Annotated in this window: 59 protein-coding genes and 1 pseudogene (1 of these 60 running past the window's edge); 22 read left to right on the top strand and 38 right to left on the bottom strand. The window is 38.5% G+C overall.

Going from position 1 to position 57671, the window contains the following annotated elements; translation table 11 throughout:
- The 8 genes from PR800_RS07600 to PR800_RS07565 form a co-directional block, all read right to left on the bottom strand.
- On the bottom strand, positions 1-1076 hold the 5' portion of the coding sequence (locus PR800_RS07600; RefSeq protein WP_102139643.1) for an ABC transporter substrate-binding protein. Its footprint begins 67 nt before the window's first position; the window shows 1076 of its 1143 coding nt (coding positions 1-1076); the start codon lies at positions 1074-1076; the stop codon falls past the left edge of the window.
- Between the two features lie 21 nt (positions 1077-1097).
- Positions 1098-3221, bottom strand: a complete 2124-nt coding sequence (locus tag PR800_RS07595) for a TonB-dependent receptor family protein (RefSeq protein ID WP_102139644.1) — start codon at positions 3219-3221, stop codon at positions 1098-1100.
- 234 nt (positions 3222-3455) lie between these two features.
- A complete protein-coding gene (locus tag PR800_RS07590; protein WP_102139645.1) occupies positions 3456-4310 on the bottom strand; it encodes a dimethyl sulfoxide reductase anchor subunit family protein in 855 nt (284 codons plus the stop codon).
- A gap of 11 nt (positions 4311-4321) precedes the next feature.
- Positions 4322-4864, bottom strand: coding sequence for a DMSO/selenate family reductase complex B subunit (locus PR800_RS07585; RefSeq protein WP_004264054.1), 543 nt, complete (start codon positions 4862-4864; stop codon positions 4322-4324).
- 13 nt (positions 4865-4877) lie between these two features.
- A complete protein-coding gene (locus PR800_RS07580) occupies positions 4878-7460 on the bottom strand; it encodes a molybdopterin-dependent oxidoreductase (RefSeq protein WP_102139646.1) in 2583 nt (860 codons plus the stop codon).
- 29 nt (positions 7461-7489) lie between these two features.
- The gene (locus tag PR800_RS07575) at positions 7490-8179 is read right to left on the bottom strand and encodes a TorD/DmsD family molecular chaperone (RefSeq protein WP_102139647.1); all 690 of its coding nucleotides are present in this window, start codon (positions 8177-8179) and stop codon (positions 7490-7492) included.
- On the bottom strand, positions 8169-9533 hold the full coding sequence (locus tag PR800_RS07570; RefSeq protein ID WP_210848131.1) for a radical SAM protein: 1365 nt from the start codon (positions 9531-9533) through the stop codon (positions 8169-8171). The genes PR800_RS07575 and PR800_RS07570 overlap by 11 nt, the downstream gene beginning before the upstream one ends.
- Before the next feature lie 573 nt (positions 9534-10106).
- Positions 10107-10586: an Lrp/AsnC family transcriptional regulator gene (locus PR800_RS07565; protein ID WP_206276808.1), complete on the bottom strand. Its 480-nt coding sequence runs from the start codon at positions 10584-10586 to the stop codon at positions 10107-10109.
- A gap of 154 nt (positions 10587-10740) precedes the next feature.
- Here PR800_RS07565 and PR800_RS07560 point away from each other — a divergent pair, with 154 nt between their 5' ends.
- Positions 10741-11352: a LysE family translocator gene (locus PR800_RS07560; protein ID WP_102139649.1), complete on the top strand. Its 612-nt coding sequence runs from the start codon at positions 10741-10743 to the stop codon at positions 11350-11352.
- Here the strand turns inward: PR800_RS07560 and PR800_RS07555 are convergent.
- Positions 11349-11915 (bottom strand): HutD/Ves family protein, encoded by a 567-nt coding sequence (locus tag PR800_RS07555; RefSeq protein WP_272524566.1) that lies wholly within the window; start codon positions 11913-11915, stop codon positions 11349-11351. The genes PR800_RS07560 and PR800_RS07555 overlap by 4 nt on opposite strands.
- A 95-nt stretch (positions 11916-12010) precedes the next feature.
- Positions 12011-13435 carry an aminotransferase-like domain-containing protein gene (locus tag PR800_RS07550; RefSeq protein WP_102139651.1) on the bottom strand — a complete coding sequence of 475 codons (1425 nt, stop codon included), beginning with the start codon at positions 13433-13435 and terminating at the stop codon, positions 12011-12013.
- Between the two features lie 247 nt (positions 13436-13682).
- Between PR800_RS07550 and PR800_RS07545 the strand changes: the two genes are divergently transcribed.
- The 5 genes from PR800_RS07545 (at position 13683) to zinT (ending at position 18074) form a co-directional block, all read left to right on the top strand.
- Entirely contained in the window at positions 13683-15020 is a 1338-nt protein-coding gene (locus tag PR800_RS07545) for a cytochrome ubiquinol oxidase subunit I (RefSeq protein ID WP_102139652.1), read from the top strand.
- Complete coding sequence (gene cydB, locus PR800_RS07540; protein ID WP_102139653.1) at positions 15010-16020, top strand: cytochrome d ubiquinol oxidase subunit II; 1011 nt, start codon at positions 15010-15012, stop codon at positions 16018-16020. The genes PR800_RS07545 and cydB overlap by 11 nt, the downstream gene beginning before the upstream one ends.
- 4 nt (positions 16021-16024) lie before the next feature.
- On the top strand, positions 16025-16156 hold the full coding sequence (locus PR800_RS07535) for a DUF2474 domain-containing protein (protein ID WP_306821397.1): 132 nt from the start codon (positions 16025-16027) through the stop codon (positions 16154-16156).
- 215 nt (positions 16157-16371) lie between these two features.
- Positions 16372-17211 (top strand): siderophore-interacting protein, encoded by an 840-nt coding sequence (locus PR800_RS07530; RefSeq protein ID WP_166265188.1) that lies wholly within the window; start codon positions 16372-16374, stop codon positions 17209-17211.
- A gap of 218 nt (positions 17212-17429) precedes the next feature.
- Entirely contained in the window at positions 17430-18074 is a 645-nt protein-coding gene (gene zinT / locus PR800_RS07525) for a metal-binding protein ZinT (RefSeq protein WP_166265422.1), read from the top strand.
- A 71-nt stretch (positions 18075-18145) separates the two neighbouring features.
- Here the strand turns inward: zinT and phoH are convergent, their stop codons facing one another.
- The 4 genes from phoH to PR800_RS07505 form a co-directional block, all read right to left on the bottom strand.
- The gene (gene phoH, locus PR800_RS07520; protein WP_195698615.1) at positions 18146-18931 is read right to left on the bottom strand and encodes a phosphate starvation-inducible protein PhoH; all 786 of its coding nucleotides are present in this window, start codon (positions 18929-18931) and stop codon (positions 18146-18148) included.
- Positions 18932-19423: 492 nt separating this feature from the next.
- Complete coding sequence (locus tag PR800_RS07515) at positions 19424-20356, bottom strand: endonuclease (protein ID WP_229597604.1); 933 nt, start codon at positions 20354-20356, stop codon at positions 19424-19426.
- Positions 20357-20674: 318 nt separating this feature from the next.
- On the bottom strand, positions 20675-21145 hold the full coding sequence (locus PR800_RS07510; RefSeq protein WP_102139658.1) for a threonine/serine exporter: 471 nt from the start codon (positions 21143-21145) through the stop codon (positions 20675-20677).
- Positions 21136-21948, bottom strand: a complete 813-nt coding sequence (locus tag PR800_RS07505) for a threonine/serine ThrE exporter family protein (RefSeq protein ID WP_102139659.1) — start codon at positions 21946-21948, stop codon at positions 21136-21138. Before PR800_RS07505 ends, PR800_RS07510 begins: the two co-directional genes overlap by 10 nt.
- Before the next feature lie 200 nt (positions 21949-22148).
- Here PR800_RS07505 and PR800_RS07500 point away from each other — a divergent pair, with 200 nt between their 5' ends.
- Positions 22149-22790: a TetR/AcrR family transcriptional regulator gene (locus PR800_RS07500; RefSeq protein WP_102139660.1), complete on the top strand. Its 642-nt coding sequence runs from the start codon at positions 22149-22151 to the stop codon at positions 22788-22790.
- On the opposite strand, the gene PR800_RS07495 is transcribed toward PR800_RS07500, so the two are convergent.
- Entirely contained in the window at positions 22787-23188 is a 402-nt protein-coding gene (locus tag PR800_RS07495; protein ID WP_229597572.1) for a hypothetical protein, read from the bottom strand. The genes PR800_RS07500 and PR800_RS07495 overlap by 4 nt on opposite strands.
- Before the next feature lie 243 nt (positions 23189-23431).
- Between PR800_RS07495 and PR800_RS07490 the strand changes: the two genes are divergently transcribed.
- Positions 23432-23725: a DUF5339 family protein gene (locus PR800_RS07490; RefSeq protein ID WP_036958707.1), complete on the top strand. Its 294-nt coding sequence runs from the start codon at positions 23432-23434 to the stop codon at positions 23723-23725.
- A gap of 55 nt (positions 23726-23780) precedes the next feature.
- On the opposite strand, the gene PR800_RS07485 is transcribed toward PR800_RS07490, so the two are convergent.
- The 8 genes from PR800_RS07485 to PR800_RS07450 all read right to left on the bottom strand — a co-directional run bounded on the left by PR800_RS07485 (position 23781) and on the right by PR800_RS07450 (position 29153).
- Complete coding sequence (locus PR800_RS07485; RefSeq protein ID WP_102139662.1) at positions 23781-24218, bottom strand: universal stress protein; 438 nt, start codon at positions 24216-24218, stop codon at positions 23781-23783.
- A 169-nt stretch (positions 24219-24387) separates the two neighbouring features.
- Complete coding sequence (locus PR800_RS07480) at positions 24388-24723, bottom strand: hypothetical protein (RefSeq protein WP_102139663.1); 336 nt, start codon at positions 24721-24723, stop codon at positions 24388-24390.
- 125 nt (positions 24724-24848) lie between these two features.
- The gene (locus PR800_RS07475; RefSeq protein WP_102139664.1) at positions 24849-25277 is read right to left on the bottom strand and encodes a universal stress protein; all 429 of its coding nucleotides are present in this window, start codon (positions 25275-25277) and stop codon (positions 24849-24851) included.
- Between the two features lie 115 nt (positions 25278-25392).
- Positions 25393-25830 carry a glyoxalase gene (locus tag PR800_RS07470; protein WP_206276812.1) on the bottom strand — a complete coding sequence of 146 codons (438 nt, stop codon included), beginning with the start codon at positions 25828-25830 and terminating at the stop codon, positions 25393-25395.
- Between the two features lie 80 nt (positions 25831-25910).
- Positions 25911-26840, bottom strand: a complete 930-nt coding sequence (locus PR800_RS07465) for a Gfo/Idh/MocA family protein (RefSeq protein ID WP_166265425.1) — start codon at positions 26838-26840, stop codon at positions 25911-25913.
- A 329-nt stretch (positions 26841-27169) separates the two neighbouring features.
- Positions 27170-27970, bottom strand: a complete 801-nt coding sequence (locus tag PR800_RS07460; protein ID WP_256372925.1) for a YaeF family permuted papain-like enzyme — start codon at positions 27968-27970, stop codon at positions 27170-27172.
- Between the two features lie 201 nt (positions 27971-28171).
- The gene (gene sra / locus PR800_RS07455; protein WP_102139667.1) at positions 28172-28360 is read right to left on the bottom strand and encodes a stationary-phase-induced ribosome-associated protein; all 189 of its coding nucleotides are present in this window, start codon (positions 28358-28360) and stop codon (positions 28172-28174) included.
- A gap of 382 nt (positions 28361-28742) precedes the next feature.
- On the bottom strand, positions 28743-29153 hold the full coding sequence (locus PR800_RS07450) for a hypothetical protein (RefSeq protein WP_181489840.1): 411 nt from the start codon (positions 29151-29153) through the stop codon (positions 28743-28745).
- Between the two features lie 288 nt (positions 29154-29441).
- Between PR800_RS07450 and PR800_RS07445 the strand changes: the two genes are divergently transcribed.
- From PR800_RS07445 to catA, 3 genes are all read left to right on the top strand, one after another.
- Positions 29442-30137, top strand: a complete 696-nt coding sequence (locus PR800_RS07445) for an aspartate/glutamate racemase family protein (RefSeq protein WP_195698612.1) — start codon at positions 29442-29444, stop codon at positions 30135-30137.
- 327 nt (positions 30138-30464) lie between these two features.
- Entirely contained in the window at positions 30465-30707 is a 243-nt protein-coding gene (locus tag PR800_RS07440) for a helix-turn-helix domain-containing protein (protein ID WP_102139669.1), read from the top strand.
- Positions 30708-30898: 191 nt separating this feature from the next.
- A complete protein-coding gene (catA, locus tag PR800_RS07435) occupies positions 30899-31540 on the top strand; it encodes a type A chloramphenicol O-acetyltransferase (protein WP_166265206.1) in 642 nt (213 codons plus the stop codon).
- 90 nt (positions 31541-31630) lie between these two features.
- Here catA and PR800_RS07430 read toward each other — a convergent pair whose 3' ends face one another.
- The 3 genes from PR800_RS07430 to PR800_RS07420 all read right to left on the bottom strand — a co-directional run bounded on the left by PR800_RS07430 (position 31631) and on the right by PR800_RS07420 (position 34230).
- Positions 31631-31771, bottom strand: a complete 141-nt coding sequence (locus PR800_RS07430; protein ID WP_206277118.1) for a hypothetical protein — start codon at positions 31769-31771, stop codon at positions 31631-31633.
- A gap of 324 nt (positions 31772-32095) precedes the next feature.
- Complete coding sequence (locus PR800_RS07425) at positions 32096-33019, bottom strand: nucleoside hydrolase (protein WP_102139671.1); 924 nt, start codon at positions 33017-33019, stop codon at positions 32096-32098.
- A 23-nt stretch (positions 33020-33042) separates the two neighbouring features.
- Positions 33043-34230, bottom strand: coding sequence for a NupC/NupG family nucleoside CNT transporter (locus tag PR800_RS07420; RefSeq protein ID WP_241098825.1), 1188 nt, complete (start codon positions 34228-34230; stop codon positions 33043-33045).
- A gap of 837 nt (positions 34231-35067) precedes the next feature.
- Between PR800_RS07420 and PR800_RS07415 the strand changes: the two are divergent.
- Positions 35068-35226, top strand: a pseudogene (locus tag PR800_RS07415) (IS3 family transposase); the annotation flags it as partial.
- A 249-nt stretch (positions 35227-35475) separates the two neighbouring features.
- A complete protein-coding gene (gene ttcA, locus PR800_RS07410) occupies positions 35476-36390 on the top strand; it encodes a tRNA 2-thiocytidine(32) synthetase TtcA (RefSeq protein WP_102139673.1) in 915 nt (304 codons plus the stop codon).
- Between the two features lie 259 nt (positions 36391-36649).
- Here the strand turns inward: ttcA and zntB are convergent, their stop codons facing one another.
- Both zntB and PR800_RS07400 read right to left on the bottom strand, forming a co-directional pair.
- Positions 36650-37633, bottom strand: a complete 984-nt coding sequence (gene zntB, locus PR800_RS07405) for a zinc transporter ZntB (protein ID WP_102139674.1) — start codon at positions 37631-37633, stop codon at positions 36650-36652.
- Between the two features lie 341 nt (positions 37634-37974).
- The gene (locus PR800_RS07400; protein ID WP_166265216.1) at positions 37975-39597 is read right to left on the bottom strand and encodes a peptide ABC transporter substrate-binding protein; all 1623 of its coding nucleotides are present in this window, start codon (positions 39595-39597) and stop codon (positions 37975-37977) included.
- A gap of 720 nt (positions 39598-40317) precedes the next feature.
- Between PR800_RS07400 and tpx the strand changes: the two genes are divergently transcribed.
- Complete coding sequence (tpx, locus tag PR800_RS07395; RefSeq protein WP_102139675.1) at positions 40318-40821, top strand: thiol peroxidase; 504 nt, start codon at positions 40318-40320, stop codon at positions 40819-40821.
- A 79-nt stretch (positions 40822-40900) separates the two neighbouring features.
- On the opposite strand, the gene PR800_RS07390 is transcribed toward tpx, so the two are convergent.
- The 8 genes from PR800_RS07390 to pspA form a co-directional block, all read right to left on the bottom strand.
- The gene (locus PR800_RS07390; RefSeq protein ID WP_102139676.1) at positions 40901-41275 is read right to left on the bottom strand and encodes an ATP-binding protein; all 375 of its coding nucleotides are present in this window, start codon (positions 41273-41275) and stop codon (positions 40901-40903) included.
- 226 nt (positions 41276-41501) lie between these two features.
- Entirely contained in the window at positions 41502-41945 is a 444-nt protein-coding gene (locus tag PR800_RS07385) for a hypothetical protein (RefSeq protein WP_272530488.1), read from the bottom strand.
- A gap of 5 nt (positions 41946-41950) precedes the next feature.
- On the bottom strand, positions 41951-43510 hold the full coding sequence (gene tyrR / locus PR800_RS07380; RefSeq protein ID WP_272530487.1) for a transcriptional regulator TyrR: 1560 nt from the start codon (positions 43508-43510) through the stop codon (positions 41951-41953).
- A 240-nt stretch (positions 43511-43750) separates the two neighbouring features.
- Positions 43751-44806, bottom strand: a complete 1056-nt coding sequence (locus PR800_RS07375; RefSeq protein WP_166265225.1) for a YcjF family protein — start codon at positions 44804-44806, stop codon at positions 43751-43753.
- Complete coding sequence (locus PR800_RS07370) at positions 44803-46200, bottom strand: YcjX family protein (protein WP_272530486.1); 1398 nt, start codon at positions 46198-46200, stop codon at positions 44803-44805. Before PR800_RS07370 ends, PR800_RS07375 begins: the two co-directional genes overlap by 4 nt.
- Positions 46201-46544: 344 nt before the next feature.
- On the bottom strand, positions 46545-46901 hold the full coding sequence (gene pspC, locus PR800_RS07365) for an envelope stress response membrane protein PspC (RefSeq protein ID WP_004263899.1): 357 nt from the start codon (positions 46899-46901) through the stop codon (positions 46545-46547).
- Positions 46901-47131, bottom strand: coding sequence for an envelope stress response membrane protein PspB (gene pspB, locus PR800_RS07360; RefSeq protein WP_004263897.1), 231 nt, complete (start codon positions 47129-47131; stop codon positions 46901-46903). Before pspB ends, pspC begins: the two co-directional genes overlap by 1 nt.
- A gap of 80 nt (positions 47132-47211) precedes the next feature.
- Positions 47212-47877 (bottom strand): phage shock protein PspA, encoded by a 666-nt coding sequence (gene pspA / locus PR800_RS07355; RefSeq protein ID WP_004263893.1) that lies wholly within the window; start codon positions 47875-47877, stop codon positions 47212-47214.
- 279 nt (positions 47878-48156) lie between these two features.
- On the opposite strand from pspA, the gene pspF reads away from it, so the two are divergent.
- The 8 genes from pspF (at position 48157) to tnpB (ending at position 56840) form a co-directional block, all read left to right on the top strand.
- On the top strand, positions 48157-49173 hold the full coding sequence (pspF, locus tag PR800_RS07350; RefSeq protein ID WP_210848137.1) for a phage shock protein operon transcriptional activator: 1017 nt from the start codon (positions 48157-48159) through the stop codon (positions 49171-49173).
- Positions 49174-49665: 492 nt separating this feature from the next.
- A complete protein-coding gene (locus PR800_RS07345) occupies positions 49666-50271 on the top strand; it encodes a hypothetical protein (protein ID WP_102139683.1) in 606 nt (201 codons plus the stop codon).
- A 365-nt stretch (positions 50272-50636) separates the two neighbouring features.
- Positions 50637-52322, top strand: a complete 1686-nt coding sequence (gene sapA / locus PR800_RS07340; protein WP_102139684.1) for an ABC transporter substrate-binding protein SapA — start codon at positions 50637-50639, stop codon at positions 52320-52322.
- Positions 52319-53284 (top strand): putrescine export ABC transporter permease SapB, encoded by a 966-nt coding sequence (gene sapB, locus PR800_RS07335; RefSeq protein ID WP_102139685.1) that lies wholly within the window; start codon positions 52319-52321, stop codon positions 53282-53284. The genes sapA and sapB overlap by 4 nt, the downstream gene beginning before the upstream one ends.
- Positions 53271-54161, top strand: a complete 891-nt coding sequence (gene sapC, locus PR800_RS07330; protein ID WP_102139686.1) for a putrescine export ABC transporter permease SapC — start codon at positions 53271-53273, stop codon at positions 54159-54161. Before sapB ends, sapC begins: the two co-directional genes overlap by 14 nt.
- Entirely contained in the window at positions 54161-55156 is a 996-nt protein-coding gene (gene sapD, locus PR800_RS07325; protein WP_004910464.1) for a putrescine export ABC transporter ATP-binding protein SapD, read from the top strand. The genes sapC and sapD overlap by 1 nt, the downstream gene beginning before the upstream one ends.
- A complete protein-coding gene (gene sapF, locus PR800_RS07320; RefSeq protein ID WP_102139687.1) occupies positions 55157-55960 on the top strand; it encodes a putrescine export ABC transporter ATP-binding protein SapF in 804 nt (267 codons plus the stop codon).
- Between the two features lie 526 nt (positions 55961-56486).
- Positions 56487-56840 carry an IS66 family insertion sequence element accessory protein TnpB gene (gene tnpB / locus PR800_RS07315; RefSeq protein ID WP_166265234.1) on the top strand — a complete coding sequence of 118 codons (354 nt, stop codon included), beginning with the start codon at positions 56487-56489 and terminating at the stop codon, positions 56838-56840.
- A 14-nt stretch (positions 56841-56854) separates the two neighbouring features.
- Here the strand turns inward: tnpB and PR800_RS07310 are convergent, their stop codons facing one another.
- Both PR800_RS07310 and PR800_RS07305 read right to left on the bottom strand, forming a co-directional pair.
- Positions 56855-57037 carry a hypothetical protein gene (locus tag PR800_RS07310; RefSeq protein ID WP_166265237.1) on the bottom strand — a complete coding sequence of 61 codons (183 nt, stop codon included), beginning with the start codon at positions 57035-57037 and terminating at the stop codon, positions 56855-56857.
- Positions 57034-57267 (bottom strand): antitoxin, encoded by a 234-nt coding sequence (locus tag PR800_RS07305; protein WP_166265240.1) that lies wholly within the window; start codon positions 57265-57267, stop codon positions 57034-57036. The genes PR800_RS07310 and PR800_RS07305 overlap by 4 nt, the downstream gene beginning before the upstream one ends.
- Positions 57268-57671 lie beyond the last annotated feature (404 nt).

Below are 57671 nucleotides of genomic sequence, written 5' to 3'. Positions count from 1 at the left end.
CTATCAGCCTGTGGGTCAAGGTCTGCAAACAACTCTGGGTGGATAAATTTTGCAATCGCTTCCACCGCAATAATGTTAAATGGCGTATCATAATATTGCTGGTATAACGCCAATACCTGCTTATTTTTATAAGCAGATAATGAACGAAATTTAGGGCGTTCCATTAGCTTATTCAATCGGGCCAAGGACTTTTGTTTATCCCCTGTATAACCTAACGGCACAGAAGCACTACCTTTACGGGTGCTATCCCAATCAGCTGCAGTCATCAAGTAATAATCAGGGTTGCTGTGAATCAATTGTTCTTCACTGATTTCCCCCCCCATTCCAATACTGAACCATTGGGAACCAAGGTTATTTCCGCCTGCAGTTTCAACAAATTCGCCAAAATTACCATTGCCGAACGTTTTGCAGCAATAATCTTCCCCTTGGATACCAGCTGCTCGTTCAATAAATACGCTTGGGCGCTGCTCTTTGCTAAGTTTAGCCACTCTTGAACGGATTAAGTCTAACTTTTGTTGATAAAACTGATTAAATGCTTGTGCTTGTTGTTCCTCACCAAATACTTGGCCAAGTAATGTCATACTCGGCATAGTATTTTTCAATGGGTATTGCCTAAAGTCGATAAAAACAACGGGTAAACCACTTTTTTCCAATAACGATAAGGTGCCACTTTCAGCAAGCTTACTTTTTAAACCAATATCAAAAATTAACAAATCAGGCTGGGCAACTAAGGCTTTTTCAACACTAAAATCTGTCGTATAAGGGTTGGGAAAAACAGGTATTTGACTGAGTTGTGGAAATTTTTTGCTGTACGCAACACTCAAATCAGGCGCTTTTTTAATTAACGCATCATCCCAAGCAATAATCCCTTTTAATGGGTCTTGCGGATGTAATATATTCAACGCAACTAAAACTCGGCTGTCCGCCAGCATCACTCGAGATACAGGGGCATTAACCGTCACATCCCTACCCGCAATATCCGTCACAGTAATAGATGCCGCTAGGCTATTAGTTGAAAATAGTAGGCTAACAGCACTAAGAATCAGTACAAATGTATTGATAAGTTTTCTCATCATTATTCTTATACCTTGTTTTTATTAAAATTTTACAGATGCTTGAACATAGTAAGTTCTTGGCTGCCCTACATAGATACCATAATTATTATCCGTAGAACGTGTAAAATAGGTTTGATCAAAAAGATTTTTAATACCAGCAGATAGCGTTAAATCAGACAAACTTTTACCAAAATGGTACTCGCCTCGTGCGTCCCACACCATATATCCGGGGATTGTTCCGTATCGGCCATCAGCACTTGGTTTTGTTACATAATGGCTTGATGTTCCAGGCGATTCTTGGGTAGATTGCGCATAAGTATTCAAGTTCCATACCCAATTACCCGTTTCATAACGGCTACCTGCGGTAAAGACTTGCCGTGAATAAAACGGTAAATCCTTATGAGCAAAATCACCTTTTTTACTTACCGCTTTAGTGTAGGTATAAGTACTGTACACGCTAACACCATCCAATTTATCGCTCAGCTCAGACAAGTTATATCTTGCCGCCAATTCCACTCCTTGATGAGTTGTGGCGCCCAAATTTGTCCAACCCGTTGTATTTTCAACGTAAAGTAATTGGTCATCGAAATCGATATAGAATAATGTCGCTTCAAGAGATAGCGCAGTATTATCGTATTTAGTCCCCACTTCATAGTTATGTGCTTTTTCTGCACTTAACCCATTTGCGGGTGAATTCCCTACCCCTTTAGTGTTCAACTGAAAATACTGCAAACTGCCAAATGACGTACTGGCATTGGCAAATAGTTTCCATTCATCATCAATATGGTAGATCACCGCCAGCGCAGGAAGCGGTTCGCTATATCGCTTACTTCTGTTTTGGTTTTTAAAACTGTCATTTAAATGAATATTAATGTTCTCATAGCGGAGCCCTGGGATCACAGTCCAGTTACCAACATCAATGGTGTCATCAAGGTAAATAGCATGGGCTTCTGTTCCACCCGATGTGTGTTGGTAATAATCATTAGTACTCGGCCGCGAACTTTGAGTGCCAGCTTGGTACCAATTTGAGCGGTAAGCTTTTTCGTCTGCGGTTTCATTTAAATAGCGGTATCCCACTGTTACTTCATGCGAAATATCATTAAAACGGAATAATTGTGAATAACTCGGTTCAATTGCATACGCGGTATAGTGACGAGGGTAAGAAACTAGCCGTCTTTCATTCGCTTTATCTTTATGGTCACTTTCTATGTAACTACCCCGATAACTTTTACTAAACCATGTCATTAACTCAAATTGTTTATCATCTTCTTCATGTTTATATTTCAATGACATATCTTGGCGATCCCCTTCAAAACGGTCATAAGGCCGCGTTGATTGGAATGGGTCAGCATTATATTGCGCTTGAGTTAGCCCCCCAGGCATACCTGACATTGCATGATAATAATGAAAATTCGCCAGTAACTCGTCATTATCGGTTATGGCATAACGTGTTTTTAAAATCAGGTCATCAATATCTGTATTATCATTGCTTTTACGGTAGCCTTGCCCATGTAACCCTGAATACAGCAGTATCGCTCCCGCTGAATCATCGGCTTTTGAGCCCCCCACGGACGCATCGACTAGCGTTTTTAGCCCTCCGGTTTTAGCCCCTTGGGTTTGTAACGAGACACCACCAGAAAAGTCTTTCGGGATAGGCTTTGTCACAAAGTTAATTACGCCCCCCACATTTTGTGGCCCATAACGTACGGAAGCTCCTCCGCGGATCACATCAATAGATTCAATACTACCTAGTGATAATGGCGACATCGACAGCTGAGGTTGGCCATAAGGCGCTGCCGCTAGTGGCATACCATCGAGTAAAATCGTTGAGCGAGGTGAAAGACGTGAGGTTAACCCACGAACCCCAACATTCAAGGAAACATCACTCCCACCAGTCCCGTTACTTTCTCGTACCTGTACACCGGGTATCCCTTTCAATGCATCCGCAATGGTTTCACTGCCTGATTCTTTGATTTGTTGTTGGTTTTTTACTGTTCGCGCACCTGGGTGATTAAATACCACCTCACCATCTTCAGTATTTTCAAGCCAGTTGCCTGTAACTGTAATCTGATCATTTTTTGAATTATCAACAGCAAATACATGATAAGGCGCTAATGCCGCTGAAATTGCTAATGGAATGAGTAGCTTGCTAGTTTTTAAATTCATAAGAAATAAGCAATAAAAGAGATTAAGAGAGATAATGATAATTATAATCATTACAAACAATCAACTTAATTTACTATTTATTTTGAAATTACACTGATTTAATCCCTTATTATATAAAGGGTTATTGATTTATTGAGAGTGTAGAGAACTAAAAAACCGAGGGAGATCCCTCGGTTCACATTATTGGTAAACATTATATAATTAGAGGCAAATATCATTTTGTCTCTAAAGGAATTAACCGCCTAGAGAGAAAAACACCACTCGGCCAACGCCTTCACCAACAAAAATACAGAGTGTTGCCAGTGACATGACGAATGTTGCATTCACAGCGTGCCCCTTTTTTGAGCACAGTAAACGGCCCACAAATACAATACCCAATGCAACAAGTATGACCCTAACAATACTTAAATTCACTAAACCATCTGGGAGTTCACGCGGTGTCATTCCCATATAGATAGGCTCTCCCATGTTTCCAAGAAGAGATAATGCGCCCAGCAGCATCAGTAAGATCCCAATAACACCAATACCTAGCGTAATTTTAACCACTCGTTTTAATTGCTCTTCTTTACCATCGCGGCGCAAAGAACCTACCAGTAGTAATGCAGCTACCACACCACCAACTAGTAATACCGCACCAAAAAAACTGGCGTAGGTAAATAAGCCATTCCATAGGTTAAACAAGGTGTTAGCGTATAAGGCTGACATTGCGTACATATAGATGATACCGGCTAACGCGCTAAGCAATAGTAGCAGCGCATTCGCTTTTTGTTTCAGCAATAGCAGCGCGACACTGAAAAATAATAGCGCCATATAAATTGCAGTTGCCCACACTTCACGGCTCATCCATGAAGTAGACACATGCAGCATGGTATAAAACATGTGTAGCGGGTTACCCATGTGAAATAATGAACCCAACAACCCAACACAACCCAGAACAAAACTGGCTAAAATAGGCAATTTGATAAACTGGACACTTTGTAGGTTGTTTCCGCCTTCAAGCACACGAAAATAGCATACTAATGTAACGAGCAAGCACCCCACAGAAGCTTGCATAAATAAGGTGAAAATCACCAACGGAAATTCATGCATGATAATTCTCCTTATCCTTTTGTACCGACAACAAGGTTCGGTTTGGTAATACTTGAACTAGGTAACCCTGCGATATCTGCATTTGAGCCATATTTTTTACGTAATTCGCTAATTAGGCCAAATTCAATCGCACGCATAGGGCAAGAATCAACACACATTGGATTCCCCCCTTTTTCACGGAGATCAAGGCAAGTGTCGCACTTGGTCATCATACCAATACTGGCATCGAACTGAGGTGCCTCGTATGGACAAGCCCATGTGCAATAACGGCAACCAACACATTTATCATGGTCAACTAATACAACACCATCTTCTTCTCGTTTGTGCATTGCGGTGGTAGGGCAATGGCTTACACATTGCGGGTCATCACAATGGTTACAGGCAATAGACAAGTGCCAAGTCCGAGGACGTGGATACTCTCCTACCTCAATATCATACACACGGCGAAAGTTGCGCCCGACCTCAAGGTCATTTTTGTCTTTACATGCAACAACACAGGTTTTACAACCAATGCAAGTGGCAACATTAATATAAAATCCGACTTGTTTATCCATTTCTTATTGCCCCCTAAAATATAATACGCTGTGGAATTGCAGCATCTGGAACTAACTGGTCACCATGCCATTTTTCGATATTACATAGCATCGTGTTCCACCCTGATGTACCAAGCCCTGTAGGGACTTGAATGGTTAGCGTATTGTCGGCTCCCGCCATATCTATCCCTGTTTTTTCATCAACATTTGTCCAACTACCGTGTGGTAGCGCCACAACACCAGGCTTCATCGTTTGTGTCACTAACGCAGGACGTACAATCTTCCCTTGAGGGCTTGTTATCAATACAGTTTCACCGTGTTTAATACCTAAACGTTTCGCATCAGACGCATTGATATAAATTGGGCTTGGCCACTGTTCACGTAACCAAGGCACATTATCAAGCGTGCTGTGAGAGCGGCGTAAGTAGTGTGGATTATAGATTTGGAATGGATAATCCCCTTTTTCCTTCTTCGAGAAATCATTAAAACTTGCTTCATAACCGCTTGCAGACGGGATATATTCAGGAATTGGCGGTAATTTAGTCCAGCCACATTCATCGGCTTTTTCGACTAATGTTTCACAATAAATTTCGAATTTACCACTCGGTGTTGGTCGTGGATTGGCTTGAGGATCGCGAATAAAATCTTCATAGGCAATATAACTATAGTTATCATCAGAAGTGCGTTTTACTTGATATTTCCCAACAGTAAGAAATTCATTGAGGGTAATTCGGCCTTGTTGTGGCTTACCTGTTACTTGCCATTCATCAATATCCGCTTGAGTTACTGTGATTAATGGCTCAGTTGTCTTACCATCTTCACCAATAATCGTTGCACCATTGAGTTTATTGAAGAATTGTTGCTTTTCAGAAATAGGAAAAACTTCATCGACATTAATACCAAGGCGTTTACCTATCTCTTTGGCGATCCACTGGTCACTTTTTGCTTCATAAAGTGGTGGTGTCACATTCACTGCAGCTATAATAACTTCACGATTACTTGGATTTAATATGGTTCCTTCACGTTCCCACTCCGTGGTCACGGGTAAGACGATATCCGAATATTTCGCACAGGTATGTGGAACATAAGCTGCAGTCACAACCAGTTCCACATCTTTACGATAAGCTTCAACGCTCTGCGCAATATTGGCTCGTGTTTGTAACGTGGCATTGAATGGATGAATGATCATTTGGATATTTGTATCGACATCCCCCACACCACGTTGGCGGAATTTTTTCTCTAGTAATGCACGGTTAAGCTCATTGTGGTTAATTTTCAAGCTAACTGGGTTTGGTACTGACGGCAAGCCACTTGCCCCCGCCATGACTAAACGAGTTCCATTATTCCCCGCAGCATAGTGGCAGCTTACGCCAGTCATGCGGCCAGGCCTTCCCATATGGCCAGTCATAAAGCCTAATGTTGAGAATGCTTGTACCCATCCTTCACCATTATGAATTCGTGCAGGAGCCCAACCTGTAAGTAATGCAACTCGGTTGGTCCCCCCGATTTCACGCGCTAATGTACGAATGTCGCTAGCTGACAAACCGCAAATATTAGAGGCCCACTCTGGTGTTTTTGGCTCTCCCGTATGGGTACCTAATAGATAATCTTTGAAGTTCCCTTTCGGATCTGCACCTGCTGGCATATTACTTTCATCAAAACCAACTGTACAACGGCGCAGGAAATCCCAATCAATCAATGGGTTGTCAGGGCTGTCCATTTCTAATAACGCAGACATAATACCCAAAGCTAAAGCATGGTCAGTACCTGGGTTGATGGGGTACCAATCTGCATCCATTAATTCCGCTGTAGTCGTATAACTTGGGTCAATACTAATAAAGCGTGCCCCCGCTTTTTTCGCCTGATAATAATTATAGGTTGGGCTGCCTGGGCTACTCCATGCAGGGTTAGCTCCCCACATCACAATTAACTGGGAGTTACGCATATCAAAACGGTCATTGGTACCAAAGGTATAAAACCCTTCAAGTAATCCTAAATGAGCTGGCGTTTCAAACCATGCGCCCCATGAGGTTGTTCCCCAATCGCCAACAAATCCACCAGCCTTTGCATAAACGCTTTGGATTTCAACGCCGTTACCACCGGTGATCCAAATCGATTCATGACCATATTTTTCTTTAATACGTTTCGATTCTGATGCCACAATATCTAGTGCTTCATCCCAACTGATGCGCACCCATTGGTCTCGTCCTCGTAAGCTTTTATCCCCACCACCGGGAGCCCAACCTTTACGCTTCATTGGATATTTCAACCGGTCCGCGCCAAAGACTTGTTTACGTTGTGAACGTCCGCGCAAACAACCTCGTTGCTGTGGGAAATCAGGGGAGTCGGCAACCACATCATCGGTTTTTTGCCTAACAACGACGCCATCAACCACTAATGCTTTATTGACACAGCGTCCCCCACAGTTGTGCCAGCAGGCCACAGGCTTCCATTTTCCTTGAGTGACTGCGTCAGTAGCTTGCACAACCGCTTTTTCTTCCTCTGGTGTTGCCGCATGTAATTGCTTACTCAGCGGTAACGTAGCCATCACTGACGCCGCTGATGTCCATGCTATAAATGAACGGCGACTTAAGGCTATTTTCTGTCTTTCTGACATTGCTCTTACCTCTTCATTTTGTTTTATTATTATAAATTTACTAACTCATTGATTTTTTTAATATCATTACGTAAAAAAAGCTCAAGTAATGAACTTAATTGACGATAGAATAATGTTTCTGCGTGGTTATGCATTGAACGGCAAAACGGCGTTATAAAAGCCAGTAAATGGGTATTCAAGAATGTTGCAGACCCGAGTAATAACGCGTTCACTTTGGGCCAATCAACAGGGTCTGTTTCGCTGTCAATAAGCTCAGTAATGCGCAGACTTAAATGCCACATAAAATCTAACTCATAGCCAATATGGTCAGCGGCTTCCATATCACCTTCTGGCAAATAAACGTCATACTGTTCATAAAAAGACTTCACTGCTAACGTACTTTCTTGAAATAGCAGTTTGTCACGAGAAACATAAGTTGATTCCCATGGCGATGCTGGCGGGGCTTCTGGGCCTATAAACAAGCGAGTAAAGTCCCAATGCAAATTTTCGAAATCATCGTTGTTGGCTTGTAACTGCCTCGTATTTAAGTCTTTATGCATGTCATTTATCGCGTTTTTCATCGCGGGTAATACTTCATCACAAGGAAATAACAGTAACCCCGAGTCTCTCAAATAATTTAATAGCTCAGGCGTTGGTTCTTCCATAAACAAACGTCGTAGTACGTCATAAGCAAATTGACGTGCATACAGAAAATCTACAATTTGGTCGTCATTCGTCATAAATATTTCCCTGCAGGTCTGTCAGTAAAAATTCAGTAGGTGTTGTAAGTTCAATTCGGACTTCTTTAATTAAAGGATTTCCCTGTTCATCGGGCTCAATAATGTGGGAAGTCAATGCGATAGGTATTTTGCCTAGTGGGGTTAATAAGCCAATTGCCTCAGGATTAAACTGCAAAAATCCATGCAGTAATTCTTGATGATAAGAAACACCAGCGTGTGTCAGTAAAACTGCCACCTTTTCACAATCGTCACCAAAGACTTTGGCACTTTTAAAAAAATAATCCTGAGAGGAAAAAAAATAATGCTTTCCTATTATTTGTTCATTGTTTTCAAAAAAAGCATTGTTTTGGTATACCTGCCCGGTATGTTTATTTTCTAAAGAGCAGTAATGCACCCCAAGAGACAATTGATTTTCTAGTGCGAATTTGAGAACTCGAAGGCAGGCTAATTCACTCTGTGCAACAGCTAACCCACCGGCATACCAATAGTTGTAATACACCTCATAAGGTGGGTTTTTAAGCCTGAACCCTCGAGATTGATAGGCTTCACTATTTGTTAGTGGGAAACAAAACTCTAATAAATTGATACCGTCAATTCCAATATCATCAAGCTGAGTCAGTAACTGATACATCTGCTGTTCTGTTCCGGGGATGACAGGCATCTCCACCATTACTGATGGAAAAATCTCACGTGCTAAGGCGATACGGTGTAAAACTTTGGTGATCCGTTCTGTAGGATCATCAATTTTGATACTAAAGCGGATTTCTTGTAGGCCTGCTTTCGCTAGAGCCAATGCGGTATTTCGGTCTAATGGGTCACCGGCTGTATACAACCGGCTATGAGTCTGAGGTAATTTCTGTTGGACTGCTTGGAAAAATGCGATACTTTCTTGGCGAAAAAGTAGAGGCTCCCCCCCGGTTAGCGCGATATGGGTAAGTGGGTAACCTTGTTCTGCTATTGCGTCAACTTCCCCAATAGCATCACGCATTTCCTGTTGAAATTCCTGATAGTTTTCTTGATTTGGGTTAAAACAAAAGTAACAATCGCGATGGCATTTTAAGGACAAAAATGTTGTGTGGCTCCCTTCTCCTGTACGACATTGTACGCAAGCACTTGATAGCCAATTACAATGTATACTTTTTCCATTGTTCGCAAAAATTGCGCCTTTACTTTTTATATCTAGTTTGAGTTGTTCAATCTCACGTTGCTGTTCAAAAGGCGCTTCAAAATTGAGGCCATATTCTATAATTGCCTGCTGTGTTTGCTGTTCAATATCTAAATAGCGGATAGCATAACGCTTAAATTTTTGATTATTTACTGTAGATATTGTTCTATCAGTAATAGGATAAATCATAAATTTTCCTTAAATTTATGAGAAAATAATTTCTATTATTCGGTGAATTTTCAATTAGACTCAGATCACAAATAATCAATTAATAGACGGGTATTACAATACCTGTGACAATTAGAAAAATGCTTATAAAGACTCACATCGTTACCGATTAAATTGAAAATATTTTTTAAATAAGAAATATTCGCATTATTTTAATTTTGGATTATTAACAGTATAAGTAATTAACGTGAAGTGATGTTGCGCAGGATCAAAAAAACTTCCCTTTCATTATTTACATATCAACTAATTAGATAGCACTTTCGTCATGAGTAAGCTATTACTCAACAGCGTTGTGAACATATAAGAGTTATCTCATCAAATAAACAAATCGTTATATAAAAATAAAATAACCAGTTAGATAATAATCTAAAAAAGAGAATCAAACTAATCCATCAATATTAAAAATAACGTAATAATATTTCAATTTGTAAAATTGAAATTCAAAAATTAATTATTTATTCATTTTTTGTATTATTTAATTAATTTTGTCTTATAAAAATAATTATTTCTAACAAATAAAACCGAGTCACTATTCTAAAGCGGCAAAGCATAAGTGACTTTCACCGTTTCCATTGGCACCTCCGTCTTAATACTCTGAATGCTGCTAATTTGTGTTAAATGGTCTGCATGAAAACGACGATAAGAAGCTAAGTCTTGTGTCACAATACGGATCAATGCATCACATTCCCCTGCCATTAGATGGCATTCTACAACTTCAGGCATCTGTTTAATGTCTTCAACGAATTGGTTGATGGTCTTAGCATCTTGTGTTTTAAACCAAATACGTGCAAATAAAGAAAGACCCGCTCCAATTTTACTCCCATCCAGCACCGCCACATAACGCTTGATAATCCCAGCTTCTTCAAGCAATTTCACGCGACGTAAGCAAGGAGACGGAGAAAGGCCGACTTCTTTCGCTAATTCAATATTCTGAATTTTTCCATCTCTTTGTAAAACTTGTAAGATCCGTCTATCAATAGCATCCAGTTTTAGTTCAGTTTGCTTCATTGGCATTCAACCTCAATTTTATATTAATTAATGATATTAAATACCAATTTTTGTTTGTTTTAAAGCAATAAAAAAATCCAATATCATTGGATTATCGCTATAATTTTATCGCTACTGGCCAGTTGCGTGAAATAACGACGAACAACAATGAGGAATTAAAATGGAGTTACAGACCTTACTCTTATTTAGCGCAACCGTCATTCCCTTGGTATGCACACCAGGCCCAGATATTCTGTTTATTTCCGCACAAGGATTATCGGGAGGAACCTCAGCGGCCTTGAAAGCTAATTTAGGTATTATACTGGGCTATGGGGCACATGCGATCCTAGCTGCGCTTGGTTTAGCCGCAATTGTTGCAGCATCCCCCATGATTTTCTACACCATTAAATGGGTTGGCGTCGCTTATGTCACTTATCTTGCTGCTCGGATGGTGTTATCTGCGATGAGAGCTGGGGAGCTAAAAATTCAAACTGTGTCGACAAAAGCGGTAGTAGGTAAAGCCTTTCTGACTAGCTTCCTTAACCCTAAAGGGCTACTGGTATATTTCGCTATTTTACCAAACTTCATTAAGCTGACAGAAAGTGTCGCCGTTCAGTCCTTGATACTCTCAGCCACTTTTATACTTTCATGTGTCGTGATCTACGGTGTGATAGGTGCACTATTTGCATCCATGCATAATAAGCGCGCTTATAATGATAAAAAACGCCGTATAACCGAAGGTGTTGCTGGTGGCATGCTAACACTAGCGGCTATTGGTTTAGCGACCAGTTAGCGAGGTAATAATTCAATCCAGATCAACTTGCTATCGGTGCTAAGTGGTTTAATCTCTCCTTCACCGATATCAGGTAACCACCACGCGCCTTGTCCTTGGGCCAGAAGATGGCAATTTGCCCCTGAAATGTCCCATTCACCCTTTAGTACGTAGACTAATCCCGCTTGGTTGGCGGGTAATTTATAATCTTCAGTGATGAAATAACTTTTAGCCCCCCACCGATCACCTCGAAAAATAAAATTCATTAACTGAACTGATGGCTGTAAGACTTTTATTGCGCAAAATTGCTGAGCTGAAAATTGAGCATGGTCACCAGCGCGTTCAAGTCGGCACTCAAATGCTTTAGTATCAGTTAAAAGAAGAGACTGGTCATTCAACAATACCACCAGCCTTTCGCCTTCTGCATAGCGCTTTAAATAGCTATCTTGCTCGATGGTTGCAATACTTGCGCGTAATGAATAGTCTGATGCAACAGGCCAGCAAAATACTTCTTGGCTAGTCCCCGCACCATCATGCCAATTCAGGATAGGTAACTCCTTTATATCAAAACATTTTATTTTCACATTACCTCCCATCTGTTGCTGCTAATACATTTAGATTTATACTTAGATTCGCAAAGTTAATCTTTCTAAGCAATGAATTAGCAACGATAATGTGACTAATCACGCCTCTCGTTGATTAAAAAGTGACATAAGCGGCCTAATGTTTTCATTGCTTCTTCCACCCTCTCATTCCATGTAAACGATGCATTAAGGCGAAATGCATGATTAAACTGGTCGCTTGTGGAAAACATACTGCCAGGTGCGATGCTGATCCCCTCTTTTAATGCGAGCTGATATAAACGAATAGCATTAAATGGTGGCTCAAATTCTAACCATAAAAAATACCCACCTTTTGGTGTATTCACTTTTACTGATGGAGGCATGTATTTTGCTATTGCACTCAACATTTGGTGCTGACGTTGCTCCATTGTTAAACGCAGTTTACGCAAGTGACTGTCATATCCCCCTAATGATAAGTACTCTGCAATAGCTAATTGCGTGGGAACGCTGGCAGAAACGGTGCTCATCATTTGTAAATGTTGAATTTTTGTCGCGTGTTGGCCGGCGGCCACCCAACCCACGCGATACCCCGGGGCTAAACATTTTGAAAATGAAGAACAATGAAAGAAATTACCTTTGGTGTCTAGTGCCTTGGCAGGTATCGGCTGTTTGCTGCCAAAATAAAGTTCCCCATAGACATCGTCCTCAATTAAAGTAATTTGATGCTTATTAAGGATATCTACCAGACGTCTTTTGTTTGTTTGCGGCATCGTTCCGCCTAATGGATTTTGATAATGCGTCATTAGCCAGCAGGCTTTAATTGGATATTTGCTCGCAATATCCTCTAATGCGTCAAGATCAATACCAAATAGCGGGTCTGTTTTAATGGCTATCGCCTTAAGTTTTAATCGCTCAATTGCCTGAAGTGAACCATAGAATGCAGGAGATTCGATAACCACCCAATCCCCGGGCTGAGTCACCGATTGTAAACTCAGAACCAAAGATTCCATTGCCCCTGCTGTGATCACGATTTCATCGGGAGCGACATGGATCCCTTGAGTTGCATAGCGCTGAGCAATGTTACGGCGCAGTTGTTCATTACCAGGTGGCAAATTAGCTGGTGTATTAAATTTAGATAAACGCCTAGCGACAGACGCAAGAGACTTCGCGAGTTTTGGGTCATCCAATAAGGCAGGCTCTGGAAATGCGGAGCCAAATGGGATAATATTCGGGTCCTTACAAGCTTGTAGGACACCAAAAATAGAGGCGTTAATCTCTACATTTTCATTCAAATGTAGCCCTTTTCCTCCTTTAGCAGCAGCAAATGCGTTATTACGGTTTGCCACGTAATACCCTGATTGCGGGCGAGCAACGACCCACCCTTGGCTTTCAAGCAACTGGTATGCTTGTACTACAGTCATTAAACTTAAGCCTGACTGTTTAACACTTTCCCTCAATGAAGGTAATCTGTCGCCCACTTGCCAGATATTGTCTTCAATTTGCTGACGAATTTGCGCTGCTAATTGTTCGTATCTCGTCATAGCCGCCTCAACTGTTATAGTTAATATCCCAATAATTGTTACTATTATAGTTTATCGTCTCATGTTCTACTTATCCACACATTCACCTGACTTTTTTTTAACTATAAGCACAAAAAATTTTTCGTTGGATTGCGGTTATTTTGCACTCCGTTGTGAGCAATTCCTTTTGCTAAGGATTAGCGCCTCAATTGCTCTCATCAAAACGTTAAATATTGCGTGCCATTAACATATCCACTCAGGGGTCAATATGTTTGGACTAACTGCGCTGGAACTTGCCCGTATACAATTCGCTTTCACGGTCTCGTTTCATATTATTTTTCCCGCCATTACTATTGGGCTGGCAAGTTACCTTGCGGTGCTACAAGGTTTATGGCTTAAAACTCGTGATGAAGACTATATAAAACTGTTCCATTTTTGGTCAAAAGTTTTTGCCGTCAACTTCGGAATGGGCGTTGTTTCTGGCTTGGTCATGGCATACCAATTCGGCACTAACTGGAGCTTTTTCTCAGATTTTGCAGGGGGTATTACAGGGCCGCTTCTCACTTATGAGGTGCTTACCGCATTCTTCCTAGAGGCCGGTTTCCTTGGTGTTATGCTATTTGGAATGAACCGTGTAGGTGAAAAATTACATTTTTTCGCCACTTGCATGGTCGCGTTGGGAACGATTATTTCCACGTTCTGGATCCTAGCCTCCAACAGTTTCATGCAAACACCGCAAGGCTTTGAAATTATTGATGGGCGCATTGTTCCCGTTGATTGGTTTGCGGTTATCTTCAACCCCTCTTTCCCTTATCGTTTATTGCATATGACCACCGCAGCATTCCTTGCAGCGGCATTTTTTATTGGTGCATCTGCGGCTTGGCACTTGCTCAAAGGCAACAAGTCCAGCGCCATGAAAAAAATGTTTTCCATGTCCCTGTGGTTGATTTTGATTTTAGCCCCAGTTCAAGCTTTAATCGGGGATGCCCATGGGCTAAACACACTTAAACATCAACCTGTTAAAGTAGCTGCAATGGAAGGTCACTGGGAAAATAAACCTGGAGAAGCCACTCCGCTTATCTTATTTGGAATTCCAAACCAAGAAAAAGAGAAAACAGAATTTGCTATCGAAATCCCTTATTTAGCAAGCCTGATTTTAACCCACAGTATCGACAAACAAGTGCCTGCGTTAAAAGAATACGCGCCAGAAGATAGGCCTAACGTGTTTATGGTGTTTTGGTCATTCCGCGTAATGGTCGGGCTCGGCTTATTAATGATCGCGGCTGGAGTCTGGGGTTTATGGCTACGTTATCGTAAAAACCTGTATGAATCCAAAACCTTCCTACGCTTTATGTTCGTCATGGCTCCTTCTGGTTTGATTGCCATTTTAGCTGGTTGGTTTACAACAGAAATAGGCCGACAGCCATGGGTTGTTTATGGGCTACAACGAACCTCTGATGCAGTCAGTGCACATGGTGAAATGCACATGAGTATCAGTTTAATCGCCTTCTTTGTGGTTTACGGTGGGGTGTTCGGTATCGGCTACATGTACATGATGAAATTAATTCGTAAAGGCATCGCGGAGGACGCAGCTCATGGGCATTGATTTACCTCTCATTTGGTTTGTCATCATCGTATTTAGTATGTTGATGTATATTGTTATGGATGGGTTCGATTTAGGCATCGGGATCCTTTACCCTGCGCTAAAAGACAGCCAAGACCGTGATCTGATGATGAATAGCGTTGCCCCTGTGTGGGATGGCAATGAAACTTGGTTGGTTTTAGGTGGGGCTGCACTATTTGGTGCTTTTCCTCTCGCTTATGCGATTGTCCTTGATGCGTTGTCAATTCCATTAACTTTCATGTTATTGGCCTTGATTTTCCGTGGTGTCGCCTTTGAGTTTCGCTTTAGAGCGGATGAATCACACCGCCGCCATTGGGATCACGCCTTTATTTGGGGTTCAATTTTTGCCACCTTTGTTCAAGGTGTGGTAGTTGGTGCCTTTATCCAAGGCTTCCATGTGGAAAACCGTGTTTACATGGGTGGTTATTTCGATTGGTTCTCACCTTTCCCACTGTTTTGCGGATTTGGCCTCGTCGTTGCTTATGCGCTATTAGCTTGTGGTTGGTTGATCATGAAAACGGAGGGCCACTTACGTAGCACCATGTATCGTGTCCTACGGCCATTAACATTACTGATGTTAGCGGTCATAGCAGTGATCAGCTTCTGGACCCCAATGTTAAATGACGCAGTCTTTGAGCGTTGGTTCACCCTGCCAAATCTGTTCTTCTTCTTACCGGTTCCATTACTGGTATTAGGCTGTACTTGGTTGATCCTAAAAAGTGCTAAGCGCCAACGGTTCGATAGCGTGCCATTCTTAGCGGCTTTAATGTTAATTTTCCTTGGGTTTACTGGTTTAGGCATCAGTATTTGGCCGACACTCATTCCACCCGCAGTCAGTTTCCGTGATGCCGCAGGCCCATCCGAAAGTTTAGGCTTTATGTTAGTCGGTGCGTTATTCATCATTCCTGTTATTTTGGTTTATACCTATTGGAGTTACTATGTCTTCAGAGGAAAAATTACCCCAGAGCAAGGCTACCACTGATAGCGTGAGTGCCTCTCCTTGGTGGAAAAAACTCGGTTGGATGGCTATCATCTGGTTCGGAAGTGTACTCGCATTGTTTGCATTTTCGTCAGTATTTAAATTGATGATGACCGCCGCTGGAATGAAAGTGAAGTAATTAACTTTTCTATATGCCGTAGACTAAAAGTCATACGGCATTTTTATTAAAATCAATGGCTCATCACTGTGAGTTGCCCTATCTTCTGCTGAAAAATCTCTCTTCATAAATATCCGCCCCCAATCACTCACTAGCGGTTGCAACTTACAAATTTATTCATGATAATGATAATAATTACCATATAATAAAATTATCATTAATAAAGGAGATCGTCCGTGGCCACTGAACAACCTGTTGAAAAAAACATCTATCGCCCGGCTCCACCACAGCTTATTCAAGTTAAATCCATTACCGATATCAGCCCATCTATTCGTAGTATTACTTTCACAGGTGAAAGACTCAATACATACCCAACAGATTGTGAAGGTGGGCATCTGAAAATATTTTTAGCCCCTGATTTAATCAGCCAGCCCGCACTCCCTATCCTAAGTAAAGAAGGCCGTAGCTGGCCAGAAGACAAACCTCGCCCATTTGTTCGTACTTATTCCGTCAGAGCCATCCGTCCAGAAGTTAGCGAGATAGATATTGAATTTGCTATGCACGATGGCGCAACTGGCCCTGCATATCTATTTGCTCGGGATGCAAAGCCCGGAAATTGGATGGGAATTACCAATCCAGGTGGTCCAGACCCATTATTACCTGCAAGGCAACACTACTTTATGGCTGGTGACTCCAGTTCCCTACCCGCTATCGCCGCATTATTAGAGAAAATGCCAGCGAATGCCCAAGGCAAAGTTGTACTACGGTTAGATAACCCAAAAGACGTGAGAGAACTGAAAAAACCAGAACAAGTTGAAGTGATTTGGGTTTGTGGTGATATCACCAAAACCGCTGAATTGATTAGCACGTTTAAGTCTTGGGAGATCCCAAGCAGCGACTGCGCTTTCTGGATTGCGGGTGAAGACCAAATTATTCGTGATCTGCGTCGTTATATTCGTCGTGAAAAAGGTTTTGGCCGTGATGATATCTATGCAATCCCTTATTGGCGATATGGCTATGATGAGGAAGGTTACCATCATGAGCGCCATGCTGTAATGGATAACCCTGACGATTAACTTCAATTCAAATATTTAGTTCGCTTGTTGGTCTATAAATGCTAATAAGCGAACTTATTTCCTGATCTTGCCTACCTTCATCAAATTATTAGCCATTATTTTCCCCAACAATAAACTCCCTAAAATACTTTTCATACCATCAAATGTTATGTTATAACATAATTGTTTTTTATAATCTTTATATTCACTACAAAAATAGGAAAACCACTGTGTACAAAATGGCAATTTTAAAAACTAGTCTTTATATTGCATTAGCGCTCACTAGTTATACCGCTGTTGCTCATGGCTCACATAGTCATTCCCATCCACAATCAGAGAAAGCGCTACAAGCTTCAAAAGGGATTTTTGAGGATACTGATGTCAAAGATAGATCTCTTAGTGATTGGCAAGGCATCTGGGAATCTGTGAATCCATTGCTATTAAATGGAAAGCTTGATGAGGTTCTAGAAAGTAAGGCCAAGAAAAATAAAGACAAAACGGTTGAAGAGTATCGTGAATATTATAAAAAAGGCTATGCCACTGATGTTAACAGTATTGGCATTGAAAATGATGTTATTGAATTTACCCAAAACGGGAACGTAAGCAGCTGTAAATATGACTACGCGGGTTACAAAATTCTGCACTATACTTCAGGGAAAAAAGGTGTTCGTTACTTGTTTGAATGCAAAGATGCAAACTCAAAAGCACCTAAATTTATCCAATTTAGTGACCATATTATTGAGCCTCAGACTTCAGGGCATTTCCACCTGTATATGGGAAATGAATCCCAGGAAAAATTATTAAGCCAGCTAGAAAATTGGCCAACCTATTACCCATATACTCTTACCGATGAGCAAATCGTACATGAAATGCTCTACCACTAGTCAGTTGTCCCTATAATTTAACCTATGCCCTGCAAGCAAATCGTAGGGCATAGGATTAATGAATATCTTGATCAATCGTTATAGGCCAGCAATGCTTTATGGCACAATTGTGACCTCACACAATCCTCAATAGTAAAGTTCACCATTGATACCATTTCATCACTACTAAAACGTTGTAATGCATCAGCTAACCCTGAGGACACACCTTCAGGCAAGTCACACTGGGTCACATCACCATTGACAATCACCGTCACATTTTCACCAAGCCGAGTTAAAAACATTTTCATTTGAGTGACGGTAACATTCTGAGCTTCATCTAATATCACGACAGCATTTTCAAATGTTCGGCCTCGCATATAAGCAAATGGCGCTATTTCCACTTTGGCAATTTCAGGACGCAAACAATACTGCAAAAAGGATGCCCCCAGTCTTTTCACCAATACGTCATAAACAGGGCGAAAGTACGGCGCAAATTTTTCTGACATATCACCCGGTAAAAAACCAAGATCTTCCTCCGCTTGAAGAACGGGCCTTGTTACAATAATCTTATTGATATCTTTATGAATTAACGCATCAGCCGCCAGTGCAGTACTGATATAGGTTTTACCACAACCCGCTTCACCATTCGCAAAAATGAGTTGCTTATGTTTAATGGAATTAATATAGAGTTTTTGAGCTTCATTTCTGGGTAATATAGGGGATTCATCACGACGTTCTTTTGCCATACCGATAGCTTCAATGCCTGTATATTCAGCAAATGATGCGACGTTATTGATATCAAAACGACCTGAACGCTCTTTACGTGATGAACGTTTCATTTCACGACGTACCTTTGTTGCAGCTTTCTGTCTACTCATAGTATTAACCCTTCCCGGTATCAGTGATGTCAATTCAAATGACGGACTATTCCAAACAGAGAGGAGCTCCCTTCAAGCTCAAAGTTAATGGTCAAATATCGATTGTGGCTGTAACTTGGTGCCATAAGTCGGCTAATAAAAAAACCGGTTACCAATCTCACCATGGAAATTTCATGATGGAGTGATAACCGGCTTCGAATTCGTGTGAATAAACACGTATTTCCCATTAGTTTCTCCTGTAGCAGCGATACTTTTAAACTAATGAATCTATATGACAGTAATATGACAAACTACAATATTTTTTGTACCTCAATGAGTCCATGTTTTTATTGCAGTTTTCATTTGCTTTAAATATAGCGTCATTTTTTTTAATAATGCAACATTTTTCCAACAAAATTTTAGAAGTTTATTAAAGATTTTCGTTATCACGCATAAAAACAAGAAATAAAACCACAGTAATCAGTGAATTAACTACTGTGGCTTACAAGATAATTAGCGTCTTTTACAATTTCCCGCTAACTCAAAACCTGCGGCTTTAGCTGCTTGTTCATTAGTGAAAATAACTGCATTTTTATCGGCAATGGTATTGAAGCTAGCGCAATGTGAAAAATGATATTTTTTTGAATTACGATTCCCTTTAATTTCAACCGTATCTGGTACAATAGATTTATTTTCTATTATCTTAGTCTGAATCAAAGGTGAAACTGGAGAAACATTAACTCCCTCTGCGCCATTTTTATGGTTTAAACTCCATTTTTTCTCCCCTGTCACAAATGGGTTATGATGCCCCATAATTTTAGCGATTCGATTATCTCGCTTGATTTCCCAAGACGTTGGAGGATATTTATTATCCCACGCCATCAATAACTGTTGCTGTTGACGTGACATAGACAAGTTATAACGGTCATGCATATAGAAATATACTCGGGCTACTTGCCCTTTAGCCTCATTCCTTGGTTCAAAGACTTTTTGTTTAAAATCAACTCGGCTGCGGCACATTCCGTATGGGTACGGCGTATTAGTAGGTAATTGCCCAAAACTAAAGTTGCTTCTATCACCATTCACCTCACCAATAGAAGGCGCTAAATTATGCATATCTGCTTCCATTCGGCCAAAAATAGGGTCACTAGACACACAGTTTTTTCGCCCCCCTTTTTGCCAGCATTGTCTTTGATGACCAAACACCCATGCAGGAACAATATGCTCCCATTCAATACGTTCAGCTCGGTTCTGTTGTTTACGCACTTGATAGCCGCAAGAGGCTAAATCGACTTTCCCCCCGCTTTTTCCTACCCATTCCCACTGGCAGCCGCAGTATATTGTTCCCTCACCTTGGTGGTTTTGATCTGCATAAACCTGAGTTTTACTCAGCATTTTGGCTTCAGTAAATGAATTTGGTGCAGAAAATGAAAAAGCAGAAAAAATAAATAATAGAACCGAAAAAACGAATTGATAATATTTGGACAAGCTAAATTGTTTCAAAATAACACCACTAATAAGAATATATGCGAAGAATTTAAATGAATGCGTTAGTTTTTCCTCTAACACATTAATGCATAAGAAGAAATATCACATATTCTAATCAAATAGTAGCATTAATGATATCAGCGATGACTCAATTTTATAGTTCACCACCACATCAGAATTTATGCAGCTTTAATAGAATTTCTAACTCTTATTAGTAAAAGAGCAAGGTATGACTTACGGATATAGCAGGAATACCCGTAAGCCATCCCTTAAAAATTACACACTTGGTCTTTTGCGATATAACCATAAACCAGGTAAAGAAATACCAATAGACAAAGCTCCAACAATGAAGGAGGCCTTTAAGAAATTAGTCACTAAGACCTCAACTAATTCAGGGTCATAACCAGATTGCGATATTTTTACTACTGAAATCATTGCAATATAGGCACTAATACCTGGGAACATTGGGATCACGGCGGCAACAGTAAACACTTTAGGATGGGCTAACCACCAACGCGACCACTGAATACCAATAATACCAATTAAAATTGCCGCAAGAAAACTTGCCCACTCAATTTGCAAGCCGAGTGTCATCAGTATCATTCTAAAACCATAGCCAATAGCACCTAATAAGGCGCAATATTTCAATGCCCTTACAGGCACATTAAATACCATCGCAAACCCCGCGGCCGGTATAGCGGCTAATAGCATTTTCTCACATAAAGAGAATAGAAATTCTATGCCCATTCTTTTAAACCCCAGACTGTCATTGCTAATACAACGCCAATGCAGGTAGCCAAAGTAAGAAGGCTCGCCATTGTCCAGCGCGCTAATCCTGTATTAACATGCCCTTTAAACATATCCGCGACTGCATTAATTAATGGAAAGCCTGGAACTAAAAGCAATACACTGGCAGCCATCGAAATCGTTTCTGTGACCGCCAAATACGGTATTTTCAGTAATAAGCCGGAAACGGTTGTCGCGACAAACGCAGTAATACAAAAATTAATTAGCGGGTTCATTTGATGGGAGGTTAATACTTGCCGAACATACATTGCACAACCACTGGCTAAAAATGTAATTAACGCACTCTCCCACCCTCCTCCATTCAACTTGCTGAAACAAGCGCAAGATAAAGCCACCATCAAAACCATTAACCATCGAGGATAACGTAACGGTTTAATTGATGATAATTTCTTTTGTAATTGTTTTCGGTCTAATAAATGGTGTTCAACTAAAATTACTGCATGCTGAACTTCAGTAACAACATGCATATTTATACCACGGTCAATAATACGTCGCGTTGACGTTAAGCAACGGCCATCAATTATAGTGGTTAAAACCAATGAATTAGATGAGATAGCACTATCAACTTGACTTGCCCCAAGCGCAATTCCCAGACGAGTCGTCAATTGTTCGACGAGCATACTTTCAGCACCATGTTGCAATAACAATAAACCACACTCAATACAGAGCCGAGTTACTTCACGTTGCTGATTAACGGGATCATTTTGGTCTATTTTTTGTTCATTTAATGCATGCTCTGTCATCTTGCCCCCAACATTATGACAACCATTCAGATATCATCCTAAACATGTTAATCTTTATAAATATCATAAAGACAAATATCAGCTTAAATGATGATCTCTTTCAGGTAAATCTATGATTGAGGTCACGTGATTTAAACTATTTCAGTAAAATTTGTTATGTTACTTTCTTATTTGAAGACAAATAGCAGGATTAACCATTCATGAATAACCCTCTTACAGCTAAAACCCCAAAAGGCCGACGTCGTCAACAGGCTTTGATCGCTGCGGCAACTGAAATTTTTCTGCAATATGGGTTTGAAGGCGCAACATTGGATATGATTATTGAAAGAGCTGGGGGCTCTCGAACAACTTTATATAAAAACTTTGGGGATAAAGAAGGGTTATTTGCCGCTGTTATTGCATCTATGATTGATGATATTTTTCAAGAACCTGATGAAAAAATGCCCCCATTAGATACGATTGAGTCTATACTTTCTTTTTATGGCTCTCGATTTTTATTAAATGTACTTAAGCCTGAATCCATTGGGTTATATCGGTTAATATTAGGTGAATACAACCGTTTCCCTGAAATAACGCACGCGTTTTTTGAGCAAGGCCCAGTAAAAAGCTATCGCTTATTAACACAAAAATTAGCTTTACTTCCTGATGTTAAAGTGGATGAAAAAACATTATTAAGTATTTCTTCGCGTTACCTAGAAATGCTAAAAGCGGATGTCTTTATCACCACTTTCTGTATTGCTGATTTCAAGCCCAGCGATGAATTTATTCAACAGCAAATTGCTATGTCTGTTGATATCATCGCCAGTTATATCCGTAAAATCAGTAAACACACAATCAACTAGGCTAAAACTGATTGGGCCTGCTCTTTTGCTGTTGTTCCATCCGCTGCGATTAAAACCTGAGGGCCATATAACGCAGACAGCATAGGTGCCATGCGTTCCATCTCCTCTTTATCTCGGCCATCGGGTTGTAACGTAACAACTAGGGCGCGACAATGCTGTTCCATCGCTTCTTTAGTGTCTTTTAACCAACGACGCACATATTTCATACTTTGCATATCTTCTGATGATGGTTTTTCTTTTTTAACCACTGGCGGGTATATCAAGACAAATTCATTTCTTCTCGCCAATAACATATCCATCTCTTCTAACCACAAACGTGTTTCATCCATAGTAGAGGGAAATATATTCATCTCACAGATCGGCCAATTTTCTGTTTTTATCATATTTTTATTCATCATAATCATCTCTTTCTTTATCATTATTTAAAGTGTACTTAAATGTACACTTTTACATTGCACTCAGTCAAGAATGATTATCATTTGTATTTTGCAAATTATGCTATTGTCGTTAGTGACCAACAGGAATATTCTCAATATGTAGAAAAAACTTATCAGTTAAAAACATTCACGTGTTCGAATAGTGCGTTTTTGAATATGGGGTGTTATTCTGACGATATTATGAATTTTGAAAGCGAAAATACGATGAAAAAAACTCTTCCGATTGCATTTAGTCTATTAATGGCTTTCACTGCATTTAATGCAAATGCAGGTGCAACCTGTGATACTTATTTCAAAGAAATGAACGACCTTGTTAAGCAAGCCGAAGAACAATATAAAGATGAAGCCAATGCAGGTGAACAGATTGCATTAATGAAGTCTCAACTAGAAGAAGCGAAAAAAGCCCTTGCTAGCTACCCTGATGATGCACAAGAGCAAGCTTGCAGCCAAGCACTTAAAGCAATTGAGCAAGCCAAAGAAGCGGTTAAAACCCCCTAGGTTTATTCGCTCTTAATAGACAAAAAAATAGCCTGCCTAGCAGGCTATTTTTATTTTATCGAACGACAAGTACCGAGATCTTCGCATAGGACACAATCCCTGAAGCATTTGAACCTAATAAATGCGTTGAAATACTTGGATTGCGTGAGCCGATAACAATAAGGTCAGCATCAATTGCCTCAGCTTCTGATAAAACTTTATCTCGTGGTGAGCCAAACTCAACCTTATAAGAGATTTTATCTGACGGATAATCAATTTTTTCAATGATTTCTTTTAGCTGTTCTTCTGAACGCTCAAGAGCTTTTTTAGCAAATGAAGACAATAAATCATAATGATAACTGTAGCTCATTGAAAATCTTGAAACATCTGGAACTGAGTGAAATAAGTGAATTTTCGCATTTGAGATTTTTGCTAAATAAATAGCATGTTTTAATGCGTTATCTGTTAATACATCTTCAGATATATCCACGGGAACCAAAATTGTTTGATACATATGATGCCCCTTATTAATTATGTTTAGATTTTTATTCAAGTTGTATTGTTGTGTATTTTTACAACTTAATTATTAGGCGTAGCGGGTGAATATTTTCCTTTTAGTCTTTCAAAGTATAGTCTTACTACACTAAAAAAGCTGTGAAGCCCCTTACTATTACAACAAAAAATTATTCTTCTAAATGCCATTTATGCAAAATGCGATGAATGAAAGGAGTTACAATTAATCCAATACTGATAATAAAAACGCTTTGTAAAAATAAACCATAAATAGCGATAAAGAAACGACCTCCTCGTGTAATAGGAGCCGGCTCAATAGCTTGTCCACTCAACATAGACAACGCATTAAGCATTGACTCAACAGCTGAGTGGCCTTCAATAACATAAAAACCGATGATACCGGGTAATAACCCAAGAAAAAAAATCAAAAGTCCGAGTAAATAAAAACGCAAAACTCTCAGAACAAAGTGTTCAACACGCAGTAATTCTTGCGAAAACTTTTCCATACTGACTCAAACTCACCTTGTTATAAGTAAGATCAATCAACTTGAGTGATAAAGCTAATAAAATTGGAAATACCAATAATGAAATAAAAAAGAACCTACCCTATGAGCAGGCTCTCCTCTAATTATTAACGTACAACCAACACTGATGTCTCCGCGTAACGCACGATACCTGCGGCAGTTGACCCTAAAAGATGAGTTGTAATATTTGGGCGACGAGAGCCGATGACAATAATATCTGCACTAATGTCTTTTGCTGTATTAATCACTTCATCTCGTGGAGAACCAAACGTTATCGTATAACTAACGTCATCGTGAGGTAAATCAATTGAATCCATTAACATTTTCATGTCTTCTTCTGCTTTCACTGTCGCACGGTCTTTTATTTCCATGTAACCTAAAGCGTACGCATTAATAATTGCTGAGGAAATGGGTAAAACATGAATAAGATGAATTTTAGCACCCGATTGTTTTGCTAGATTAACTGCATGACGAACGGCTTTACTGGTTAATTCATCTTCTGTTAAATCGATAGGGACCAGAATCGTTTTATACATAACCCCTCCTAAAAATAGTTAAAATGAAGTTCTACAACAAAATTATAAACAATTACTAATAAATGTCTCTTATCCACAAAGATAAATGAGATCTCTAGCTACAAATAAAAGCAGGTTATTCTCTTAGCCATGGCGTCACCGTTAAACCAACTAACATACCTTCTGGGCTTAATAACCTTGTTACTGTTTGTCCCCAAGGCTCCATTCGGTTATTAACTAATAAGATATAACCGTCCTTAAGGCAACTGTCCGTGATTCTTTCGATGTCAACAACCTCAAATTCCATCCAACTTTGTGGTATCGGTATATTTTCAGGCCATTCACTTTGCCTAAAACACGACTGGGCTGCTTGTTCTATAGGCCAAAGTGCAAAATGTTTAACTCCTTCAAGCCCTTCTTGTTCGCAAGTTAAATATTGGCTCCCTTCTTCTATTGGCTTTAAAGGTAGCTTTAACAACTCAAGATAAAAAGAATGGCTTTTATTATAGTCAGTCACTATCGGGCCAAACCCTGCAACAAATAATACGTCAGAGCTTTCTTGTAAATGTATCATCCGGTGTTCCTATATCATCATGAGATACCAAAATTTTAACGTTTAATAGAGTCGATAATTACGGTTACCCTATCACATAATTAATCGCTGACTTTATTCGCTGTAGATATCATTTGTTCAACCATGCGTTGGGCTTTCAAGCCCTCTTCACCACTGATCAACGGTTGAGTTTGATTTGAAATAGAATCAACAAAGTGACGAATTGCGCCATCAAAACCGCGTTGAACTAAAATTGAATCCCAATTAGCGGGTTTTTTCTCACTAATACCAACCACATTTTCACTCCACCAGTGGTTCATATTGGTTATTTGATGAATACTGTCCTCTGCAATCACAATAAGTTGCTCTTGTTGACTTCCTGCTTTGCGATGCATCGATGTTGTTATCCAACAGTGACCCGCTTGCATATGGTGCTCTGCATAAAACAACTCGTCAGCATTTGTTTTATGAATGCTACCACTGATTAACTCTGCATGATTTGGCGCTATCCATAATACAGTATCAACGACATGCAAATAATCATCTAATAGAGTAAATCTAGCGTCACTCGGCCCTACGTTGTCCATACGGTGTTTATCCATACGAATAGACCTGATTTTTTTAATATCTTGTTTAATTGACATATAAAACGGTGAGAAGCGGCGGTTAAATCCAACCATTAACATTTTCTGGCGCCGCGCTGCTAATTCAATTAATTGCTCAGACTGTTCCGTTAACTCAGTCAATGGCTTATCAACATAGACATGAACGTTTGCATCTAATAGCCGCTTGATTACCTCAAAATGGCTTTTCGTCGCACTATGAACAAAAACAGCGTCACATTGCTGTGCAAGTGCATCAATATTACTAAACAGAGGAATACGATAACTGTCACAAATCAGTTTTGCCTTCAATTGATTAGGCGAAAAAGCGCCAATCAACTCCCAGTTTTCCTCTCTAGTTAAGATTGGTAAATACGCTTTTTGTGCAATAGCTCCTAAGCCGACTACACCTACCTTTAATTTTCGCATCATAAACACGCCTATTAATGATTAATCTCAGGAAGAATAATCTCATTAATGTGTTTTTTTAAAAAAATTTTTTATTCGAAAAGTAATTTTCATTAGAGTTAAACCTACAATACATTGTTTTTTATAAATAAAAAACGTATTAAGGCAAAAAAAGGAAAGAATTAACTACATAAAAAAAGGGGTTGATTTCTTAAATGAGAATGGTTATCTTTTACTTCGTGAATACTTGAGTAAATCACTCAGGTTTATCACAAACGACATTGCTCACATTGCTTCCAGTTTAGCAGGCCAACTTTATATGTTGGCCTTTTTTTTAGTTTAATTACACACTATTTTCTGCGTATTGCACTGCTAAAGCTCCATGATTTCAAATGTCCAACATACGATAAACGTTGAGTTGGCATGAAAGTCGGTACATCACCTGTACGCATATGTAATATATCCGCAGGTGTTATCCATGATGAATTCCCCTCAAACAAAGGAATACCCGCATACTTATAAGCATCTAAGACAAACTGTGAACAAAAGAAACCATTAGCTTGGTCTATATCATCGCCTAATTGAACTGTCGCTAATGTTTTTAAGCAAAAATTACGTATCGTTTCACCAATTAATGGAAGTTCACATACTCTTTTTGTGATCATCCAAGGAGCAATCATCACAATACCTTTATAGTTATACTTATTTCCATTATTTTGAACTGAAAATTCGCGTAATTTTTCTGCATGTAATGATGTTAAACCAGCTTGTCTCAACACTACCATGTTATTAGAATCCTTCACTGCTTGGTCTAACGTAATGATCCTAACCCCACTTCCAACAGATTCAGCAACCTCCCCCAAACCCAGATAAATAGATGCGTGGCTTACCCCGCTAATACTAAATAACCGAATTCCCCATGAATTTAACCCTGTAGCAGATGATAAAAGAATATCACCTGGCAACATATCAGAAACAGCCAAGGTCTCTACAGAGTCCTTAATAGGAACCGTATTTGCGTGTTGAATATTAAATTTTAAACGGTTAGTTTCTTCATCGGATTTAAACTGAGTAGAGCACCCTAAAAGAGAGAAACAAAATAAAAATAGTAGGTAACAAAAAAATTTCATTCTACAACACCTGATAGCCATCTTTCTTTTTAGTTTTTAATTAATGCGAATAATATCGCTTAATCTATTTTATGACTACTGTTAATTTTTATAATAGAAAACTCAGGCAATGACTCATATGGGGAATATTGAAATGAGATAATGTAATTTAATAAGAAAATTCCAGTTCTGATTAAATAACTTTAACCCCCTAGTGAGTACTAGAGGGTTACATTCATTCAATTAACTAATAACATATTCTGGGTAAAAAACAGTTACTGAATGATATGTCTTCTTTTCTGTCGCTTTATTCTTTTGCACTGCAACTGTGGAATTATCTTTAGAACTCAGCGAAACACGTATGTTTTTTTTAGAGCGGCTTAATTTATAAGGCATACCTAACAAACGACGTGCATTATTATTACTAACCATTATCGACTCCTTAAACTACTAAATTAAAAATTCATTAAAAAATGAACATCAAAAAATATAGTCATCGTTGACCACAAAGGCTTCTTTTTGTTTCATAATAATAACAAAACAAAGTGTAACATCTTTAGTATAACACTAAGCTAGTAATATATAATCCAGTTTTATTTGTTAGTTTCATGGCGTTACTATGTGATCTGTGGTATTTCTCTATTTATTCAAAAATTATATTCAATTTCCTTGAAAAACTATTTGAATCTATGTTCTTACAAAATAGTCCCAAAAAATGGCCACCTGCCCCACTGTATTGAAATATATCGTCTAGCCTAGGCCACGAAAAGTAACCTAAAACGTGTGCTATAAAAATATTAGCACACGTAATTCCTTACTCTAGTGGTGAAGCAGGACTCGAACATTTATCATTCCAAATTTGATTAACTTGTTCTGGCAATAGTATTTCATGCCCTCCGTCAATAAAGGGAATTGAAATATCCATGCGGCCTTCATCATTAGTATACGATTTAACAATAAAGCGCTTGAATCCATCAGGCTTATCATTTTTATATCGATAAACCTCCCCACAAACATAACCCACCTTACCATTATCCGCTGTGTAGCGAGAAAAATGATATTCAATATTTCTAAATTTTGCGGCTTGTGGATACGCTAAAACATCATAAACATTCTTTTTCACCTGCTCAACTAAGCTCAATTGGGTCGGCTTCATATATAGTGCTCCTAACAGAAATGCAGCACCAAAAATAAGTATTGCAATGATTACTTTGAAGAAATTCATTTTTATTATCACCATATATGACCAATTTTGTAGAAATAATGTTCATTATGATAATAACCAGATATCAATTTAAATCCATCTTTAAAACGTAAAATTTTCTATATTTATCCTTTTTTTATCTCAATAAGTTAAATACAAAAACCCTTTGATATGTAATGTTAAATTGTGTTTAATATTACAACTGTTTTCTCCCCTTAATCATCTAGAGAAATTTACCTCGTTTCTCTTGTTTTTCTTTGTAGGCAATCAGTATAGTAAGAAAACGACACAATAATAGGAACGCAAAGAATGAAAACAATAGGCCTTATTGGTGGTATGAGTTGGGAATCAACATTACTATACTACCAACAGCTTAACGAAGGCATAAAACAACAGCTAGGTGGCTTGCATTCTGCTAAAATTGTTTTATATAGTGTTGATTTTGCTGAAATAGAACAGTATCAATCTAGCGGGCAATGGGATTTAGCAGCACGATGTTTAGCTGATGCAGGAGATCGTTTAAAGCTTGCAGGTGCTGATTTTCTTGTTCTTTGTACCAATACCATGCATAAAGTCGCACCACGCATTGAGTCTCAAACGGGTCTTCCTTTATTACATATAGCCGATGCAACAGGTGAACGCATTATACAATCGGGTATTAAAAAAATTGGGCTCTTAGGTACTGCTTTTACTATGGAACAACCTTTCTATAAACAAAGGTTAATTGATAATTTTAATTTGAATGTATTAATACCCAGCGAAAAAGATAGAAAAATAGTTCATGATATTATTTATAATGAACTCTGTTTAGGGAAAATCAATGATGAATCTAGAAAAGAATACCAGCGTATAATGGCATCCCTAGTAGAAAGTGGTGCTGAAGGTATCATTTTAGGATGCACTGAGATAACATTACTTGTTAATCAAAATGATACAACAGTAGATATATTTGACACTACCGCTATTCATGCTCAAAAAGCTGTAGAACTCGCGCTATCTGTTTAATCAATATTAACGAACAATAGATTCTGTCTTTAATGATTATTGTTAAAGATAGTTTCTGTTAAATAACTGTATCAAAATTAACATATCATTAAGTGGAAAATTGTATTTTATGCCATTAAATAGAATTTCATATCTATTAACCTTCACCTTTAGATTATAAAACACAACAATGTTACTTTATAATTATTTACTATACCTTATGAAATTTATTTTTAATCTTAAGAACTTAGGTTTATTTCCTCTTAAACTTACAGATTATTACCCATTGAATATTAATTTCCATCTAAGATAATAAAAAAACCAAAACCAAACTTATAACAGGTTACTATGAATAAAAATAATGTTGGCAATGCAGTACTCGGTGAACTCATTAAGCAAAAGCGTATAGAACATCAAATTACGACAAAAGAAATGGCAGAATTAATATCTATCCCTGAAAAATCATACATAAAATATGAAGATGGGACTCTCTCCATATTTATTGAGCACCTAATGGTACTATCTAAAATACTCAATATAGATATCAAAACTTTCTTTGATACTTACGTCAACGCACAATCATGTGTATGAATACATGGTGCTATCACGCAAATTGTGCCTTGCATTGAAGGAGTTAAATTAGAGACCTCGACAAACAAAAGTAGGCTAGTTAAAATACAAGTATAACTTCAACATAATATAAAAAATCATTATGAATCAATTGAAAACAGAGAAGTTCCCCTTCTAATAACAATCACATTAACTTATTAGAAGGATAAATTATGAACTATACTAAATTTAATATAGAGACATGGTTACGTAAGGAACATTACAACACCTACGAAAAGACCATAAATTGTGGGTTTAGTTTAACAACGAAAATAGATATCACCAACTTTAAAAAGCATATAAATTCAAATGGATATGAATTTTACCCCTCGGTAATTTATTTATTATCACGGGTAGCTAATACCTATAAAGAATTTAGATTTGCCAAAAGAAATGGTGAGCTTATTTTGTGGGATGAAGTTAACCCCAGCTTTACTATCTTTCATAAAGATACTGAAACTTTTTCTTCCTTATGGTGTGAGTACTCTTCAGAAATGGCAGTGTTTATGGAGAACTATCACCAGCAACTAGCATTACATAAAGATAATCTCAATTTGCAGCCTCAATCACAGCAAATTGAAAATGTATTCTATGTATCATCTTTACCTTGGGTTTCATTCGATAGCTTTAATCTAAATATTGCAGATATTACTAACGCTTTCACTCCTATTTTTACTATGGGGAAATACTATAGTGAAAATAATAAAATATGGCTTCCCTTAGCAGTACAAGTACATCATGCTGTTTGTGATGGTTTCCATGTGGGTAAATTTTTAACTACTTTACAAAAATTGTGTGATGAATTACCTCGTTAGTATCCCCGTATGACTTTCCACCATGAAGGAAGCGAGTACTTCCTTCATGTGTATCAGATTAGCCTCATTGTGATGATACTTTCATCATTTTTAGTTAAAAAATAACAAGCTTATATAAATAGCATCCCCAATAGCACTACTTTGAAAAAAATATTCTGTTGGCGTAATTACCATTTTAATGGTACTAGCTAGTAAAGAAGAAACCAATTCAATAGGGTCAACTGCTGGCATATGTCCTCCGTATTTTCTTATATATTAAGTTCTTCTTATTGCTTAAACAATAAGATAAAGATTATAAAGAAGGTACCACTCCCAATATATTTTCCACTTTTTTATAAATCTCGCTGATTAGACTTTAAGTATATAACAATAATAGCTTAAAAACAGAATGTACAATTATCTATCAACAAGAGAATGCCACAACTTAAATAAACTGTAGAAAATAATTATCCAAGGTATTGGCCAAACAATCACTTAATTACTGAGTCAGTATCCATAATAAGTCTCTTTATTTTAAATAAATGTCAACTTAGATTCCAATTGCTACTCTTTACCTCAAAGAGTTATGATACGTTCTGTAATTAAAGATATTAATTTCGATGTATCAACGTCAGTAATAATTTTACATTTAGCTTCATTATATTTAGCTTTTGGGTCATGATTAATGGTGGTAGATGTGTAAGCAAAACTATGACCGAATAATTTATTAGACTCATATTCGATAGTAATTGAACCGTCAACACCTGAAAAAATCTCAGGTTTAATGAGGTATGCGATAACGCAGGGATCATGGAGAAATGGGTCAAACTCTGCATATCTTCGGCACATTTCAGCAACAGTCTGAGCGATGAGGCCACCTTTTTCCAAAGGACTACACAAACCAGCTCTTATATCAGCCTTACTTGTTACATCCAGACCAAGCATAGTAATATGTCGTGCACTATCAAAAACGATATGAGCAGCATGGGGGTCCACATAAAAATTAAACTCAGCAGCTGGCGTTATATTCCCCTGTGTAAATGCAGCTCCTCCCATGACTACAATGTCTTTTACATTATCGACTAATTTTGGTTCTTTGATGATAGCGACTGCGATATTAGTAAGAGAAGCCATTGTGCATAATGTTATTTCACCTGGATTTGACATTACCGTATCAATAATAAAATCTACGGCGTGACCAGAATAATTTTGATAATCTGATGCGGGAAGCAATACTCCAGCTAGACCATCAGTACCATGAACATGAGTTTTACTCCCACTTTTAGACATTAGTGGGCGTTCACAACCTTTCGCTAAAGGAATATCCTGCCTATTGGCTAATGCAAGTAATTGTCGTGCATTACTGTGAACCTTTTCTAATTCAACATTCCCTGCAACGGTGGTTATGCCTATTAATTCTATTTCTGGAGAAGCTAAGGCTAAAAAAATAGCAACTGCATCATCTACACCAGGATCACAGTCTATTATTATTTTGTGCATTTTATTACTCCTTTATTTATATTTTATACAAAAATACCAACAATCGTCGCTGATAAACAACTGACTAAAGTTGAGCCAACAATCAATCTAAAACTATTTGATGCAATCATTTTTCCATGTTCTCGGCTTATACTTGTGACGCAACCGATAATCATTCCAATAGAACCGAAATTTGCAAATGATATTAAAAATACGGACATAATTGCATCTGTTCGTGGTGTAATGTTTGTTAATTTCATATAGTCAATCATAGCAACAAACTCATTCGATAAAATTTTAGTTGCTATAATTGTTCCAAAATTAACACTTTCATCCCATGAACTACCCAAAATAAAAGCTAAAGGCGAAAAAATATAGCCGAGAATTCCTTGAAAACTAATTCCTAAAATATTTAAAAAAACATCGTTCAACATACTAATTAAGGCGACAAAACCAATAATTATAGGAACAATTGCAAGAATAAGCTTAAAGGCATCCTGCATGTGATCGGTCAACACTTCAAAAAATGACCCCCTTTCACCTTTATTTGTCCCCAAAGGACAACTTGCAATATCTGTGGGGTCACTTGGATTAATAATAGAAACAATAATAAAAGTACTAAAGAAATTGAGACTAACACCTATAAAAACATAGCGTGGCTCAATCATTTGTGTGTACGCGCCTAGCAATGCAATATCTACTGTTGAGACAGTACATGCAGCAATAGTATACATCTGTGCTTTAGATAGCCTTGGAATGTAATCTTTAATTGATACATAAGCAGGCATCATTCCGACTATCACCGCACTAATAGCAGCGAAAGACTCTAATTTTCCGACTTTAGATATTTTGTTAATTAGAAAACCTATAGTATTAATAATTAAGTCTAAGACGCCGATATATTTAAGTATACCAATTATCGAACAAATAAAAATCAAAGGTAAAAGAGCGACAACAACAAACACCATAGAGGTTTTACTGCTTATATCGCCAAAAACAAAATCAATCCCCTTATTAGCATAATTAATTATATAATGAATACCTGATGCTATACCGTCAAGAGTAGCAAGCCCAATTGTAGTATTCAGCATAATAGCTGCAACAATAAACTCCAATGTTAGCAATATTAGTATTGATGGAAGCTTATGTTTTATGTTTTTTTTACTAAAACTAAGTAAATACGCTATAAGAAAAACAAAAATTAGACTAAAAAAGAATATAAGATATTTCATAAATATCACCACATTAATAGATTTTAATCATGATTAGTTGATTTAATATCTCCTTAACCCACCAATTTAAAACAAAGAAACTTAAATTTTAGTTTCAACATATGTTCCTGCTTAAAAATATGAATTTAAGCATTTACATTTAGTTTATAGTTATATTGATAGTTCAAAACCCAAACGTGCAAAAACATAATAATTCAAATAAACGCATCTGTTTTGTTTTTTTTGATACATAACACTTAAAATGTGAATCACATCGCATTTATAAACTAAATTTAAAAATCAAAGATTCTCTTTTTACAAATAAGTCAGAGCGTTAATTAGCTAACATTTCTATTCAATATCTTATTGTTATTACAGCATTAAATTATTATAACCCTGTAATAACACACTCACTCCATCTCGCTATTATTTCCTCTGAATTGAAAAGCCTGATAATTAAAAATGGAAAACACATTCTATCTAAGAGTCACAAATATAGGTCCTATAATGCCAATATAGTTCCTACCGTGATTAACAGTTTATTAAGTTACTAATATTCCCATTTATTGATGAATATATAAAAATCACCAGTAGATAAAATTTTTTATTTCTTACTTCTTATTCATTATTAATCCTACTTATACTATATAAGAATAAGTAGGACACAATATAGTTGTGTTTTTCTAATATAAAAAAGATATACTTTATAAAATTAACAAAATGAACGATGGTAATTGAAAAATTGTTTATTCTATATCTAAAATAAAAGTAATTGTCCATTCCCCCAAAAAATAAGACAACTATAATTAGCTCCTCTACCATAACCATTGCAGAGGTCATGCTGAAAAAAATTCGATTATTCAATGGGTATTGGGTTTCATGCATAACAGTTTATATTGCAGTAAACACTTTAGAGCACTCAATATTATTGATGAAGGAACCCGCGAATGTTTAGCAATTGGAATTAATACGTCATTACCTACAGAGCGTGTTATCACGGGGCTTGAGTGTTTAAAGCTAAAACTGGAGGCATACCATCAACGGATAGAAAACGTTAAGTTTATGTGACTCTAATAACGGTGAGTGGGCTCCGATTTTCACCTCTTTGAACGAACTGGTATCACTCTTCCCTCAGGTTCTGCTATCATGGGCTTCTTTTTATAAATCTCGCTGATTAGGCTTTAAACATAGAACAATAATAATTTAAAAGCCGAATGTACAGTTATCTATCAGCAATATAACCCCCCAGTAATAGAACAGTATAGAATGACGACAAATAAAGAACAGTACAACTTAAACAAGTTGCAAAAAAGAATTCGCCGTGATGTTGGCCAAGCAATCGCTGACTTTAACATGATAGAAGACGGTGACCGGATAATGGTTTGCTTGTCTGGAGGTAAAGATAGTTACACGCTGCTTTCCATACTGCAAAGTTTGCAAAAAAGTGCCCCTATCCAGTTTTCATTAGTTGCAGTTAATTTGGACCAAAAGCAACCCGGTTTCCCTGAGCATATTTTACCTGCATACCTTGATAACCTTGGTGTAGAGTACAAAATTGTTGAAGAAAATACCTATGGGATCGTAAAAGAAAAAATTCCAGAAGGGAAAACAACCTGCTCACTGTGCTCACGTTTACGTCGTGGAATTTTGTATCGTACAGCAACTGAGTTAGGCGCAACTAAAATTGCGCTTGGTCACCACCGTGATGATATTTTACAGACCATGTTCTTAAATATGTTTTATGGCGGTAAGTTAAAAGGTATGCCACCTAAATTGATGAGTGATGACGGAAAGCACATTGTTATTCGCCCACTGGCTTACTGTCGGGAAAAAGATATTGAGCGTTTTGCGCAGGCTAAAGAGTTCCCGATTATTCCATGTAACCTATGTGGCTCTCAACCAAACCTACAACGTCAAGTTATTAAAGAGATGCTACGTGATTGGGACAAGCGTTATCCAGGCCGAATCGAAACCATGTTCCGCGCCACTCAAAACATTGTTCCGTCTCATCTATGTGATACCGAGTTATTCGACTTCAAAAATATTTCTCATGGAGATGACGTTATCAATGGCGGTGATCTTGCGTTTGACAAAGAAGAACTACCTCTCCAACCATTTATAGATGAAGATGACAAACCTGATTTTTCAGCAGAACGTCTTGATATTATTGAAGTAAAATAATGTATGTTGATAACCTCCTCGTTTGGAGGTTATTTTTACTCGGATTTAATGCAAAAAAAAGCCGATGTAAATTACATCGGCATTACAGTGGTCAATTATTCTGTATAAGAACTCAATATGAGAAAAACTACAATTATGGAGCACAACGTTCATCGCTCAACGTTGCATTCACCTGCAGGACTAATACTGCACTAAAACCTCTGTAGTTTTATTGATTTATCTCAAACTAGGTCCGGTTATAACAAATAAGTCATCAATATTAGAGCCATCGGCTTTTTCTTAGCCACCACAATACAGTTCCAATCAAGGCGGCTAATAAAACACAAAATACACTAAAGGCAAAACGAAATTCATTACCGGGGATCCCCCCTAAATTCACACCAAATAAACCCGTTAAAAATGTTGTTGGTAAGAATATCATGGCCATTAATGACATTGTATAAATACGCCGGTTCATCATTTCAGTCATCATATTCGTTATCTCGTCAGAAATAATCGCTGTACGGGCAATAAAACCATCGAGATCTTCAATACAACGCCCTAATCGGTCAGAAATTTCTTGAATTCGACGGCGATCCGTTTCATCTAACCAAAGTAATTTTTCCGTTGTCAAACGGGAAAACATATCTCTTTGCGGGGCCATATAACGGCGGATCACAATAATTTGTTTACGAAGTAATGCAAATTCCCCTCTATCAGGAATTTCGCCATTTAATATGGAGTCTTCCATATCAATTAAACGCTCATGCAAAGAATCAGTAAAATCACTTATTTCATCTGTAATAGAATCAGCAACCTCAACTAACCAATCACCCGTACTTTGCGCGCCTACTCCCTGATTTAAGTCATCAATAACAGGATCTAAGGAATTTACTTTTCGATGACGACTAGAAATAATTATTCGGTTATTAATAAATACTCTAAATGCAATTAATTGCTCAGGCCGTTGGCCCGCATTAGTATTTAATGTTTGCAATGTTAATAAAATACCATCACCAACACGGATCAATCTCCAACGTCCTGAATGCCCGGATAAAGCAGACTTCACCTGTTCATTGAAGAGATCTGATTGCTGGATCCAATTAAAACTTTGCGGATCCTTATAGTCATAATGAAGCCAGAACGGAGACTGCTGATTCGCGCTGGCATTCACGTCGATGGGAAGCAACCCACCATCTCCATTTAACTGAAATGCATGTACCGGATTTGAGTGTTGGAATAACGAACCATAAATCAACCCCATGCAATATCTCCCTTTTTTTTACATATGATATTTGTAATCGAACAGCTAAAATTTTGCATTTTTTTCAAAAGACGCATTAGTCATCACTAGATTGAACTACAAAAAAAAGATAAACAACCATAAAATTGAGGTGGTCTTACAAGTAACAAAATATCGCCATATTTGCTAAAGAAAATCACATAATTGACACAAACGAACAATAAAGTTCACGATGATTTTTTTATTATATAAGGGTAGTGTTTATTCCTTTTTTGGTCCTCCTTCCCATTCTCCAGAGGAAGGAGCTTTTTTCTTCCATTCAGAAAAAACAGCCCGCACCTTGTACAGGCTGAACACCTATTTTAATGTTTAATAATATAAAAACTGTGGCTATAAGCGACATCTTCAGGGTTGTTGATCGGATACCCCTTCAACCAAGGCTTAATCAAGCGTGCATTGGTATATTGGTAAATGGGTGCAATTGGAGCTTCTTCCGCAATGATTGCTTCCGCATTATTATAATAGCGGTTGCGTAATTGCGCATTTGTTTCAATACTCGCTGATGCGATAATATCATCATATATTGAGTTATTAAATTTTGGTATATTACCACTATGTTGGGAAGTGAGTAGTGATAGGAATGTTGAAGGTTCATTAAAATCACCTATCCATGACGCTCGTATAACATCAAAATTTCCTGTATTGCGGCTATCTATATAGGTTTTCCATTCTTGATTAACTAATTTGACCTCAGCCCCTAGTTTTTTCTTCCACATAGAGGCAATTGCAATCGCAATTTTCTGATGATTTTCTGAACTATTGTATAATAGTGTTAACTCTAACGGTTGATTTGGACCAAAGCCGGCTTGTTGTAATAATACTTTCGCTTGCTGGTCTAATTCTTTTTGTGAATAGCTATTGTAAAGCCCTTTTTCAGGCTTAAAGCCATCGGTAACATCAGGCGTAAAATAATTTGCGGGTTTTTCCCCTGTGCCTAATACCTTATTCGCAATTAATTGGCGGTCAATTGCCATAGATAAAGCTTTTCTGACACGGACATCATCTGTTGGTGCCCGTTGGGTATTAAAAGCATAGTAATAAGTCCCTAATTGGTCTGGTGTAAACACTTCATTAGGAATATCTTTCAATAATTTTTGATAGCGTTGTTTTGGAAATGATTCGGTAATATCCAAGTCACCTGCTAAATAACGATTTGTTGCATGAGATTCCTGGTTAATCGGGATAAATGTTACTTTGGTAATAACGGTATTTTTATGGTCCCAATAATATTTATTTGGAACTAAAACAATTTTCTCATTAACCACTCTATCAGATAAAACAAAGGCACCATTCCCGACTAGATTACCTACTTTTATCCACTCATTACCAAACTTTTCAACCGTTCCTTGATGAACAGGAAATAAACTAAAATTAGCCGCCAATGACGGGAAATAAGGTACTGGCTTATTTAAAGTAACCTTTAATGTACGCGTATCAACCGCTTCAACACCTAGCTGATCAGCGGGTAATTTTCCATCAATGATATCTTGCGCATTATTAATACCGGCTAATGCTGCAAACCAAGCAAACGGTGATGATGTTCCTGGTGAAACAAGTCGTTGCCAGCTATACACAAAATCCTGAGCCGTGACAGGGTCACCGTTTGACCATTGAGCATCCGACCTCAGTGTAAAAGTCCAAATACGGTTATCTACCGTGTTCCAACTTTGAGCTACCCCTGCAATTGGCTTGCCATGGTCATCTTGGTTAACCAGCCCTTCAAATAAGTCACGCATGACTTGCGCTTCCGTTAACCCCACCGATTTTACTGGGTCCAAAGACGCAGGTTCATCCTTTAAATGACGTGTAACCTCTTGGTTTTCAGCTAAAACTGTGCCCGTAGGTATCACCGCACTAATAGCTGGTGTAGTAAATAAAATTGAAGAAATCAAAACAGTTAAAGATGTAAATGAACGTTTATGCATTGTATTTTCTATCTTGTTAATATAAATAAGGTTAACTAAAAGCTGAGTTAAGTGATTTCACGTGAAGATACTATTATTAACAACACTACTGCATTTACTGATTAAGTTTCATTTAGGTAAATTATTATTTGAGCCGAATACTCATATAGCGATAAAAAACATAAGGTTATAGAGTAAAAAACATACTTAACTTAGGTAGTATCAAACAGCAATACAACTGAATTATTCTGTAGTTTATCTTAATTCATCATATGCTTTCATATTTCAAAAATCCACATTTCCTGTGTAATTAGTTGATTTACCGGTCTAAATATACATGAGCTAATATTCGTACTATAGAATAATAAACTAGCATATCCTTACCACATTTCCGATAACTAAATAATGACTCAAGAAACCAATACAGACAGAATTTCTTTTGTTACACTTCATTAGGCAATTTAAAAGCGTGCATCACAAAAAGCGCAAGCATTGATAAATGCTTAGTTGTTATATGATGATGCAGCTTACTGTAATAAAAAGAATGTAATATTGCCTAGCTCTCCCCCCTGTAGGGCTCAAGGTAAGAGATAAGATTTCTGTATAAAACTTGGTCATTAGTAAAAATGTAAAACTCAGCACTGTGTAACTGCCCATTAAAAAAACTTTAATCGCAAAGCTTTTTTATTAGAAGATAGATTAAGTTAACAGTGGCTCACTTTATGAACGGGAGAAAAATTCATGACACAGACAGTTAAATTAAAAGGTAATGACATCACAGTTAATGGTGTATTTTTACAAGCAGGCTCTAAAGCTAAACCCCTTACCCTTGTCACCAAAGATCTCAGCGAAGCAACGCTGGAAACTTATGAAGGTAAACGTAAAGTTTTAAATATTTTCCCAAGTGTAGACACCGGTGTTTGCGCTGCCTCGGTTCGCAAATTTAACCAACTAGCGAATGATTTAGATAACACTGTAGTATTATGTATTTCAGCGGATTTACCTTTCGCACAAGCCCGCTTTTGTGGTGCCGAAGGTTTAGATAATGTCGTTACGCTATCTTCTTTCCGTAGCGATTCATTTGCTAATGACTACGGTGTTGCTATCGCTAGTGGCCCATTAAAAGGCCTTAACGCACGCTCAGTTGTTGTCTTAGATGAAAACAACAACGTCATCTATAGCCAATTAGTTCCTGAAATTACTGAAGAACCTGATTACGATAGTGCATTAAATAGCTTAAAATAAGCTTTTCATATCATTTAATTCACTACCATTAATAATGAAGCGGGAATTTCCCGCTTCATTCACCAATATAAACACCACACTAATCCACATGAGCCCAATACAACGGCTGGTGGTTCTTCGCATTAACAACATTCGCAAACAGCTTATTGTCACTCATTATAGAGATCAAAGTATGAGAGAGCGTGCTCAATACTTTTAAGGCTTGGTCCTGAGTTACGGGGCAACAAGATGTCAAAATATCAATAATAAGGTCTCGAGGCTTATGGCCATTTTTTACCAATGCCTCCCACGTAAAACGGTTTTTCTTCGTTAAGTATTTTACTGCGGCTTTATTCATTAGATAAAGTTCGGCAGCTGAAGCTGCAGACTCAAACATATCATTTTTATAATGACTCTGGCTCATGTATTCGCGTAACTTACGATTTACAACAAAATTAATCGTGAATTGGTCCATGGCAACTCCTTGTAGGCTGAAACCCATCAGATGAGATTACGGTACCCTAAAACAGTAGCTGTCTTTGTTATATAGCAGGAAAATTCACCAATTAGCAATAGTATTAGTAGGGTTTTGCTATATTAAACGCGAGATAAAAGATAAATAATAAAAGATAGGCAGTAATATCTTTGAAAAAGCCCAATATTCACTTCTGTTGCTTACTCTATCGGGCCATCAAGTAGTACTAATCAGGATATTGAATAATTTCGAGAGCTGTCCCTTTAGTATCTTGAACAAACTGGAGATGAGTTTCTCCCCCAGCAAATTCTTGTTCAATTTTCAAGTTTTGATCACCATTCCAATGGTAACGAATAGCAATACATCCCTCCGATGGGCAAGGCATTTCAATATTCTGGTTGTTCTCTAAATTCTCAATAAGAAATTGTTTTCCATCAATTAATAAGGCTCTATATTGTGTGTAGGCCTCTAATAAAGATAAGTCTTTAAAATAACATTGAGTCAGCGCCCCATTCTCATAAACCTCATCCATTGTACGTACTACATCTTGGCAATACTTACTCAAACCATGATCAGGTATTGTTATCGCAATGCAAGAGCCACTTAAAACCAGCCCTATTGTCGCTAATACGCGAGTTATCCTTTTATTCCTTTTATTCCTTTTATTCATTTAATTTAGTTTTGCTCTTTTTTCATATTAAGGCCATATTCTCTCAATTTATTGGCAATTGCCGTATGAGAAATATCTAAACGTTTGGCTAATTTGCGGGTACTCGGATAATCACGATACAAACGCGCTAAGACTGACGCTTCATAGCGTTTAGTTATTTCATCTAAAGAGCCATTGAGTGAATCTAAAGCCAGTGCAGGAGGATTTACTACATCAGGTAATTGGATATTCTCTGCATCTAATATATTGCCATTAAGTTGGGTTAACCCTTGATAAAGCGCATTTCTTAGTTGTCTTACATTACCCGGCCAAGAATAGCTACTTAGATATTCTATCAGCGAAGGTGCCAATTTAGGTTCAGCAATATGAAGCTCTTTTGAAAAACTGCCTACAAATGTTTTCGTTAGCGGCAAAATATCTTCTTTACGTTCACGTAATGGTGGGATAGTTAATGTGAGTACATTTAAACGATAATAAAGATCTTCTCTAAATTTTTTTTCTGCAACTAATTCAGGTAAATTTTTCTGGGTTGCACAAATTACACGGACATTAACCTTAACTTCCCGCTCTTCCCCTACACGCCTAAATGTTCCATCATTTAAAAAACGTAACAACTTAATTTGCATTTGTGGCGACATTTCAGCAATTTCATCAAGCAACACCGTTCCACCGTTTGCTTGTTCAAAAAAACCTTTTTTGCCTTCAACTGCATTTGGGTACGCACCTGCCGCATAACCAAATAATTCACTTTCCACAACATCGTCGGGCATCGAAGCACAATTTAAACCTAAAAATGGTTCTTTTCCTCGAGCGCTATGCAAATGACAAGCTTTCGCTAGGATATCTTTCCCTGTCCCCGTTTCACCAACAAGTAATAATGGTTCATCCAACATAGCAACGCGTTTAGCGCGTTCAACGACATTTGCCATGACAGGACTAACTGCAATAATTTGTTCAAAACCGCTGCCATCCACTTCGACGACTTGTTGACGTTGCTTATCTAAAATCTCAGCCGATTTCAATAATAATACGGCTCCTGTGCAATGGAATTTGCCATTTTCATCTGCCAAAATAATAGGCGTCACTTGCATCAAGTAGTCTTGGCCTTTAATCACGACTTTTTCTGTATAAGCTTCGGGTAACTCTCGTTCAAACCAACGTGCTAGCCCTTGGTTGCCAACTAACTGAGAAAAGGTTTTTTCTCTAATTTTTGCCTCATCATAGCCAAATAATTGCAATGTCATTGGATTAACCAACTCAATATTTAGCTTATTGTCAATAGACAAAACAGATTCTGGAAATGAGTTCAATAATGCCCAAACCGCTTTATGCTCTCTTTCTGATGGCATAAAATAAATCCGGCGAACATCAATAACGCCATTAATACGCCGTATTTCTGCCATCAATGTGCTGAATACCTGAAAATCCACAGGTGTAAAGTTTAGGTAAATCCTACGTTGGGGAGATATTTCAATACCTTTCAAATCAATATTTTGTAGGACTAACAGATCAAGTAATTCACGCGTTAAACCGATACGGTCTTGGCAGGTCACTTCGAGGCGCATGGATAGAAACCTTTATCAAAAAAAGCCGAGAGAATGAAGGTATTTTAGCTTTAAACATTAAGGGAATACAGTGTTTGTGTCACAAATTGTTGACAGCCTGTAAGCTTTGTAGCCATCAACAAATAAAATCACAGCTTTTCTCAATTTTTTGTGACTTGAAATGACAATAAAAACATTAATCAACAAATGATGCTGCAGAGCGAGTAAAAACTGTCAACTCACCCTGCCAACGATGTTTCTCTACACTTTTTCTTTTTTACTTGGAATAACATTCTTCAATTGGCCAATTAACTGATGGCGAAAATCGGCTAAACGTGGCTTGTTTTCAATCCAAGGTAGCGGTCGACATAACTCCATGGCCTTAATACCTAAACGCGCAGTTAACAAACCAGCCCCAATACCTTGTGCTGCTCGTGTTGATAGCCTTGCGGTAATATCTTGAGATAACCAGTCCATCCCCACTTCACGAATTAATTCAGATGCCCCAGCAAAGGCAATATTAATCAGCACCATACGAAACAGCCTAATTCGGCTGTAATAACCGAGCTCAATACCATAGATTGCCGCGATCCGATTAATTAAACGAATATTTCGCCAAGCAATAAATGCCATATCCACCAGCGCTAACGGGCTCACAGCAATCATAATGGCCGATTCTGCGGAACAACGACTAATCTCTTTACGAGCCTGTTCGTCAAGAATAGGCTGAACCATTCGGCTATATAATTCAACAACTTCTCTATCGTTATGAGAGTCATGGAGAGTGGCTTGCCAATTAACAATCGCTGGATGCTGCATTGATAACGCAGATTGCTTTGCCAGTTTGTCACAAAAAACCTTTCCTTGCCCCATGCCATGGCTGTGCAATAATTCGCGAGCAAAATCCCGCTCCTCCGCACGCGCTCTTAGGCGATACAACCGCCGCCATTCGCCAACAACTGACCCGACACCCGCTACGACGATTAAGCCACCCGCAGCGGCGACACCTAATGCCGTCCAATCTTGTGTTACCCATGATTGGTGGATCCAAACGCCAAGCTGAGCAACGACACTGACACCAAAAATCCCCGCGGCCGCACCAACTAATTTCCGCCAAAAACTCCGTTTTGGTTTTAGCGCTTCGTTAATCAGGCTTTCAACCTCTCCCTCTTGGCTGTCCTGCTCTGTTTCCAGAGAGACTGGGGTAAATTTTTCGAGCTCTCGTTCATCAAAAACTTGGGCTTTTTTTAGCGATTCTTTCGTATTATTTTCACTATTCTCAGCGAAATCTAAACGCTGTTTTAAGGGTTCATTCATTTCAGTTTATCTCCCAACAAAAATTCAAGCGCACTGTCCATACGAATATGTGGCAATGGTTGATCCATTGGCGTTGGCCTTGGTCTGAAATCTTCAAATTGAAAACCTTGTGCTTGCCAAAATTGTTCATTAGGCAATCGTTTTGGCACCTCTCCTGGATAAAACATTAACGGTTGGCCATCACTTAGCCGATCCCCTTTTAATGCAGGTAATTTTTCACCTTTGTAATCCACAAGGCCACTTTCGGTTGCTTGTATTGACGCTAAACCCACACAATCCATGCTGATCCCTTCAAATGCAGCATGCTGCCACGCCTCTTGCACTAACTGCTGCAACAAAGCCACTAGGTTTGCATGTTGGTCTGGTGTTACATGGTCTGACTTGCTCGCCGCAAAGAGTAATTTATCAATACATGGCGAAAATAAACGCCTCAGTAATGTGCGCTTTCCATAATGAAAACTGCGCATTAATTGCGTTAATGCCATTCTCATATCATTAAAAGCATCAACCCCACTATTTAAGGGTTGTAAACAATCAACTAAAACAATTTGCCGGTCAAAGCGTTGGAAATAATCACGATAAAAGCCTTTTACGACATGTTCACAATAATATTGATAGCGTTGCTGCAATGCACCAATATTGGTGTTTTTGCCTGCCTGTGCGAGCTTTTTATCGCCATATTTAGCCACATTAGGCCATGGGAAAAACTGTAGTGCAGGCGCTCCAGCTAATTCAGCAGGCAAAACAAAGCGGCCAGGTTGGATAAAATGTTGGCCTTGGGCCTTACACTCCACTAGATATTGGGTATAGGCAGCGGCAATCTCAGCGAGTAAGTTTTCATCGACTGGGGCTAAGGGGTCACATTTCTCACACAATGCCAGCCACGAGTGGGCCAAATGCGCGCGTTTTCCCTTTATTAAGGTGTTCATTTGCTCAGACCACGCTAAATAATTTAAATCTAGCATGGGTAAATCCAACAACCATTCACCGGGGTAATCGACAATTTCTAAATACAATGATGAGTTATCGACAAAGTGACGTAAAAAAGAGTCTTCTGAACGGTAATGCAATTTAAGGCGTATTTCACTTACACCCCTTGTTGGTGTTGGCCATTGTGGTGGCTCCCCATAAAGTGATGCAATCCCATCATCATACGCAAAACGAGGTACCGACAAATCACGGTGAGGTATCCGCTTAACCCCTAACAACCGCTTATCACGCGCAGCAGAAAACAGAGGGAGCCGCGCGCCCGCATTCACATTCAATAGTTGATTGACCAATGAAGTAATAAATGCGGTTTTTCCACTGCGGCTAAGCCCTGTTACTGCGAGCCTAACATGACGATCAACACTTCTATTCATCAAATCGGTTAATTCACTGTGCAGTCGTTTCATGCTCCTCCCAAGACTTATCCTTTCAATTTAAACCCATTTTACGTCATATTGCGTACTATAATTTAGCATAAAACAAACTGTATTAGGTTAACCGTTTAATGAGTACATTAAGCAACCATTTACTCGTCAATAATTTAATTATTCTTCCTACGGCCCCAGCAGGACTATAAGAAATAAGCAACACTACTGCTAGTCGAATGCCTTTTTGCAGAAGACGTTTTTTTGCAAATTTTTTTATTCGATAAAGAACGTTATTTGCCATACTTCACTCACTTATTGATAAAAAACAAAAGGGATTTGGTTTTAAAACCTAATCCCTTATCATGTGATGGCGATACGATTTGTTATAGATTTCGGAATTTACTGTTCACTGTATAAGTATCTGATGTAACATATCTTTCAATTTGGCGTAGCTTCATTTCACCTGATTTTAATTGTGTATCGATTTGGTTAATCAAGCTGCTAACTTCTGGGCCAATATCTTGCTGTGAACGGTAGCCACTTGGAGCCGTTTCTACGACAAAACACATCACGATATATAAAATCAATGTAATTCCAAAGCTTACAAATAAGGCCAATACGGCTAATGCTCTGACCAAAGCAACCGGAAGTTCTAAGTACTCAGCAATACCCGAACACACACCACCGAACACACGTCTATCCGTTAAACGATAAAGTTTGCGGTTGCGAAATTGAGTCATTATTTTTGCCTCCAATTTGGGTGTTCTGCATCCAAAATATCTTCAAGCGTTTTAATGCGTTGTTGCATCTGTGATGCTTGCTCTGCTAATTGCATTAAACGTTGTACTTCATTTTCAGTTAGCTGACTCCCCTGCCCACTATTTTTTTTGCTGTAATGTAACCACAGCCAAATAGGCAGAATAAAAATGAGAAAAATGATTAATACGAGAGACAGAAAAACGTAGCCCATCACATATCCTTATACATATGGTTAACCTATCTATGGCACTGATACGATATGGCTAACGTACCAGTGCATCAAAATAACTATTACTGATCTTTATTGATTTTAGCTTTAAGCGCTGCTAATTGCGCGCTTATTTCATCGTCTGCTTTTAACTCTGCAAACTGTTGATCCAGCGATTTTTGTTTACCAATACCATAACTTTGAGCTTCGCCTTCCATATGGTCTATACGGCGTTCAAACTGTTCAAAACGAGCCATTGCTTCATCTAGTTTGCCGCTATCCAATTGGCGACGTACATTACGACTAGACTGTGCTGCTTCCATACGAACAACCATTGATTGTTGTTTCGCACGAGTTTCTTGCAGTTTGTTCTCTAATTCTGTGATTTCACCTTTCAAGCGAGTCAAGGTTTCATCAACAATTATCAGCTCATGTTTTAAGGTATCGACCATCGCACTCACTTTTTGCTTTTCAATCAGTGCGGCGCGCGCTAAGTCTTCTTTATCTTTCACCAGCGCTAATTCTGCTTTTTCTTGCCAATCAGCAACTTGTTTTTCGCCCATTTCAATGCGACGCTCTAAACCTTTCTTTTCTGCTAAAGTACGTGCTGATGTTGAACGGATTTCAACTAACATGTCTTCCATTTCTTGGATCATCAGACGGATCATTTTTTGCGGATCTTCTGCTTTGTCTAACAAAGAAGCGATGTTTGCATTAATGATATCGGCAAAACGTGAAAAAATACCCATTATTTATATCCTCTTGATGGATTTAATCATTCTGTAGCGCCTCGACCTGATTTGGCTTCCAACCCATACCTGACGCTCCGTAAGTCTAACAACAATTCGCATGTTGCTGTATTTAGCAATTGCTATTCACATATTTAAAATAGCAATTCGCGTGCCAACTTTTAAATTAATTCATATTAATATGATTTTAAAGAGAATAATTATAAGCTTCCCCTGAAAATCATTTTAGTCTATAGTTAAATTATCGGCATTTTAGACCAACTATTGGTAAAAAAAACCATGAAAGAAACCAATGAACCTATTCTTGGCGTTTCAAGTAATTTTCTCGATGTACTTGAACAAGCCTCTGAACTCGCACAACTCAATAAGCCTGTTTTGGTTATCGGTGAGCGTGGCACAGGTAAAGAACTTATCGCAGATAGACTTCATTACCTCTCTCCACGCTGGCAAGAAGCTTTTATCTCTCTCAATTGCAGCGGACTCAATGAGAATTTGCTGGATTCTGAATTATTTGGACATGAAGCGGGCTCTTTTACAGGTGCTCAAAAACGCCATCAAGGGCGCTTTGAACGAGCAGATAAAGGCTCTCTTTTTCTTGACGAGCTTGCTACAGCACCTATGTCAGTTCAAGAGAAACTCTTACGGGTCATTGAGTATGGCGAACTTGAGCGAGTCGGTGGAAGCCAAGCTTTACACGTAGATGTGCGTTTAATCTGTGCCACAAATGCCAATTTACCCGAACTTGCCAAACAGGGTCGTTTTCGAGCTGACCTCTTAGATAGGCTGGCTTTTGATGTTATTCGCCTTCCCCCACTACGTGAACGACAGCCTGATATCTTATTGTTAGCAGAACATTTTGCCATTTTAATGTGTGGTGAATTAAAGCGTTCACACTTTACAGGCTTTACACAACATGCCCAACAGGCCCTGCAACACTACCCATGGCCAGGTAATGTACGCGAATTAAAAAATGTCATTGAGCGCTCAGTATACCGCCATGGAAACCGAGCAGAGCCCGTTGATAATATTATTTTTAACCCATTTGGCGAAAAACTCGCTGAATTACATGAATCACCAAATACTCTGCCCTCACAACCTACCCAGCAACAAAAGGCAATATTGCCTTCATTACCTTGTGATTTACGTCAGTGGCAACAGCAATCCGAAAAAGCGTTATTAGAAAAAGCACTAACTGATTGCCATTTTAATCAACGTAAAGCTGCACAACGGTTATCATTAAGCTATGACCAACTGCGGGGGTTAATAAAAAAACATCAAATAAATATTGAAATTTAATAACTGACAGTCCAAAAAATACAAGTTTATTGTTTGGACTACTGTATTATACTTAAGAAGTAAAAATTAAATATATTGTCTTATCTTTATTACTAAATATTTCCAGTTCCATATTTTAGTTTCAAGAATTCTTTATTATCCCCAACTAATAAAACCCGATAAAGAATATAGATAAAACAAATAAAATCATTAAATATCAACAGATTAAATAAAATTCAAAAAAATAAATAGTTATTACCTCAACTTACGCACCCAATGAGTTAAAAATAACAAAACAATGATAACTAGTCATTTTTACTGGCCATTATATATAAATGTCATGGATATTCAGCACATTTAGTTAATTAAATATCCATGCTTAAGTCTATATTTAATTAATAATAGTGTTAAATTATTAAACTATTTTTACACCTTGTCATATTTAACTACTGTGCGAAATATATTTATATGATATCTCTATTAATATGATTTTTATTATATGAGGAGCCTATTATGAAGAATATAAATATACTCGCTATCACCTTTTTTCTTCTAGGGTTATCTCCTGTAGTCTATGCGGAATCATTGATGAGAACATTTTCTTACTGTGACGCTGCTTTTTTCGAGAAAATAAAAGAGTACCCCGTTTTAAACGATGTATCTAACAGATTGAAAAATAGGCAATTAGGTGACGGCGAACAAATTTCTGTTGATCTCAACTTTTCACCAACAGGTATTGTTACTTTTAACCGTTTTTTTGTTAGCTATAGTAATTTTGATAAATATGATGACTTCTCCTATTTAGGCTTACGTGGTCAATACTATTTTTGGGGATTTGAAACCACTCAAAGCCTCGAAGAGGTTGTCCGCTATACTTCATCAAAGATTGCTATTATAAAGGTGGGAAATACTTACATCTACTCACCGATGATCCGCCACAACTTGCAGGGTAAATGGGTATTTAACGAATACGCAACGCAAGACTACAACTTAGACCCGAATGCTGCTGAAAAAATGCTGATTATTGAAAAAGATGAGCAAAGAGGTGTTGTTCGTTTCTTTTGTACTCTCCAAGGTAAAGTGACCGATGAAGACCTACACTATGTGGGTTTAGAGTAATAGCAAAAAACAATGTAAAACAGGCTCCATTATTTTTACATAAAAAAAAGCCAGCACCCAAGCTGGCTATTAAATAAAACACTGGAAGCAATGTGAGCAATGTCATGCCTTGTCTACATAAGCACTTAGCTTAAGTGACAAAACGAATGATAATCGTTATCAGTGTCATTTGTAAAGCTTTTTAATGAGATTTTTTCTCATTAAGACATACTTCAATGATTAGTATAATAATTTAAGTTAATCATTATACTAACACCTTCCTTTTTTGCTTAATTTTTAAACTTTGTTTGGCTAAATTTTGCTTATACCCTGTCCCCCCATTTTTACGCTACAATAGGTGAATTCTAGTTAACGATGTCAGTGGTATGCGCCTATTAACTCTTTGGTTTTTATTTATCATATCTGTGTCTGCACAAGCGCTTAATAACCAAGAGCGCTTTACCGATATTGTGGCTAACGAGGTCCCTGCAGACATACGCCAAAAAGGTTTTATTTACTGTGTAAATGGGATTGTTACCACATTTAATCCACAGCTAGTCAGTAGCGGGCTAATTGTCGACCCTCTAGGTGCTCAAATTTATGATCGCCTGTTAGATGTTGACCCATTTACCTATCGCTTGGTTCCAGAACTGGCCGCAAGATGGGAAGTTCTCGATAATGGTGCGACTTATCGTTTATACCTGCGTAAAGATGTTAAATTCCAAAACACAGCTTGGTTTACACCAACGCGCAATATGAATGCCGATGATGTTGTGTTTAGTTTTTCCCGCATGTTTGAGGTAAACCAGCCTTATCACTATATTAATGGGGGGCGTTACCCTTATTTTGATAGCTTACAGTTTGCCAACAGTGTCCAAAGCATACGTAAAATAAATAACCATACAGTAGAGTTCCGTTTGAACTCGCCTGATGCGTCTTTTTTATGGCACTTGGCAACCCACTATGCTCCTGTTCTTTCATCCGAGTATGCCGATTACCTTTCAAGTATCAATCGCCAAGAGCTGATCGATTGGCGGCCTGTAGGTACGGGTCCATTTCATTTAGATGACTACCAAGCCGGGCAATTCGTTAGGCTCCTCAGAAATGATAACTACTGGAAGGGATTACCACGTATGGAAGAAGTGGTTGTTGATATGGGAGCCGGAGGAACTGGCCGTATTTCGAAATTACTCACAGGGGAATGTGATGTTCTAGCTTACCCTGCAGCAAGCCAATTAAAAGTATTACGAGATGACCCACGCTTGCGGATTTCTATGCGCTCTGGGATGAATATTGCCTACCTCGCATTTAATACCAGTAAACCCCCTTTAGATAAACTAAAAGTGCGCCAAGCCATTGCTTATGCAATTAATAATGAGCGTCTTATGCAGTCAATCTATTATGGTACAGCAGAAACAGCCGCGTCTATTTTACCCAGAGCATCATGGGCTTATGACAACCAAGCAAAGATCACCGATTATAATCCCGAGCTTTCCAAACAAATGCTCAAAGAGATGGGATTAGAAAATCTAAAATTAGATTTATGGGTGCCAATCGCCTCTCAATCATATAACCCAAGCCCACTTAAGATGGCTGAGCTTATTCAAGCGGACTTGGCACAGGTGGGTATTGTTATGAATATCCGTTCTGTCGAAGGCCGATTCCAAGAAAACCAATTAATGGATAGAAGCCATGATATGACATTAGCGGGCTGGACAACTGACAGTAATGACCCAGACAGTTTTTTCCGTCCGCTACTGAGTTGTGCGGCAATTGGTTCCCAAACCAACCTAAGCCATTGGTGTAACCCCGCCTTTGATGAAATCTTACATAAGGCACTCTTGACGCAACAATTAGCCGCACGTATAGATTACTACCACCAAGCACAGCAAATTTTAGGGGAAGATTTACCCGTCTTACCGCTTGCCTATTCTTTACGTTTACAAGCCTACCGCTATGATATAAAAGGGCTAATGATCAGTGCGTTTGGTAATACCTCATTTGCTGGTGTGTATCGAGAAATGGAACAGGCTGAGAAAGTTTCTCCGAAAAAACAGAGGCAGCAACCATGATTATTTATTCACTGCGTCGTTTTTTACTTTTATTAGTCACGGTGTTCTTCTTATCGCTAGTCAGCTTTAGCTTAAGCTATTTTACGCCCAATGCCCCATTGAGTGGCGCCTCACTTATTGACGCCTACATTTTTTATTTTGAAGGCTTACTCCATTTTGATTTTGGTGTTTCAAGTATCAACGGGGAACCCATCAGCGAACAATTAAGAGATACATTCCCTGCAACAATGGAATTGTGCATTTTAGCGTTTATTTTTGCTTTAACGACAGGTATACCACTGGGTATCATTGCTGCTTTTTGGCGTAACAAACCCGCAGATATTGCTATCAGTGTTTTTGCTTTATTAGGATTTTCTGTCCCTGTATTTGTACTCGCCCTAGTCTTAACCCTCTTTTTCTCATTACATCTAGGCTGGCTACCTGTATCTGGTCGAATTGACCTCTTATATAATTTAAAAACAGTGACTGGCTTTGCCTTGGTTGATGCATGGCTTTCTGATTCGCCCTATCGTAAGGATATGATTATCAATGTACTTGAACACATGGTGTTACCTGTTCTTACTTTGGCGCTGGCGCCTACAACAGAGGTTATTCGGTTAGTACGCAATAGCACCGAAGAAATCGCCAGTGAAAATTATATCAAAGCGGCCGCTATTCGAGGGCTTTCACGAATTAAAATCATTCGTCGCCATATTTTCCATAATGCCATCCCCCCAATTATTCCTAAACTTGGGTTACAGTTCTCCACCATGTTGACACTCACAATGGTAACCGAACTCGTTTTTAACTGGCCGGGGCTTGGCCGTTGGTTAGTGACAGCAATCCGCCAAGAAGACTACTCCGCAATTTCTGCTGGCGTAATGCTAATTGGCGCATTAGTGATTACTGTAAATGTGTTGTCTGATATTTTAGGCGCCATGATGGACCCATTAAAACATAAGGATTGGTATGTCCTCAGATAATTTTTATCGTGAACAAAAAATGCCATCCCCAACACGTGTGGTATGGAATATCTTCTCATCAGATGTGGTTTCTATGGTGGGATTTGTTGGTGTGTTAGTTTTATTAATTTTATGCTTTGTTGGCTCTTACCTAGCGCCTTATGCACTAGATCAACAATTTTTAGGTTACCAATTAACACCACCATCTTGGTCACATTATGGTGATGTTGCTTTCTTCTTTGGGACTGACGACCTTGGCCGCGATATTCTGAGTCGGCTATTAATTGGCACTAAATCAACGTTTGGTGCGGCTATTTTAGTCACATTGGTAGCAACACTGATAGGGTTAGTTCTCGGCTGCTTAGCAGGGATGACTCGTGGATTAAAATCTGCAATTTTCAACCATATACTCGATACATTACTGTCAATTCCGTCTTTATTACTGGCTATTATTGTCGTCGCATTTATGGGCGCTAGCCTACAAAATGCGATGCTCGCCATTTGCCTTGCATTAATTCCACGGATGGTAAGAACCATTTATGTCGCTGTTCATGATGAGTTAGATAAAGAGTACATTGTTGCCGCACGCCTTGATGGCGCTTCAAACATTTTTATTTTATGGTATACCGTACTACCAAACATCACCCCTATTCTCGTAACTGAACTAACTCGGGCACTTTCAATTGCCATTTTAGATATTGCCGCTTTAGGTTTCCTTGATTTAGGTGCACAACTTCCATCTTCTGAATGGGGCGCCATGCTAGGAGATACTTTAGAGCTTATCTACGTTGCTCCCTGGACGGTTATCTTACCCGGTGTTGCTATCATGATAAGCGTGCTTTTCGTTAACCTTTTAGGGGATGGGCTACACCGTGCCATTAACGCGGGAGTTGAATAATGCCACTACTAGACATCCGCAATTTAACTATCGAATTTATGACTGCCAATGGCCCAGTCAAAGCTGTTGATCGCGTATCCATGACATTATCTGAAGGGGAAATCCGAGGTTTAGTCGGCGAATCAGGCTCTGGGAAAAGCCTAATTGCGAAAGCTATCTGTGGCGTAACTAAAGATAACATTCGTGTAAAAGCCGACCGTTTTCGATTTCAAGACATTGACTTACTAAAACTCAGCCCACGTAAACGTCGCAAGTTAATTGGCCATAATATCTCTATGATATTTCAAGAACCCCAGTCTTGCCTCGACCCTGCCGCTGATATCGGCAAACAGCTTATTCAATCAATCCCAGGTTGGACTTATAAAGGCCGCTGGTGGCAGCGTTTTAATTGGCGTAAACGCCGTGCGATAGAACTGTTACACCGTGTGGGGATAAAAGATCATAAAGATATCATGCGCAGTTACCCTTATGAACTCACCGATGGTGAATGTCAAAAAGTCATGATAGCGATTGCGATAGCTAACCAACCACGGTTATTAATCGCTGACGAACCTACCAATGCGATGGAGTCTACCACTCAAGCACAAATTTTCCGTTTATTGGATAAATTAAATCAAAACAATAACATGGGAATTTTGCTCATTAGCCATGATATGGAAATGATGTCAAAACTTGTTGATCGCATTAACGTACTCTATTGTGGGCAAACGGTTGAGAGCGCAACACCTGAAGATATTCTGCAACGGCCACGCCACCCTTATACCCAAGCGTTGATCCGCTCAATCCCTGATTTTGAAAGCCCTCTTCCCCACAAAGGACGATTAAATACGTTACCCGGAGCAATTCCTTCTCTTGAGCATTTGCCTATTGGTTGCCGCCTTGGCCCCCGTTGCCCTTATGCACAACGCACTTGTATCAATGCGCCTCAACTGCGCAATATTAAAGGCCACCTCGTTGCTTGCCATTACCCGCTAAACACCGAGGAGCAATCTTAAATGGAAACCTTACTTGAAGTCCGTAATCTCACTAAAACTTTCCGTTTTCGTGAGGGCCTATTTCATCGGCACGAATTGCAAGCTGTTAAGCCCGTTAGCTTTAACTTACAGGCAGGCCAAACATTAGCTATTATTGGTGCCAATGGCTCAGGGAAATCAACGCTTGCACGGATGTTATCAGGTGTTGTAGAACCCACCAGCGGCGATATTTTCATTCGTGGTCAACGCCTAAATTTTGGCGATTATAGCTACCGTTGTCAGCGTGTTCGCATGATTTTCCAAGATCCAAGTACATCCCTAAATCCAAGACAACGTATTGGTCAAACGCTTGAACTCCCTTTAAAATTAAACACTGACTTGACTGGTATAGAACGTGAAAGGCGCATTATTCAAACACTTCGCCAAGTCGGGTTACTTGCTGACCACGCTGAATACTATCCGCATATGTTAGCATCAGGGCAAAAACAGCGTATTGCACTGGCAAGAGCACTTATTCTACAACCCGAGATTATTATTGCTGATGAAGCATTGGCTTCGTTAGACATGTCTATGCGCTCGCAAATCATCAATTTAATGCTAGATTTACAAGCAAAACAAGATATTGCATTTATCTATGTTACCCAGCACTTAGGTATGATGAAGCACGTCAGCGATAAAATGCTTGTCATGGATAAAGGCGAAGTTGTTGAGCGTGGTAATACCGCAGAAGTTTTAGCCGCCCCTCTCCACGACGTTACCCGCCGGTTAATTGAAAGTCACTTCGGTGAACCCTTGTCGATTGATGCTTGGCGGCAAGACTTGTAATTCGTCACTGGCATTAGTTATATTCAGAAGATAAAGAGGAACAGCGTACTAATCTGCCCTCTTTATTTTTTTATCTGGTAATAAACTTATTCAGGATAAGCTCCCGCGATATTTTGATCGTAATCCACTAAACTTCCCGTAAGCACACCATGAATCCAGCATTTTAATCATCCAGCCCTAACAATGAAATCAGTTCTCCAACCTCAAGGAGAGTTGAAATGGTAAAACAACACACCAATCAAGAATAACAAAAACTTATTGATCAATCTGAATTGAGGTCGTTGTCACAGCTCGTATTTTGCAAGCTCAACGAACTTAACCCATCCTCGTTTTATGCCAAACCTCAGCGGCTTAAGCAAGCTATAACCCTTCAAGGTTTGTAAAAGCAGAAATTGCCGAAAAAAACTGCATTCCAGGTAGCTCATATCCCCGCGCCCAGTATGACACTTGGTGTCAATGAGATTAAGCTTATTACTCCACAAGATACGCCTGTAGCCTATCTTGCCGAGCTCATCGGAGCCCTGTCATGAATCATCTGATCAATGCGCCCGAGATTTACCTCTACCGTGAATGTAGTGATTTTAGAAAATCGATCAACGGTCTGGCTGCCATCATCGAAAGTGACACTGACTTACCGCTTGTTCGTGGCGCTTTGTTCCTATTCACTAATAAACAGCGTGACAAAATAAAAATATTGTACTGGGATAAAACAGGCTTCGCACTCTGGAATAAACGCCTTGAAAAAGCCAAGTACCCGTGGCGTTCAAAAGAGAAAAAAACGGTGTTTGCTCTCACTCAATGCGAACTTGATAGACTGCTTTCTGGCTTCACGATTATCGGCCATCAATTGGTTAAAATATACGATTTTACAATGATATAATCGATAATAAAGTCTTATGTACCAAGCAGTAATGGCATATAAAGGGTATAACCGACACCATGAAAAAGACGCCCGATATCGAGTACCTGCTCCCTTGGAGCTTCAAGCACTAGCCATGCTGCCTCGTGGGTTAATTGGGCGGATACAATTTTTCGTACATCGTTCTCAGTCTCTGTAGTCAGAATGTAATTTATCAAACTCGTCCCTCTGCCAGTTCGTCTGCCATATATTTTGTTGAAACTAAACCTGTCAGACCATTATTAATACGAGGCTCTAATAAAGTTTTAAGCGTCAGACATGCCTGCTCATCCTCATTGGGAAAAAAATGCTCCAGAGTATACTGTTTGATCGTCTTCCCTTGTAATGCTGCAAGTGCTTTAAGGCTTTGATGTTGCTGCTCAGTGATATCAATAGTCAAACGACTCATAGTTAGTCCCTCATAAAAAAGCACAAACCTACATTACCGCATTTACATACTTAGCCCCATACACCTGAAATCAGCAATCAGCATAGCTAAAATGGGCATTACTCCAGGTAATGAGATTGTTATCTTATTTAAATTTTTGTGATGATTGTATCGTTTATGCATCAACAGTGGAATAAATGATGCTTTTATATTGCACAAGATATTTTTGTTCAATAGTATACCTGAATTGATTAACAGGGTTTAATAAATAGGGTATTTGGTAGAAGTAATATAATAATATAATAATATAATAATATAATAATATAATAATATAATAATATAATAATATAATAATATAATAATATAATAATATAATAATATAATAATATAATAATATAATAATATAATAATATAATAATATAATA

It is taken from the genome of Providencia sp. PROV205 (assembly GCF_028479505.1).
GTDB classification, from domain to species: domain Bacteria; phylum Pseudomonadota; class Gammaproteobacteria; order Enterobacterales; family Enterobacteriaceae; genus Providencia; species Providencia huaxiensis.
Note: the sequence above shows the minus strand (reverse complement) of the source record. Positions and strands in the feature narration are given on the sequence as shown.

Bases quoted from the DNA above. Each gene is read 5' to 3' on its own strand.
- PR800_RS07545 (WP_102139652.1), top strand. From the start codon at position 13,683: ATGTTTGGACTAACTGCGCTGGAACTTGCCCGTATACAATTCGCTTTC.
- PR800_RS07495 (WP_229597572.1), bottom strand. From the start codon at position 23,188: ATGATGAATAAAAATATGATAAAAACAGAAAATTGGCCGATCTGTGAG.
- tyrR (WP_272530487.1), bottom strand. From the start codon at position 43,510: ATGCGCCTCGAAGTGACCTGCCAAGACCGTATCGGTTTAACGCGTGAA.
- pspC (WP_004263899.1), bottom strand. From the start codon at position 46,901: ATGACTCAATTTCGCAACCGCAAACTTTATCGTTTAACGGATAGACGT.
- PR800_RS07580 (WP_102139646.1), bottom strand. From the start codon at position 7,460: ATGTCAGAAAGACAGAAAATAGCCTTAAGTCGCCGTTCATTTATAGCA.
- PR800_RS07550 (WP_102139651.1), bottom strand. From the start codon at position 13,435: ATGACGAGATACGAACAATTAGCAGCGCAAATTCGTCAGCAAATTGAA.
- sapF (WP_102139687.1), top strand. From the start codon at position 55,157: ATGGAAACCTTACTTGAAGTCCGTAATCTCACTAAAACTTTCCGTTTT.
- PR800_RS07385 (WP_272530488.1), bottom strand. From the start codon at position 41,945: ATGAATAAAAGGAATAAAAGGAATAAAAGGATAACTCGCGTATTAGCG.
- sapC (WP_102139686.1), top strand. From the start codon at position 53,271: ATGTCCTCAGATAATTTTTATCGTGAACAAAAAATGCCATCCCCAACA.
- PR800_RS07500 (WP_102139660.1), top strand. From the start codon at position 22,149: ATGAATAACCCTCTTACAGCTAAAACCCCAAAAGGCCGACGTCGTCAA.
- tpx (WP_102139675.1), top strand. From the start codon at position 40,318: ATGACACAGACAGTTAAATTAAAAGGTAATGACATCACAGTTAATGGT.
- PR800_RS07440 (WP_102139669.1), top strand. From the start codon at position 30,465: ATGAATAAAAATAATGTTGGCAATGCAGTACTCGGTGAACTCATTAAG.
- PR800_RS07490 (WP_036958707.1), top strand. From the start codon at position 23,432: ATGAAAAAAACTCTTCCGATTGCATTTAGTCTATTAATGGCTTTCACT.
- PR800_RS07585 (WP_004264054.1), bottom strand. From the start codon at position 4,864: ATGGATAAACAAGTCGGATTTTATATTAATGTTGCCACTTGCATTGGT.
- PR800_RS07475 (WP_102139664.1), bottom strand. From the start codon at position 25,277: ATGTATAAAACGATTCTGGTCCCTATCGATTTAACAGAAGATGAATTA.
- PR800_RS07450 (WP_181489840.1), bottom strand. From the start codon at position 29,153: ATGAATTTCTTCAAAGTAATCATTGCAATACTTATTTTTGGTGCTGCA.
- PR800_RS07400 (WP_166265216.1), bottom strand. From the start codon at position 39,597: ATGCATAAACGTTCATTTACATCTTTAACTGTTTTGATTTCTTCAATT.
- PR800_RS07375 (WP_166265225.1), bottom strand. From the start codon at position 44,806: ATGAATGAACCCTTAAAACAGCGTTTAGATTTCGCTGAGAATAGTGAA.
- PR800_RS07390 (WP_102139676.1), bottom strand. From the start codon at position 41,275: ATGGACCAATTCACGATTAATTTTGTTGTAAATCGTAAGTTACGCGAA.
- pspB (WP_004263897.1), bottom strand. From the start codon at position 47,131: ATGGGCTACGTTTTTCTGTCTCTCGTATTAATCATTTTTCTCATTTTT.
- PR800_RS07575 (WP_102139647.1), bottom strand. From the start codon at position 8,179: ATGACGAATGACGACCAAATTGTAGATTTTCTGTATGCACGTCAATTT.
- PR800_RS07480 (WP_102139663.1), bottom strand. From the start codon at position 24,723: ATGGAAAAGTTTTCGCAAGAATTACTGCGTGTTGAACACTTTGTTCTG.
- sapB (WP_102139685.1), top strand. From the start codon at position 52,319: ATGATTATTTATTCACTGCGTCGTTTTTTACTTTTATTAGTCACGGTG.
- PR800_RS07430 (WP_206277118.1), bottom strand. From the start codon at position 31,771: ATGCCAGCAGTTGACCCTATTGAATTGGTTTCTTCTTTACTAGCTAGT.
- PR800_RS07590 (WP_102139645.1), bottom strand. From the start codon at position 4,310: ATGCATGAATTTCCGTTGGTGATTTTCACCTTATTTATGCAAGCTTCT.
- catA (WP_166265206.1), top strand. From the start codon at position 30,899: ATGAACTATACTAAATTTAATATAGAGACATGGTTACGTAAGGAACAT.
- PR800_RS07485 (WP_102139662.1), bottom strand. From the start codon at position 24,218: ATGTATCAAACAATTTTGGTTCCCGTGGATATATCTGAAGATGTATTA.
- pspA (WP_004263893.1), bottom strand. From the start codon at position 47,877: ATGGGTATTTTTTCACGTTTTGCCGATATCATTAATGCAAACATCGCT.
- PR800_RS07470 (WP_206276812.1), bottom strand. From the start codon at position 25,830: ATGATACATTTACAAGAAAGCTCTGACGTATTATTTGTTGCAGGGTTT.
- PR800_RS07465 (WP_166265425.1), bottom strand. From the start codon at position 26,840: ATGCGAAAATTAAAGGTAGGTGTAGTCGGCTTAGGAGCTATTGCACAA.
- cydB (WP_102139653.1), top strand. From the start codon at position 15,010: ATGGGCATTGATTTACCTCTCATTTGGTTTGTCATCATCGTATTTAGT.
- PR800_RS07460 (WP_256372925.1), bottom strand. From the start codon at position 27,970: ATGGCTATCAGGTGTTGTAGAATGAAATTTTTTTGTTACCTACTATTT.
- PR800_RS07565 (WP_206276808.1), bottom strand. From the start codon at position 10,586: ATGCCAATGAAGCAAACTGAACTAAAACTGGATGCTATTGATAGACGG.
- PR800_RS07570 (WP_210848131.1), bottom strand. From the start codon at position 9,533: ATGATTTATCCTATTACTGATAGAACAATATCTACAGTAAATAATCAA.
- PR800_RS07595 (WP_102139644.1), bottom strand. From the start codon at position 3,221: ATGAATTTAAAAACTAGCAAGCTACTCATTCCATTAGCAATTTCAGCG.
- PR800_RS07510 (WP_102139658.1), bottom strand. From the start codon at position 21,145: ATGGGCATAGAATTTCTATTCTCTTTATGTGAGAAAATGCTATTAGCC.
- pspF (WP_210848137.1), top strand. From the start codon at position 48,157: ATGAAAGAAACCAATGAACCTATTCTTGGCGTTTCAAGTAATTTTCTC.
- PR800_RS07370 (WP_272530486.1), bottom strand. From the start codon at position 46,200: ATGAAACGACTGCACAGTGAATTAACCGATTTGATGAATAGAAGTGTT.
- tnpB (WP_166265234.1), top strand. From the start codon at position 56,487: ATGAATCATCTGATCAATGCGCCCGAGATTTACCTCTACCGTGAATGT.
- PR800_RS07420 (WP_241098825.1), bottom strand. From the start codon at position 34,230: ATGAAATATCTTATATTCTTTTTTAGTCTAATTTTTGTTTTTCTTATA.
- sapD (WP_004910464.1), top strand. From the start codon at position 54,161: ATGCCACTACTAGACATCCGCAATTTAACTATCGAATTTATGACTGCC.
- PR800_RS07425 (WP_102139671.1), bottom strand. From the start codon at position 33,019: ATGCACAAAATAATAATAGACTGTGATCCTGGTGTAGATGATGCAGTT.
- zntB (WP_102139674.1), bottom strand. From the start codon at position 37,633: ATGGGGTTGATTTATGGTTCGTTATTCCAACACTCAAATCCGGTACAT.
- PR800_RS07505 (WP_102139659.1), bottom strand. From the start codon at position 21,948: ATGACAGAGCATGCATTAAATGAACAAAAAATAGACCAAAATGATCCC.
- ttcA (WP_102139673.1), top strand. From the start codon at position 35,476: ATGACGACAAATAAAGAACAGTACAACTTAAACAAGTTGCAAAAAAGA.
- PR800_RS07445 (WP_195698612.1), top strand. From the start codon at position 29,442: ATGAAAACAATAGGCCTTATTGGTGGTATGAGTTGGGAATCAACATTA.
- PR800_RS07305 (WP_166265240.1), bottom strand. From the start codon at position 57,267: ATGAGTCGTTTGACTATTGATATCACTGAGCAGCAACATCAAAGCCTT.
- sapA (WP_102139684.1), top strand. From the start codon at position 50,637: ATGCGCCTATTAACTCTTTGGTTTTTATTTATCATATCTGTGTCTGCA.
- phoH (WP_195698615.1), bottom strand. From the start codon at position 18,931: ATGAGTAGACAGAAAGCTGCAACAAAGGTACGTCGTGAAATGAAACGT.
- PR800_RS07560 (WP_102139649.1), top strand. From the start codon at position 10,741: ATGGAGTTACAGACCTTACTCTTATTTAGCGCAACCGTCATTCCCTTG.
- zinT (WP_166265422.1), top strand. From the start codon at position 17,430: ATGGCAATTTTAAAAACTAGTCTTTATATTGCATTAGCGCTCACTAGT.
- sra (WP_102139667.1), bottom strand. From the start codon at position 28,360: ATGGTTAGTAATAATAATGCACGTCGTTTGTTAGGTATGCCTTATAAA.
- PR800_RS07345 (WP_102139683.1), top strand. From the start codon at position 49,666: ATGAAGAATATAAATATACTCGCTATCACCTTTTTTCTTCTAGGGTTA.